52 protein-coding genes, 4 tRNA genes and 1 pseudogene (1 of these 57 only partly in view) are annotated in these 57,132 nt (G+C 59.4%); 32 read left to right on the plus strand and 25 right to left on the minus strand.

The features are described from left to right. Positions 1-22 precede the first annotated feature (22 nt). The 9 genes from msrQ to mrcB form a co-directional block, all read right to left on the minus strand. Complete coding sequence (msrQ, locus tag ACM6IK_RS20875) at positions 23-643, minus strand: protein-methionine-sulfoxide reductase heme-binding subunit MsrQ (RefSeq protein ID WP_414875827.1); 621 nt, start codon at positions 641-643, stop codon at positions 23-25. Then, positions 643-1,656: a protein-methionine-sulfoxide reductase catalytic subunit MsrP gene (msrP, locus tag ACM6IK_RS20880; RefSeq protein ID WP_414875828.1), complete on the minus strand. Its 1,014-nt coding sequence runs from the start codon at positions 1,654-1,656 to the stop codon at positions 643-645. The genes msrQ and msrP overlap by 1 nt, the downstream gene beginning before the upstream one ends. A gap of 63 nt (positions 1,657-1,719) precedes the next feature. Then, positions 1,720-2,577 carry a CDP-diacylglycerol--serine O-phosphatidyltransferase gene (gene pssA / locus ACM6IK_RS20885; RefSeq protein ID WP_414875829.1) on the minus strand — a complete coding sequence of 286 codons (858 nt, stop codon included), beginning with the start codon at positions 2,575-2,577 and terminating at the stop codon, positions 1,720-1,722. Positions 2,578-2,721: 144 nt separating this feature from the next. Continuing rightward, positions 2,722-3,738 (minus strand): ketol-acid reductoisomerase, encoded by a 1,017-nt coding sequence (gene ilvC, locus ACM6IK_RS20890; protein WP_007948647.1) that lies wholly within the window; start codon positions 3,736-3,738, stop codon positions 2,722-2,724. 48 nt (positions 3,739-3,786) lie between these two features. Continuing rightward, on the minus strand, positions 3,787-4,278 hold the full coding sequence (gene ilvN / locus ACM6IK_RS20895) for an acetolactate synthase small subunit (protein WP_003176102.1): 492 nt from the start codon (positions 4,276-4,278) through the stop codon (positions 3,787-3,789). Between the two features lie 2 nt (positions 4,279-4,280). Beyond that, positions 4,281-6,005: an acetolactate synthase 3 large subunit gene (locus ACM6IK_RS20900; protein WP_218432578.1), complete on the minus strand. Its 1,725-nt coding sequence runs from the start codon at positions 6,003-6,005 to the stop codon at positions 4,281-4,283. 483 nt (positions 6,006-6,488) lie between these two features. Continuing rightward, positions 6,489-6,824 carry a YqcC family protein gene (locus ACM6IK_RS20905; protein WP_414875830.1) on the minus strand — a complete coding sequence of 112 codons (336 nt, stop codon included), beginning with the start codon at positions 6,822-6,824 and terminating at the stop codon, positions 6,489-6,491. Next, complete coding sequence (locus ACM6IK_RS20910) at positions 6,824-7,561, minus strand: tetratricopeptide repeat protein (protein ID WP_414875831.1); 738 nt, start codon at positions 7,559-7,561, stop codon at positions 6,824-6,826. Before ACM6IK_RS20910 ends, ACM6IK_RS20905 begins: the two co-directional genes overlap by 1 nt. A 16-nt stretch (positions 7,562-7,577) precedes the next feature. Then, positions 7,578-9,896: a penicillin-binding protein 1B gene (gene mrcB, locus ACM6IK_RS20915; RefSeq protein WP_414875832.1), complete on the minus strand. Its 2,319-nt coding sequence runs from the start codon at positions 9,894-9,896 to the stop codon at positions 7,578-7,580. 115 nt (positions 9,897-10,011) lie between these two features. On the opposite strand from mrcB, the gene ACM6IK_RS20920 reads away from it, so the two are divergent. The 4 genes from ACM6IK_RS20920 to ACM6IK_RS20935 all read left to right on the plus strand — a co-directional run bounded on the left by ACM6IK_RS20920 (position 10,012) and on the right by ACM6IK_RS20935 (position 13,220). Then, positions 10,012-11,568 (plus strand): AAA family ATPase, encoded by a 1,557-nt coding sequence (locus ACM6IK_RS20920; RefSeq protein ID WP_414875833.1) that lies wholly within the window; start codon positions 10,012-10,014, stop codon positions 11,566-11,568. A 91-nt stretch (positions 11,569-11,659) separates the two neighbouring features. Beyond that, entirely contained in the window at positions 11,660-12,004 is a 345-nt protein-coding gene (locus ACM6IK_RS20925; protein ID WP_414875834.1) for a pentapeptide repeat-containing protein, read from the plus strand. A 244-nt stretch (positions 12,005-12,248) separates the two neighbouring features. After that, entirely contained in the window at positions 12,249-12,521 is a 273-nt protein-coding gene (locus ACM6IK_RS20930) for a TfoX/Sxy family protein (protein WP_108216473.1), read from the plus strand. Between the two features lie 381 nt (positions 12,522-12,902). After that, a complete protein-coding gene (locus ACM6IK_RS20935; protein WP_414875835.1) occupies positions 12,903-13,220 on the plus strand; it encodes a Rieske (2Fe-2S) protein in 318 nt (105 codons plus the stop codon). Here ACM6IK_RS20935 and sfsA read toward each other — a convergent pair. Beyond that, on the minus strand, positions 13,217-13,930 hold the full coding sequence (sfsA, locus tag ACM6IK_RS20940; RefSeq protein WP_414875836.1) for a DNA/RNA nuclease SfsA: 714 nt from the start codon (positions 13,928-13,930) through the stop codon (positions 13,217-13,219). The genes ACM6IK_RS20935 and sfsA overlap by 4 nt on opposite strands. After that, a complete protein-coding gene (locus tag ACM6IK_RS20945) occupies positions 13,930-15,102 on the minus strand; it encodes a pyridoxal phosphate-dependent aminotransferase (RefSeq protein WP_414875837.1) in 1,173 nt (390 codons plus the stop codon). Before ACM6IK_RS20945 ends, sfsA begins: the two co-directional genes overlap by 1 nt. A gap of 334 nt (positions 15,103-15,436) precedes the next feature. Between ACM6IK_RS20945 and dksA the strand changes: the two genes are divergently transcribed. From dksA to ACM6IK_RS21025, 16 genes are all read left to right on the plus strand, one after another. Then, entirely contained in the window at positions 15,437-15,877 is a 441-nt protein-coding gene (dksA, locus tag ACM6IK_RS20950; protein ID WP_007971100.1) for an RNA polymerase-binding protein DksA, read from the plus strand. 197 nt (positions 15,878-16,074) lie between these two features. Further along, positions 16,075-16,968 (plus strand): tRNA glutamyl-Q(34) synthetase GluQRS, encoded by an 894-nt coding sequence (gene gluQRS / locus ACM6IK_RS20955; RefSeq protein ID WP_414875838.1) that lies wholly within the window; start codon positions 16,075-16,077, stop codon positions 16,966-16,968. 77 nt (positions 16,969-17,045) lie between these two features. Continuing rightward, the gene (locus ACM6IK_RS20960) at positions 17,046-17,222 is read left to right on the plus strand and encodes a hypothetical protein (protein ID WP_003176118.1); all 177 of its coding nucleotides are present in this window, start codon (positions 17,046-17,048) and stop codon (positions 17,220-17,222) included. Then, on the plus strand, positions 17,206-20,160 hold the full coding sequence (locus ACM6IK_RS20965) for a sensor histidine kinase (protein WP_414875839.1): 2,955 nt from the start codon (positions 17,206-17,208) through the stop codon (positions 20,158-20,160). Before ACM6IK_RS20960 ends, ACM6IK_RS20965 begins: the two co-directional genes overlap by 17 nt. 22 nt (positions 20,161-20,182) lie before the next feature. After that, positions 20,183-21,622 carry a sigma-54-dependent transcriptional regulator gene (locus ACM6IK_RS20970; protein WP_223547721.1) on the plus strand — a complete coding sequence of 480 codons (1,440 nt, stop codon included), beginning with the start codon at positions 20,183-20,185 and terminating at the stop codon, positions 21,620-21,622. Positions 21,623-22,443: 821 nt separating this feature from the next. Then, the gene (locus ACM6IK_RS20975; protein ID WP_008050165.1) at positions 22,444-23,844 is read left to right on the plus strand and encodes a polynucleotide adenylyltransferase PcnB; all 1,401 of its coding nucleotides are present in this window, start codon (positions 22,444-22,446) and stop codon (positions 23,842-23,844) included. A 3-nt stretch (positions 23,845-23,847) separates the two neighbouring features. Next, a complete protein-coding gene (gene folK / locus ACM6IK_RS20980) occupies positions 23,848-24,333 on the plus strand; it encodes a 2-amino-4-hydroxy-6-hydroxymethyldihydropteridine diphosphokinase (RefSeq protein ID WP_414875840.1) in 486 nt (161 codons plus the stop codon). 388 nt (positions 24,334-24,721) lie between these two features. Next, entirely contained in the window at positions 24,722-25,522 is an 801-nt protein-coding gene (panB, locus tag ACM6IK_RS20985) for a 3-methyl-2-oxobutanoate hydroxymethyltransferase (protein WP_414875841.1), read from the plus strand. Then, positions 25,519-26,379 carry a pantoate--beta-alanine ligase gene (panC, locus tag ACM6IK_RS20990; RefSeq protein WP_414875842.1) on the plus strand — a complete coding sequence of 287 codons (861 nt, stop codon included), beginning with the start codon at positions 25,519-25,521 and terminating at the stop codon, positions 26,377-26,379. The genes panB and panC overlap by 4 nt, the downstream gene beginning before the upstream one ends. A 194-nt stretch (positions 26,380-26,573) precedes the next feature. Further along, on the plus strand, positions 26,574-26,954 hold the full coding sequence (panD, locus tag ACM6IK_RS20995; RefSeq protein ID WP_003228271.1) for an aspartate 1-decarboxylase: 381 nt from the start codon (positions 26,574-26,576) through the stop codon (positions 26,952-26,954). Between the two features lie 224 nt (positions 26,955-27,178). Continuing rightward, positions 27,179-28,843: a glucose-6-phosphate isomerase gene (pgi, locus tag ACM6IK_RS21000; protein WP_414875843.1), complete on the plus strand. Its 1,665-nt coding sequence runs from the start codon at positions 27,179-27,181 to the stop codon at positions 28,841-28,843. A gap of 192 nt (positions 28,844-29,035) precedes the next feature. Continuing rightward, on the plus strand, positions 29,036-30,973 hold the full coding sequence (gene acs / locus ACM6IK_RS21005; protein ID WP_414875844.1) for an acetate--CoA ligase: 1,938 nt from the start codon (positions 29,036-29,038) through the stop codon (positions 30,971-30,973). Between the two features lie 128 nt (positions 30,974-31,101). Next, positions 31,102-31,968: an oxygenase MpaB family protein gene (locus tag ACM6IK_RS21010; RefSeq protein WP_414875845.1), complete on the plus strand. Its 867-nt coding sequence runs from the start codon at positions 31,102-31,104 to the stop codon at positions 31,966-31,968. A 141-nt stretch (positions 31,969-32,109) separates the two neighbouring features. Further along, entirely contained in the window at positions 32,110-33,126 is a 1,017-nt protein-coding gene (locus ACM6IK_RS21015; protein WP_414875846.1) for a class I SAM-dependent rRNA methyltransferase, read from the plus strand. Between the two features lie 93 nt (positions 33,127-33,219). Beyond that, positions 33,220-36,177, plus strand: coding sequence for a DUF748 domain-containing protein (locus tag ACM6IK_RS21020; protein WP_414875847.1), 2,958 nt, complete (start codon positions 33,220-33,222; stop codon positions 36,175-36,177). Then, complete coding sequence (locus tag ACM6IK_RS21025; RefSeq protein ID WP_414875848.1) at positions 36,177-36,473, plus strand: DUF2845 domain-containing protein; 297 nt, start codon at positions 36,177-36,179, stop codon at positions 36,471-36,473. The genes ACM6IK_RS21020 and ACM6IK_RS21025 overlap by 1 nt, the downstream gene beginning before the upstream one ends. Positions 36,474-36,586: 113 nt before the next feature. Here the strand turns inward: ACM6IK_RS21025 and ACM6IK_RS21030 are convergent, their stop codons facing one another. After that, positions 36,587-36,943, minus strand: a complete 357-nt coding sequence (locus ACM6IK_RS21030; protein ID WP_095945518.1) for a BON domain-containing protein — start codon at positions 36,941-36,943, stop codon at positions 36,587-36,589. Between the two features lie 301 nt (positions 36,944-37,244). Next, the gene (locus tag ACM6IK_RS21035; RefSeq protein WP_414875849.1) at positions 37,245-37,667 is read right to left on the minus strand and encodes a pilin; all 423 of its coding nucleotides are present in this window, start codon (positions 37,665-37,667) and stop codon (positions 37,245-37,247) included. A gap of 227 nt (positions 37,668-37,894) precedes the next feature. Here ACM6IK_RS21035 and ACM6IK_RS21040 point away from each other — a divergent pair, with 227 nt between their 5' ends. From ACM6IK_RS21040 to yacG, 4 genes are read left to right on the plus strand one after another with little or no spacing between them, the layout of a single operon-like run. Then, positions 37,895-39,112 (plus strand): type II secretion system F family protein, encoded by a 1,218-nt coding sequence (locus ACM6IK_RS21040; protein ID WP_414875850.1) that lies wholly within the window; start codon positions 37,895-37,897, stop codon positions 39,110-39,112. A gap of 1 nt (position 39,113) precedes the next feature. Beyond that, the gene (locus ACM6IK_RS21045) at positions 39,114-39,986 is read left to right on the plus strand and encodes a prepilin peptidase (RefSeq protein WP_414875851.1); all 873 of its coding nucleotides are present in this window, start codon (positions 39,114-39,116) and stop codon (positions 39,984-39,986) included. Then, complete coding sequence (gene coaE, locus ACM6IK_RS21050) at positions 39,983-40,606, plus strand: dephospho-CoA kinase (RefSeq protein ID WP_414875852.1); 624 nt, start codon at positions 39,983-39,985, stop codon at positions 40,604-40,606. Before ACM6IK_RS21045 ends, coaE begins: the two co-directional genes overlap by 4 nt. Beyond that, complete coding sequence (yacG, locus tag ACM6IK_RS21055; RefSeq protein WP_108216452.1) at positions 40,603-40,803, plus strand: DNA gyrase inhibitor YacG; 201 nt, start codon at positions 40,603-40,605, stop codon at positions 40,801-40,803. The genes coaE and yacG overlap by 4 nt, the downstream gene beginning before the upstream one ends. Positions 40,804-40,837: 34 nt before the next feature. On the opposite strand, the gene ACM6IK_RS21060 is transcribed toward yacG, so the two are convergent. After that, complete coding sequence (locus ACM6IK_RS21060) at positions 40,838-41,527, minus strand: energy-coupling factor ABC transporter permease (RefSeq protein ID WP_414876077.1); 690 nt, start codon at positions 41,525-41,527, stop codon at positions 40,838-40,840. A 71-nt stretch (positions 41,528-41,598) separates the two neighbouring features. Continuing rightward, complete coding sequence (locus tag ACM6IK_RS21065; protein ID WP_414875853.1) at positions 41,599-42,531, minus strand: LysR family transcriptional regulator; 933 nt, start codon at positions 42,529-42,531, stop codon at positions 41,599-41,601. A 121-nt stretch (positions 42,532-42,652) separates the two neighbouring features. On the opposite strand from ACM6IK_RS21065, the gene ACM6IK_RS21070 reads away from it, so the two are divergent. Continuing rightward, positions 42,653-42,895: a DUF2790 domain-containing protein gene (locus ACM6IK_RS21070; RefSeq protein ID WP_414875854.1), complete on the plus strand. Its 243-nt coding sequence runs from the start codon at positions 42,653-42,655 to the stop codon at positions 42,893-42,895. Between the two features lie 8 nt (positions 42,896-42,903). Here ACM6IK_RS21070 and ACM6IK_RS21075 read toward each other — a convergent pair whose 3' ends face one another. From ACM6IK_RS21075 to ACM6IK_RS21085, 3 genes are read right to left on the minus strand one after another with little or no spacing between them, the layout of a single operon-like run. Then, positions 42,904-44,172, minus strand: coding sequence for an OprD family porin (locus tag ACM6IK_RS21075; RefSeq protein ID WP_414875855.1), 1,269 nt, complete (start codon positions 44,170-44,172; stop codon positions 42,904-42,906). 16 nt (positions 44,173-44,188) lie between these two features. Next, on the minus strand, positions 44,189-45,409 hold the full coding sequence (locus tag ACM6IK_RS21080; RefSeq protein ID WP_414875856.1) for a benzoate/H(+) symporter BenE family transporter: 1,221 nt from the start codon (positions 45,407-45,409) through the stop codon (positions 44,189-44,191). Between the two features lie 3 nt (positions 45,410-45,412). Then, complete coding sequence (locus ACM6IK_RS21085; RefSeq protein WP_414875857.1) at positions 45,413-46,756, minus strand: MFS transporter; 1,344 nt, start codon at positions 46,754-46,756, stop codon at positions 45,413-45,415. Positions 46,757-46,976: 220 nt separating this feature from the next. Here ACM6IK_RS21085 and ACM6IK_RS21090 point away from each other — a divergent pair, with 220 nt between their 5' ends. The 3 genes from ACM6IK_RS21090 (at position 46,977) to ACM6IK_RS21100 (ending at position 49,240) form a co-directional block, all read left to right on the plus strand. Then, positions 46,977-47,603, plus strand: a complete 627-nt coding sequence (locus ACM6IK_RS21090; protein ID WP_007970534.1) for a DUF1780 domain-containing protein — start codon at positions 46,977-46,979, stop codon at positions 47,601-47,603. Between the two features lie 104 nt (positions 47,604-47,707). Next, entirely contained in the window at positions 47,708-47,881 is a 174-nt protein-coding gene (locus tag ACM6IK_RS21095) for a DUF3094 domain-containing protein (RefSeq protein ID WP_007970531.1), read from the plus strand. Positions 47,882-47,941: 60 nt separating this feature from the next. Next, positions 47,942-49,240: an NAD(P)/FAD-dependent oxidoreductase gene (locus tag ACM6IK_RS21100; protein WP_414875858.1), complete on the plus strand. Its 1,299-nt coding sequence runs from the start codon at positions 47,942-47,944 to the stop codon at positions 49,238-49,240. Positions 49,241-49,417: 177 nt separating this feature from the next. Here the strand turns inward: ACM6IK_RS21100 and ACM6IK_RS21105 are convergent. The 7 genes from ACM6IK_RS21105 to rluD all read right to left on the minus strand — a co-directional run bounded on the left by ACM6IK_RS21105 (position 49,418) and on the right by rluD (position 54,614). Beyond that, positions 49,418-49,494 (minus strand) — tRNA-Pro (locus ACM6IK_RS21105). Positions 49,495-49,589: 95 nt separating this feature from the next. Beyond that, positions 49,590-49,665 (minus strand) — tRNA-Lys (locus ACM6IK_RS21110). Between the two features lie 5 nt (positions 49,666-49,670). Then, positions 49,671-49,747: transfer RNA gene (locus ACM6IK_RS21115), tRNA-Pro, on the minus strand. Positions 49,748-49,756: 9 nt separating this feature from the next. After that, positions 49,757-49,832: transfer RNA gene (locus tag ACM6IK_RS21120), tRNA-Asn, on the minus strand. 403 nt (positions 49,833-50,235) lie between these two features. Further along, positions 50,236-52,800 carry an ATP-dependent chaperone ClpB gene (gene clpB, locus ACM6IK_RS21125; protein WP_414875859.1) on the minus strand — a complete coding sequence of 855 codons (2,565 nt, stop codon included), beginning with the start codon at positions 52,798-52,800 and terminating at the stop codon, positions 50,236-50,238. Positions 52,801-52,929: 129 nt separating this feature from the next. After that, entirely contained in the window at positions 52,930-53,655 is a 726-nt protein-coding gene (pgeF, locus tag ACM6IK_RS21130) for a peptidoglycan editing factor PgeF (RefSeq protein ID WP_414875860.1), read from the minus strand. After that, entirely contained in the window at positions 53,652-54,614 is a 963-nt protein-coding gene (gene rluD / locus ACM6IK_RS21135; RefSeq protein ID WP_007990414.1) for a 23S rRNA pseudouridine(1911/1915/1917) synthase RluD, read from the minus strand. Before rluD ends, pgeF begins: the two co-directional genes overlap by 4 nt. Positions 54,615-54,765: 151 nt before the next feature. On the opposite strand from rluD, the gene ACM6IK_RS21140 reads away from it, so the two are divergent. The 4 genes and pseudogenes from ACM6IK_RS21140 to ACM6IK_RS21155 all read left to right on the plus strand — a co-directional run. Then, positions 54,766-55,788: an outer membrane protein assembly factor BamD gene (locus ACM6IK_RS21140; protein WP_414875861.1), complete on the plus strand. Its 1,023-nt coding sequence runs from the start codon at positions 54,766-54,768 to the stop codon at positions 55,786-55,788. A 200-nt stretch (positions 55,789-55,988) separates the two neighbouring features. Beyond that, positions 55,989-56,222, plus strand: a complete 234-nt coding sequence (locus tag ACM6IK_RS21145; protein WP_223454819.1) for a PP0621 family protein — start codon at positions 55,989-55,991, stop codon at positions 56,220-56,222. Positions 56,223-56,268: 46 nt separating this feature from the next. Then, positions 56,269-56,571 (plus strand): annotated as a pseudogene (locus ACM6IK_RS21150) (hypothetical protein); the annotation flags it as partial. After that, a protein-coding gene (locus ACM6IK_RS21155) for a sigma-54-dependent transcriptional regulator (RefSeq protein WP_414875862.1) crosses the window boundary here: on the plus strand, positions 56,568-57,132 show its start. It continues 773 nt past the right edge of the window; only the first 565 of its 1,338 coding nucleotides appear in the window; the start codon lies at positions 56,568-56,570; its stop codon lies off the right edge, out of view. The pseudogene ACM6IK_RS21150 and the gene ACM6IK_RS21155, both read left to right, overlap by 4 nt.

Genomic DNA, 57,132 nt, shown 5'->3' on the forward strand with positions numbered 1-57,132 from the left:
GAAATGTGCCGTCAACCTCTATTTACGCCTTTTTGGCAGAAGAGCCCTTTTTAGCCATTAGACGCGGGATTCGACGAGCCAAAGGCGGTAGCCGCACCGCTAACAGCAATGCACCTATAGATGCATAGATCACCCACTCTTTGAGGTCGGCGCGCACAATCCAGAGCATATGCAGTAATCCAAGCCCGAGAATGACATACGCCAGGCGATGCAACTTCTTCCAGCTCGCCCCCAATCGCCGCTGACTGTATCGATTGGAAGTCACCGCCAAGGCCAGCAAACCAAGAAAACCCAGCACCCCGACAATAATGTAAGGCCGCTTGCGCAGCTCGACACCCAGCTGCGACCAGTCAAAACCAAGTATGAATGCGCAATAACTACCGAGGTGGAGCAGCACATAGGCAAAACACCACAATCCCAACTGTCGCCGCACGGCATTCCAGCCCGCCCAACCGGTGAGTTTCTGCAAAGGCGTCAAGCTCAAGATTACAAGCAGCAGAACAAGCGCCCCCAAACCCAGCCGATCGACCAGTACCTTGCCCGGATCCGGACCGAGGACATCCTCCCAGGCCTGGTACAACCACAACAGCGGCCACACCAGCACCACAACAAAGACACCGATACGCCAAACCGGATAGCGCATCAGTAGTTCTTCCTCAGGTCGAGCCCCGCATATAAAGAAGCGACTTCCTCTGAATAGCCGTTGAACATTTGCGTGTCGCGCACATTGGGCTTGAACAAGCCGCTGGGCAGGCGACGCTCACGGGCCTGAGTCCAGCGAGGATGATCAACCGTGGGGTTCACGTTCGCATAAAAGCCATATTCATCCGCAGCAATGCTCTGCCAGGTGGTTTTCGGCTGCTCGCTGACCAGACTGATGCGCACGATGGACTTGATGCTCTTGAAGCCATATTTCCAGGGCACCACCAAACGCAACGGCGCACCGTTTTGATTAGGCAACTCACGCCCGTACATGCCTACCGCAAGAATCGCCAACGGGCTCATCGCTTCATCCAGACGCAACCCTTCTATATACGGCCAGTCGATCAAGGCAAAACCGGAGCGCTGACCCAGCATGCTTTTGGGATCCTGCAGGGTTTCGAAGCGGATGAATCTGGCTTTCGAGGTCGGCTCGACTTCCTTGAGCAAAGCCGAGAGCGGGAAACCGATCCAGGGAATGACCATCGACCAGGCTTCCACGCAGCGCAGCCGGTAGATTCGCTCCTCCAGCTGATACGGCTTCATGAAGTCTTCCAGCGCATACCGACCGGGCTTGCCCACCTCCCCGTCCACGACCACCGACCACGGCTCCGTCTTCAGCGTGCCGGCGTTGGCGGCCGGATCACCTTTGTCGGTGCCGAACTCGTAGAAGTTGTTGTAGTGGGTCGCATCCTTGAACGGCGTGATCACCTCATCCTTGACGTTGACCGCCCCCCACTTGGTGGCCGGGAGCTTTTCGCCGAACCAGGAAGGCGCCTTGCCAGGCTCGACATCCGGGTAACGCGGACCATCGCCAGCGCTGGCCCATAGCGGCAGGCTGCCCAGGGCGAAGCCGGCAACCGTGGCACCCAGCACATTGCGTCGAGACAGATAGAGGGATTCTGGCGTGACGTCCGACTCATGGCAGTCGGACGCTTTGGAGACTTTGATCAGCATGGCTACTCCGCAGCTTTGGAGAACAGATGCACCAACAGACTGCGGAGTATGAGGGAAATTACATCACTCGGCGCTTTTACGCCGACGAAGATGCAACAAGTACTGCACCGGGCCGGATGCCGCATAGGCGAGGAAAACCAGCAGCAGAATGCGCGGCGGATCACTGAACACCACTGCGAACACCAGCACTACCGCGAGGATCGCCACGAACGGCACACGGCCTTTCAAATCCAGCTCCTTGAAGCTGTTGTACTTGATGTTGCTGACCATCAGCATGCCCGCCGCAGCAACCATCAGCGCAACCAGGAAGGACATCTTCGACCCCTGGATGCCGTAATCGCTGAACGCCCAGACGATGCCTGCAACTACACCCGCAGCGGCGGGACTGGCCAGACCGATGAAGTAGCGCTTGTCCGCGGTACCGACCTGGGTGTTGAAGCGCGCGAGACGCAAAGCCGCTCCCGCCACATAGATGAAGGCAACCATCCAGCCGACCTTGCCCATGTCGCCCAGGGCCCAGCCGAAGGCCAGCAATGCCGGCGCCACACCGAAGGCAACCATGTCCGACAGTGAGTCGTACTCGGCACCAAAGGCGCTCTGGGTATTGGTCATGCGGGCCACGCGCCCATCGAGGCCGTCGAGTACCATCGCGACGAAAATGGCGATGGCCGCAAACGCAAAGTACTTGCTCGCGTTGGCCGAGTCACCGGCACTCAGAGCCGCCTGGGCGCTCATTGAGTTGATGATGGAATAGAACCCTGCGAACAGGTTCGCAGTGGTGAACAGATTCGGCAGAAGATAGATACCACGATGCCGGACTTTACGACCTTCAGCGTCATGCCCTTCCTCGACATGTTCATCGATGGGCAGCAGGCTTTCGGCGTCAGAAGCCTGGTTTGGCTCTTCGGGGCGTTCGCTCATGGACATTACCTTGCAACGGGGTGGAAAGTCTGGACAGGTGTCTGGGACGACGGTTCGGCCGCAAACGATGCAGCTTTATACCAGAACCGGCCTCCCAAACGAAAAAACGCGGCCTAAGCCGCGTTTTTCGTACAAGGGCGTGACTTAGTTTTTAGCTTTGTCGACGATCTTGTTGGCACCGATCCACGGCATCATGGAGCGCAGTTGCTCGCCGATGATTTCGATACCGTGAGCGGCGTTGTTACGACGCTTGGCGGTCATCGAAGGATAGCCGGTAGCGCCTTCGCTGATGAACATCTTGGCATATTCGCCGTCCTGAATACGTTTCAGGGCGTTGCGCATGGCCTGACGGGATTCGGCGTTGATGACTTCAGGGCCGGTCACGTACTCGCCGTATTCGGCGTTGTTGGAGATCGAGTAGTTCATGTTGGCGATACCGCCTTCGTACATGAGGTCAACGATCAGCTTCAGTTCGTGCAGGCACTCGAAGTAGGCCATTTCCGGCGCGTAGCCAGCTTCAACCAGGGTTTCGAAACCGGCTTTGACCAGTTCAACGGTACCGCCGCACAGAACGGCTTGTTCGCCGAACAGGTCGGTTTCGGTCTCGTCCTTGAAGGTGGTTTCGATGATGCCGGTACGACCGCCACCGACGCCGGCAGCGTAGGACAGAGCGACGTTCTTGGCGTTGCCCGAGGCGTCCTGGTAGATCGCGATCAGGTCAGGGATACCGCCACCCTTCACGAACTCGGAACGTACGGTGTGGCCTGGAGCCTTCGGCGCGATCATGATCACGTCGAGGTCAGCGCGCGGCACAACCTGGTTGTAGTGAATCGCGAAGCCGTGGGAGAAGGCCAGGGTGGCGCCTTTCTTGATGTTCGGCTCGATTTCGTTCTTGTACAGGGCAGACTGGAACTCGTCCGGGGTCAGGATCATGACCAGGTCGGCAGCAGCAACGGCAGAAGCAACGTCAGTCACTTTCAGGCCATGAGCTTCAGCCTTGGCGACAGTAGCCGAACCTTTACGCAGGCCAACGGTAACGTCAACGCCGGAGTCTTTCAGGTTGCACGCTTGGGCGTGGCCCTGGGAACCGTAACCGATGATGGCAACTTTCTTGCCCTGGATGATCGACAGGTCGCAGTCTTTTTCGTAATAAACTTTCATGAAATTCCCCTATATATCCAGGCCGTTCAGGCCATTCGCTAATTTGGTTTAGATGCTGAGTACTTTGTCGCCGCGGGCAATACCGGTTACGCCGCTGCGGACGGTTTCCAGAATCGAGGCGGTGCCAATGGACTGAATGAAGCTGTCGAGCTTGTCGCTGGTACCGGTCAGTTGAACGGTATACACGCTAGCGCTGACGTCAACGATCTGCCCACGATAAATATCGGTAGTGCGTTTGATCTCGGCGCGCTGGGCACCGGTGGCCTTGACTTTGACCAGCATCAGTTCGCGCTCGATGTGAGCACTCTCCGACAGGTCGACCAGCTTGACCACTTCGATCAGCTTGTTCAGGTTCTTGGTGATCTGCTCGATAACTTCATCGTGGCCAACCGTGGTCAGCGTCAGACGCGACAGGGTCGGGTCTTCGGTAGGTGCCACAGTCAGGCTTTCGATGTTGTAGTTGCGCTGCGAGAACAGGCCAACCACACGAGACAGAGCGCCGGGTTCGTTTTCCAGAAGCAAGGAAATAATGTGCCGCATGATTAGGTACGCTCCGTCTTGCTCAGCCACATATCGCGCATGGAGCCGTCTTTGATCTGCATCGGGTAGACGTGCTCGCTGGTATCGACCGAAATATCGATCACCACCAGCCGATCTTTCATGGCGAACGCTTCTTCCATCTTCGACTTCAAATCTTTCGAATCGGTGATGCGCACACCAACGTGACCATAAGCCTCCGCCAGCTTGACGAAATCAGGCAGCGATTCCATGTAGGAATGAGAGTGACGGCTGCCGTAGCTCATGTCCTGCCACTGGCGAACCATGCCCAACACACCGTTGTTCAGGATGACGATTTTTACCGGCAAATCGTATTGCAGGCAGGTCGACAGCTCCTGAATGTTCATCTGGATGCTGCCTTCGCCCGTAACGCAGACGACCTCATCATCCGGAAAGCTCAATTTGATGCCCATGGCCGCCGGGAAACCGAAGCCCATGGTGCCCAGGCCACCGGAGTTGATCCAGCGGTTCGGCTTGTTGAACTTGTAGTACTGCGCCGCGAACATTTGATGCTGACCCACATCGGAAGCTACAAAAGCATCCCCCTTGGTCACTTCGCACAGGGTTTCGATCACGGTCTGCGGCTTGATGACGCTGCCGTCGCCCTTGTCATAAGGGAACAGGCCGCGATCACCACGCCACTCATCAACCTGCTTCCACCAGCTGGCAACGGACTCCTTGTTCGGGGTCTCGCCGATTTCCTTGAGGATCGCGACCATTTCGGTCAGGACACTCTCGACCGGACCAACGATAGGCACATCGGCCTTGATGGTCTTGGAGATCGAAGCCGGGTCGATGTCGATGTGAATGATCTTGGCATTCGGGCAGAACTTCGAGGCACCGTTGATGACACGGTCGTCGAAACGTGCGCCGACAGCAAGGATCACGTCAGCATGGTGCATCGCCAGGTTGGCGGTGTAGCTGCCGTGCATGCCGAGCATGCCGATGAACTGACGGTCGGTGCCAGGGTAGCCACCGAGGCCCATCAGGGTATTGGTCACTGGCAGGTTGAGCATCTTCGCCAGTTCGGTCAGTGGAGCAGAACCACCGCCGAGGATCACGCCGCCGCCCGAGTACAAGACTGGGCGCTTGGCCGCCAGGAGCATTTCTGCCGCCTTGCGGATTTGACCGGAGTGACCACGAACAGCCGGGCTGTAGGAGCGCAGCTTGGCTTTTTTCGGGAAGACGTATTCGAACTTCTCGGCCGGGTTGGTCATGTCTTTCGGGATATCGACAACGACCGGACCAGGACGACCGGATTGCGCCAGGTAGAAGGCCTTCTTCATGACTTCCGGGATTTCCGACGCGTGCTTGATCATGAAGCTGTGTTTCACGATCGGCCGGGAGATACCGATCATGTCGGTTTCCTGGAATGCGTCGGTGCCAACCATGGTGCTCGGCACCTGGCCGGAAATGACCACCATCGGAATGGAGTCCATGTACGCCGTGGCAATACCGGTGATGGCATTTGTCGCGCCCGGCCCGGAAGTCACCAGTACCACACCGGCTTTTCCGGTGGCACGGGCATAGCCGTCAGCCATATGGGTAGCCGCTTGCTCGTGACGAACCAGGATGTGGGTCACTTCCGGTTCTTTGAACAGGGCATCGTAGACATGAAGAAGAGCACCACCCGGGTACCCGTAGATATATTTGACGCCTTCGTCGCGCAAAAAGCGGACGAGCATCTCACCGCCAGATAAAAGCTCCACGTTGCTCACCTCTAAAACGCCAGAATACCGCCCACGAAAAATGGAACGGGTCTTAATAGGTTTACTTCTCGGCAGAGCATGAGCGACGGTGGTCGCCGACTACGTCAGCACTGACTGAGCAAGTATTGGGATCGTCCCAAGTGTTGCGGGCCTTTCCCACCCAGCGCGAGGTAACGCGTTGCGGGTGTAACAGGTCGACGCGGATAGGCGCCTCATGATCTGCCGAGAGGGTCTGCTTCTGGCAGTCCCTGTACAGCGGACTTTGGATTCTTCTGTTTCGCCCTTCGCAAGTCAAGTCGTCTATGTGCTTTATTCTAGTAAGCACATGAGAACGCAAGAAAAAACCTGTAAATCAGCCCTGTGTTAGCTTCGATTGCGCAACTTTTGGCAAAAAATTGGCACGCGCATGCACTTACCCTGCAACGGCCGACAAAATAGAGAGGGATTGTGGACAACTGCCAGCGGACGCTGGCAGCTTCTGGCTCAGCGAGTTGCTGTGATCAACTGATCAAACTGTTTGAGCAATACCTGCAACTGCCGATCCTTGCCCTGGACATTGCGTCCGGCAAAGACCATTTCAGCCATTTCCTGAATGCCCGAAGCATTGGGTAGCGGCAAATCCTGCTCGAGGATCATCTTCATGCGTGGCAGGAAGATCCATTGCAGCCACTGCTCGAAATCCAGTGTATCGACCGAAAACGGCTCGACACTGCAAAGCGCTTCGGCAGATGGCGAGACTTCATCCCACCACCCTTGCACCCGCAACTCGCGCTCGATCAACAACAGTTGATCAGCGACTTTCAGAAAGCGTGCATCCATCACAGCGTTACCTTGGCCTTTTGACGAGCCAATGCCGCGCCTTGGGAGTCACTCTGCTTTTCACGCGCCTGGGCAATCAGCTCCCACAAGTTGGCCTGAAGGGCTGGACGGCCATTGGCCAAGGTCAACCCACGGCGAGCGAACTGCTCGGCCTGGGCTGCATCGCCTTGAGCCATGCGCACCTGCGCCAGACGGTAAAGCACCTGCGGTTCACGCGGGGCAACACGCTGGGCGCGTTCGAGGCTGGAGGAGGCACCGTTGAGATCACCGCTCGCCTGTTGCTGTTGGGCGGTTGTCAGCAAGGCCAACACCGGGCCGTCCAATTGCTCGTCGGCAGACAGTCCGCCCGCACTGGCCGACGGAATCCCGCTTGGTGACGACGGCATGCTGTAGTTGCCCTGATTGATCGGTGCCGATTGGACAGGCGACGTGTCAATCGGCCCTGGTGTGATCGGACCCGGGGTAATCGGCGTGGTACTGATCGGCGTCGAAGTCGTTGCCCCGCCTGGCACCATCACCACGACGCCGCTATCACCTTGCGGTATTGCCTGGACCTGCGACTGACCTTGCGCAGGGCGCTTGACGGTCGTCTGGCGGAAGCCGCCATTGGCCGAGATCCGTTCACTGTTGGACACGGCGGTGCCGGAATCCACGACCGGAATCGAGCCACGTTGTACGCTGGAACAACCGCTGAGCAACGCTACGGCGGCAACCGCTGGAATCAACCACTTGTTCACTTGAAACCCTCTTTGCTTAATTCATCCAGCCCTTGACCCAATCCATCACCGACTCGGCAGGGTTTTCACCACCGCAAGCGGCACCGGGAGGCGGTTCGCTGCCGCGAATATACGGCATCTGCACGGCACCAGGGCAACCAGCGTCAGAACCTTGCCCGGTTCGCGAATCAACCCAGGCCTGAACGATATTATCCGGCTGCGGCATGTCCAGCGGCAACGGGTCGGCCTTGCGCATGAAACTGGTCCAGACCTGCAAGGCCCCGGTGGCACCAGTGAATGGCGTCTTGCCGTTGTCGTCGCGACCCAGCCAGACCACCGCCAGCAAGTCCTGACTGAAACCGGCAAACCAACTGTCCCGCGAGTCATTACTGGTGCCGGTTTTACCCGCCAGAGTCAGGGTCCTTGGCAACACGCTGTAAACCGAGCTACCGGTACCTTCACGCATCACGCGCTGCATGGCGCTCTGGATCAGGTAAATGGAGGCCGGATCGAAACGTTGCTGAATCTGGAACGGATAACGCTTGAGCGGCTCGCCCTCGGCAGTCAGCACGCTTCGAATCCCGCGCATCGGCGTATTGAAGCCGCCGTTGGCGAGGGTCTGGTACATGGTCGCCACTTCGATGGGCGTCATGCCGCCAGCCCCGAGCAACATCGACGGGAAGGCCGGAAACTCACGAGACACACCCAGGCGCTCCACCGTCTTCAGCACGTTCGGCACACCGACCGCCAAGCCGAGCCGCGCGGTCGACAGGTTGTAGGAATGCGCCAGGCCTTGATAGAGAAAGACCGTACCGTGGGAGCGACGATCGTAGTTCTGCGGCTTCCAGACCTGACCGTCCGCCCCCTTGACCGAGAAGGATTCATCCGACAGCCAGCTGGTCAATGTGTACTGGCTCGGTTTCTCCAACGCAGTCAGATACACCGCCGGCTTGATCAGCGAGCCGATCGGCCGCACAGCGTCCAGCGCCCGGTTGAACCCGGCAAAACTGGCCTGGCGACTGCCGATCATGGCCTGCACTTCACCGGTCTCCGGGTTGGTCACGACCATTGCCGCTTCGACGTCATCGGAACCCTTGCGCCCCGCCAGACGCTTGAAGGTGTCGTTGACCGACGCTTCAGCCTTCATCTGCAGGATCGGGTCGAAACTGGTGAAGATGCGCAGACCTTCTTCGGTCAAGTCTTCGTCGCGATAGTCTTCGCGCAGCTGACGCTTGACCAGATCGAGGAAGCCGGGGAACGAACTGTCTGCCAGACTGCCGCGCTTGGTCACGCCCAGCGGCATTTTCTTCGCTGCCTCAACCTGCTCGGCAGTCGCGACGCCCTGCTCTTGCAGTACATCGAGCACCAGGTTGCGCCGCTCAAGGGCACGCTCCGGATAACGACGCGGGTTATAGGAAGAAGGCCCTTTGACCATGCCCACCAGCAGTGCGACTTGATGCAGTTTGAGTTCGGCCAGCGGCTGGCTGAAGAAGAACTGGCTGGCCAGACCGAAACCGTGCACCGCGCGCTGACCGTCCTGCCCGATAAACACCTCGTTGAGGTAAGCCTCAAGGATTTCGCGCTTGTCGTAATGCACCTCGAGCAGCAGCGCCATCATCGCTTCGGTGAGCTTGCGGCTCAGGCTGCGCTCGTTGGTCAGGTAGAAGTTTTTCACCAACTGTTGAGTCAGGGTACTGCCACCCTGACGCATGTGACCGGACGAGCCGTTGACCCAGATAGCACGGGCGATCGACTTCGGCGAAACACCAAAGTGATGATAAAAGTCGCGATCCTCGACCGCCACCAGCGTTTCCAGCAAGTACGGTGGCACCTGATCGATCTTGATCAGAATCCGGTCTTCGAGGTTTTTCGGGTACAGGCCGCCGATCAGCAGCGGCTCCAGGCGCACTACCGACAGTTTCGAGCCTTTTGCCCCCGCCAACTCGGCCACGTAATCGCCAGAGAACCGCACCCGTACCGGTTGCGCTTGCTCCATGCCTTCATAGAACTGGAAGCCACGGGTATTCAGATCAACGGTATTGCCGTTGACCGACGCCGCCCCCGGACCATTGGCCACGCTTTCACGGCGATAGCCCAGGGCATCGAGCTCGGTCAGAAAATCATCCCTGCTCAGCTTTTGTCCGACGAACAGCTCGAGCGGACGCGCGTAAACCTTGGCCGGAATGGTCCAGCGCTTGCCGGAGAACTTCTCCTGGACGATTGCATCAAGGTAAACGGCGAATCCGGCCAGCACTACCAGGCCGACCAGACTGAGTTTAATGGCCCAGCCCAGCCACGGGCGCAGGCCCCTGGAGGGTGGTTTCTTTGGGGTGCGGGGAGTTTGAGTACGAGTCATGGCGGCGGATTATACGCACTTTATTCATCCTCAACAGGAGCGCTCCGAGGTTTGCGTCAAGCGGACTTACCGCCATAATGGCCGCCTTGATTTTCCAGACTCTGAAGGATCGCCTGTGAGCCAGTCCCTGATCGCTGCCCTGCAAAACCCTGCCCTCTACCCGCATCCTGTAGAGGGATTCCAGGTCATCGAGACCCATATTTCCTGGGTACTGCTCACCGGCCCCTATGCCTATAAAGTGAAGAAGCCGGTCAATTTCGGTTTTCTCGACTTCACCAGCCTTGAGGCTCGCGAACACTTTTGCGCCGAAGAACTGCGGCTGAACCAGCGCCTGACCGACGATTTGTACCTCGAAGTGCTGCCCGTCACCGGCAGTGCCGAGGCTCCGCAACTGGGTGGTGAAGGCCCGGCCATCGAATATGTACTGAAGATGCGCCAGTTCCCGCAAAACGGCTTGCTCAGCACCCTTCAAGCCAATGGCGAACTGACCACCGCGCACATCGACGAGATGGCCGAGCAAATCGCCCGCTTCCACCTCAGCGCACCGAAAGTGCCAGCCGGGCACGAAGCCGGCACCCCGGACAGCGTCATGGCACCGGTGCGGCAGAACTTCGAACAGATCCATCCGTTCCTCAGCGATAAAGCCGACCTGCTGCAACTCGACGCCCTGCAAGCCTGGGCCGAAAGCAGCTTCGAGCGCCTCAAACCACTGTTCGCCCAGCGCAAGGCCGAAGGCTTCATTCGTGAATGCCACGGTGATATCCACTTGGGTAACGCAACCGTGATCGACGGCAAGGTCGTGATCTTCGACTGCATCGAATTCAACGAACCGTTTCGCTTTACCGACGTTTATGCCGACACCGGCTTCCTGGCGATGGACCTGGAAGATCGTGGCCTGAAGTGCCTGGCGCGTCGTTTCATCAGCCAGTACCTGGAGTTGACCGGTGACTATCGCGGCCTCGAACTGCTGAACTTCTATAAAGCCTACCGCGCACTGGTTCGCGCCAAGGTTGCCCTGTTCAGCATGCCGGCCGAAGCCACTGCCGTGCAGCGCGCCACGACCCTGCGCCAGTACCGCAACTACGCCAACCTGGCGGAAAGCTACAGCACTATTCCTTCACGCTTCATGGCCATTACCCACGGCGTTTCCGCCGTCGGCAAGAGCCATGTCGCCATGCGTCTGGTCGAAGCCCTGGGCGCGATCCGCCTGCGCTCCGATGTCGAGCGCAAGCGCCTGTTCGGCGAGCAAACCGTCGAGAATGACGTACAGGCCGGCATCTATAGCGCCGACGCCAGCGCGGCAACCTATGCCCGCCTGCATGAAATCGCCGATGTCGTCCTGCGCGCGGGCTTCCCGGTGGTGGTCGACGCCACTTACCTCAAGCGTGATCAGCGTGACAGTGCCGCGAAGGTGGCCGAAGCCACAGGCACCCCCTTCCTGATCCTCGACTGCAATGCACCACAGGCCGTGATCGAAAGCTGGCTGACCATGCGTCAGGCAGACAAGAAAGACCCGTCCGACGCCACGCTGGCTGTTATCGCCGCCCAGCAAGCCAGCCGTGAAGCGCTGACGCCCGCGGAAATCCTCTGCAGCAAGCGCGTCCAGACCAATGAAAGCGGGACGCTCGATACAGTCGTGGAACAGATTCGCCAGCGCCTGCCAGGCCTGTAAGAAACTATTTCAGTCGTGAGGCCCGCACAGGCTTCACGACTGCAAAATAGTGGCACTATACTGGCGTCATAAAAACATCAGGTGATGCGACATGAGCCAGCCGAAACTTCTCGATACACCGCTTTATGCCCTGCTGCACAAAGACGACATCCGAGGCTTCAACAGTGAACGCCCCAAGGATGGCCCCATCGACATGGCAGGTGGAGACTTCCGGGGGCTGGACCTGCGCGAGCTGAATGCCGACGGTATGGATTTCAGCAACGCCTACTTCCGTTCCGCCGACTTGCGCGGCATTGATTTCAGCAACGCGAACCTGGAAGGCGCGAGCCTGGCCCATGCGCAAATTTCCGGCGCCTACTTTCCCGTGGAGCTCAGCGCTGACGAAATCCTGATGTCGATGAACTTCGGCACGCGATTGCGTTACCACACTCGCTGACCAACGTCGCTGACTGACACGTCCAGCGCCCCTCGCTGCGCTGGACCGAGGGTTGCTCACCCGTAATTCCTGATTATTCCCCGCCTCTTCCTCCCGCGTTCGCGGACTTTTCACACTCTGCCAATACTCGCTTCTTAGAAGCGTTTGCGTCGAAAACGAGCAAACAAGCACGCTTTTCCTACTGATGGCTACACTCCTCAGAAGATTGCCCACGCTCTCCATTCGGCCATCGCAAGGAGGCTTGATGAATGATGAACTGCAACACCTGAAGAATCTTGGCAAGACGTCAGCGCAATGGCTGCATGCCGTGGGCATCCATAGCGCGTCGGACTTGCGTCGCCTCGGGGCGGTGGATGCTTATCGGGCCGTGCGCACGCGCGGTTTTCGGGCGTCCAAGGTGTTGTTGTACGCAATTGAAGGCGCCCTGATGGACGTTCACTGGAACGACATCCCTGCCGAGCGCAAGGAAGCGCTGAACAAACAACTGGAAGCCATCTCTACACGCCACAAAATTTGATCCGACCAATACTTCTGAAGCTTTGCAGCCTGAAACCCAATGATTACGAGGCCTGCAGACGCAAATCCGGAAAATCGCAAAGAAATCAAAAAACAGCGGTTGACTTGGTAATGAGAATCGATATGATTATCACAACTGGTCGCGAGACTGGTCGATATTCTGAAAAGCCCTTGGTTCGGACTCTCGGATTATCTCCTCATCAGGCTAATCACGGTTATTTGACCCGGCTCTTGCCGGGTCTTTTTTTTGCCTGTGGAAAAGTACTGACAGGGCCAGGCGTAGCTTCCTTCAAAGGATTCCACGGGCGAGGCAGCCATTTGATAGCATTCAACCCTCAAGCTCGGACATATCCGGTCACGAGCTGCGGGACTGAGGACAGACATGAAGTTGCTTTGCGCAGGTGCCGAGCTGGTCAACGACAGCAGCCGCGGGTTTGACATCGATGGCCAAAAGTTTTTTGCGGTGCGCCGCAGCGGACAGGTTTATGTCTACATCAATCGCTGCCCGCACCGGGGTGTCGCCCTTGAGTGGCATCCCGACCAGTTTCTCGACCCCAGCAACAGCCTGATCCAGTGCGCCACCCATGGCGCACTGTTCCTGATCGAAGACGGTGAATGCGTCGCCGGCCCTTGCGCGGGGCAAGCCTTGACCGGCGTGGCCTGCCGCGAGGATGAACAGGGGGTCTGGATCAGCCTTTAACCACCCGGCAACACGTCCAGACGCCGGTCGACCAACATTTCTTCGTGGCTCAACCGCACACCGTAAGCCAATACCTCGACCCCGCAGGCGATAGCCTCACGCAAGGCCTGAGCATAAGCCGCATCGATTTCCTGCGCCGGGCGCACGGCCTCGATGTCGGTCAGGCAAACACAGTACAACTGCACCGCACGAATACCGTCCCTGGCCAAATGCGCCAGCTCCCGCAGATGCTTGGCGCCACGCTGGGTGACCGCATCGGGAAACGCCGCCACCGCCGTACCGTCGAAGCCCAGGGTCACGCTTTTGACTTCGACGTAGGCTGGCCCGTCGGGGTAAGCGAGGCGGAAATCGATGCGACTGTTTTCCTGACCATAAGCCACTTCGCGCTTGAGTTCGGTAAAGCCGTTCAGTTCGGTGATGACGCCCGCTCGCAGCGCCTCTTCGATCAAACCATTGGCGCGGGCAGTGTTCACGCAAAACAGCCGCCCTTGCGGGGTTTCACCAATCTCCCAAGTACCAGGCAACTTGCGTTTCGGGTCGTTGGAGCGGCTGAACCAGACCTGCCCGCCTTCAACCTGACAATTGAGCATCGAGCCGGTGTTCGGACAGTGAATGGTCAGCAATTCGCCGCCATCGGTTTCGATATCGGCGAGAAAACGCTTGTAACGTCGGATCAGGCGCCCTTCTTCAAGGGGAGGATGAAAACGCATCAGCCTTGCCAGCTCCGCAACCCACGGGCAATACGCTCGACCGCCTCCTGCAAACGCTGGAGATTTTGCGTATAGGCGAACCGCACATGATGCCCGGCCTGATAACGCCCGAAATCCAGCCCCGGGGTGAATGCCACATGTTCGGTTTCGAGAAAATGCTTACAGAACGCGAAGGCATCGCCGCCGAACTTGCTTATATCGGCGTACAAGTAGAAAGCCCCTTCCGGCTCCACGGCAATGCCGAAGCCCAATTCACGCAAGGCCGGCAGCAGGTAATCCCGACGCCGGCCAAACTCGGCGCGACGCTCTTCGAGAATGCTGATGGTTGCCGGCTCGAAACAGGCCAGAGCAGCGTGCTGCGCCATGCTTGGTGCACTGATGTAGAGATTCTGGGCGAGCTTTTCCAGCTCACCGACGGCCGCGTCGGGGGCCACCAGCCATCCGAGCCGCCAGCCGGTCATCCCGAAGTACTTCGAAAAACTGTTCAGAACGAATGCACTGTCGTCGACTTCCAGCACGCTGGCCGCATCGGTGCCGTAGGTCAGGCCGTGATAAATCTCGTCGACCACCAGATGACCGTGGCGCTCCTTGATCGCGACAGACAGCTTCGCCAGCTCGTCGCGGGTCAGGATCGTGCCGGTCGGATTGGCCGGCGACGCGACCAATGCGCCGACGCTGTCGTGGTCCCAATGACGCTCGATCAGGCCTGGCGTCAATTGATAACGCACATCCGGACCGACCGGCACCAGTTGTGCCGCGCCTTCGACCAGTCGCAGGAAGTGCCGGTTACATGGGTAGCCCGGGTCCGCCAGCAGCCAGTGTTTACCGGGGTCTACCAGCAAAGCGCTGGCCAGCAGCAACGCGCCGGACCCTCCTGGCGTGATGAGGATGCGCCGAGGGTCGATATTCAACCCATAACGCTGCTGATAAAAACCCGAAATGGCCTCGCGCAGCTCCGGAATGCCGCGCGCGGCGGTGTAACGGGTTTTCCCCGCTGTCAGCGCAGCCTGGCCGGCCTGAATGATCGGTTCGGCGGTGGTGAAGTCCGGTTCACCGATTTCCAGGTGGATCACGTCATGGCCGGCTGCCTGCAATTCATTGGCCCGCGCCAACAGCGCCATGACATGGAAAGGTTCGATTGCGCGACTGCGGGCACTGTAGGGCTGAGCCATTGGCCTTCCTTCAACGGAGAAAAAACCGATTCTACCCAAGCGCAGGAACGAGCGAGAACCTAAAGCGGTCAGAGGCCTTGCAACCCCCGATCACAAACGACTCAAGCACGCGCGCAAGGTTTGACTAAAATCAATAATTGAGCAGGGTTCCAGAGCCACCAGACAACGGTTTGTCATCATTTGCAAGCAGCATGTGCCGCGAGCTCGACATCCGGGAGTAGCGCGGCCCGAGTTGATCTGGTAAGTTCGCCCGCTTGCAGCCGCAGGGCCGGCAGTTGTCGGTGATGGAGCAATCCTGCGCAGATGGATTACAAGAGTAGAGGCGGTCTATTTCATGTCCACCCAAGCAAAGCAGCAAAATCAGGCGATCAGCGGCTTCGAGCCCTATGTTCAGAAAGCCGGCGAAGAATACATGGGCGAGCCCATGCGCAAGCACTTCACCAAGGTCCTGAATCAGTGGAAAAAAGAGCTGATGGAAGGTGTCGACAAGACCGTGGACCACATGAAGGACGAAGCGGCCAACTTTCCTGATCCGGCAGACCGTGCCAGCCAGGAAGAGGAATTCGCCCTCGAACTGCGCGCCCGCGACCGTGAACGCAAGTTGATCAAGAAGATCGACAAGACACTTCAGCTGATCGAAGACGAAGAGTACGGCTGGTGTGAATCCTGCGGCATCGAGATCGGCGTCAAGCGCCTCGAAGCGCGTCCTACCGCCGACCTGTGCATCGACTGCAAGACTCTGGCGGAAATCAAGGAAAAGCAAGTCGGCAAATAATTGCGACTTGAACGAAGAACGGAGCGTGCGAACGCTCCGTTTTTGTTTCCAGGATTCGCCTCGGCTAAACACTGTGCGAGCCTGCTCGCGAAGGGGCCATCAACTTCAACATCGATGCTGGCTGATACACTGCTTTCGCGAGCAGGCTCGCTCCCACAGGTGCCTGGCGCAAGCCCGGAACAAGTGACATTGCATTCATGACCGCCACCTCCCCCACCTACATCGGGCGCTTCGCCCCCACCCCCAGCGGCCATCTGCACTTCGGCTCGCTGGTCGCCGCGCTGGCCTCCTACCTTGACGCGCGCTCGGTGGGCGGACGCTGGCTGATGCGCATGGAAGACCTTGATCCGCCCCGTGAAGTACCCGGCGCCCAGACGGCCATTCTCAAAGCCCTGGAAAGCTATGGCTTCGAGTGGGATGGCGATCTGGTTCGCCAAAGCGAGCGGCACGATGCCTACGCCGAGGTGCTCAATCGCCTGTTCAATCATGGCTTGGCCTATGCCTGCACCTGTTCGCGTAAACAACTGGAGCCGTATCACGGGCTTTATCCGGGGCTGTGCCGCAATGCCGGCCATGGCACCGACGATGCCGCCATCCGCCTGCGTGTTCCGGAGCTGGAATACCACTTCATCGACCGGGTGCAAGGCGAATACCGCCAGCATCTGGGCCGGGAAGTCGGCGACTTCGTGATTCGCCGCCGCGACGGCCTCTACGCCTATCAATTGGCCGTGGTCCTGGACGATGCCTGGCAGGGCATCACCGATATCGTTCGAGGTGCCGACCTGCTGGACTCCACGCCCCGCCAGCTCTACCTGCAAGAGTTGCTCGGTCTGCCGCAGCCGCGTTATCTGCATATTCCGCTGATTACCCAGCCCGATGGCAATAAACTTGGTAAGTCCTACCGCTCGCCACCGCTGACCGAGGGTCAGGCAACCCCCCTGTTGCTGCGGGCGCTACGGGCGCTGGGACAGAACCCGGGTACCGAACTGACTGATGCCACGCCACGGGAAGTGCTGAACTGGGGCATTGCCCACTGGGATGCCTCGTTGATCCCGCGCACACTGAGCCTGCCCGAGGCGCAGCTGTTGTGATCGCACTTGCAGTGGCGCGCCCATCCGTTACCATCGCCGCACGTTTTCGGGCACGCGCATAAAAAAGAGAGGCCGGGATGTACATCTATCGCTTGGTCCTGCTTTTGGTAGTGGGGATTTACCTGTTTTCCCCGGCCATCATGGATTGGTGGATCGACGCCACTGGCGCCTGGTATCGCCCGTATCTGCTCTGGCTGATTCTGATCGTCGTGACTTTCATCCTGCAGAGCCAAAAAGATGCCGATGAGCTTTAGCCTGACCCAGATGATCCTGATCAGTGCCGCGTACCTGGCGGTGCTGTTCGGTGTGGCCTGGATCAGTGAACGGGGCATGATTCCCCGGGCGATCATTCGCCACCCGCTGACCTACACCCTGTCACTGGGCGTCTACGCCAGCGCCTGGGCGTTTTATGGCACCGTGGGCCTGGCCTATCAGTACGGCTACGGTTTTCTGTCCAGCTACCTGGGGGTTTCCGGGGCATTTCTGCTGGCGCCGGTGCTGCTCTACCCGATCCTGAAGATCACCCGCACCTATCAACTGTCGTCGCTGGCGGACCTGTTTGCCTTCCGCTTCCGCAGCACCTGGGCCGGAGCACTGACCACAATTTTCATGCTGATCGGTGTATTGCCGTTGCTGGCCTTGCAGATTCAGGCGGTCGCTGACTCCATCGGTATCCTCACTCGCGAGCCGGTACAGCATCGCGTGGCCCTGAGCTTCTGCGCATTGATTACGCTGTTCACGATTTTCTTCGGCTCCCGCCACATCGCCACCCGCGAAAAGCATGAAGGCCTGGTGTTCGCGATTGCGTTCGAATCGGTGATCAAGCTGATCGCCCTCGGCGGTGTCGGGCTGTATGCGCTTTACGGCGTGTTCGACGGCCCGCAACAGCTTGAGCTTTGGCTGCTGCAAAACCAGACTGCGCTCGCTGCCCTGCACACGCCGTTGCAGGAAGGCCCGTGGCGCACGCTGTTGCTGGTGTTCTTCGCCTCGGCCATCGTGATGCCGCACATGTACCACATGACCTTTACCGAGAACCTCAACCCGCGTTCGCTGGTCAGTGCGAGCTGGGGCCTGCCGTTGTTCCTGCTGCTGATGAGCCTGGCGGTGCCGCTGATTCTCTGGGCCGGACTGAAGCTCGGCGCTACCACCAATCCGGAATACTTCACCCTGGGCATCGGTATCGCCGCCAACAACAAGGCGCTGGCGTTGCTCGCGTATGTCGGCGGGCTGTCCGCAGCCAGCGGCCTGATCATCGTCACCACGCTGGCGCTGTCCGGGATGGCCTTGAACCACCTGGTGCTGCCGCTGTATCAACCACCGGCCGAAGGCAACATCTACCGCTGGCTGAAGTGGACCCGCCGGGCGTTGATAGTCGCGATCATCATGGCCGGCTACGGCTTCTACCTGATGCTCGGTGCCGATCAGGACCTGGCCAACCTCGGCATTGTCGCGTTCGTCGCCACGTTGCAGTTCCTGCCGGGCGTGCTCTCGGTCCTGTATTGGCCGACCGCCAACCGTCGCGGCTTCATCGCCGGATTGCTGGCGGGGATCCTGGTGTGGCTGGTGACCATGTTGCTGCCGCTGGTCGGCAACCTGCAAGGTTTCTACATTCCGCTGCTGAACATGATCTACGTGCTGGACGACACCAGCTGGCACATGGCGGCGATTGCCTCGCTGGCGGCCAACGTGCTGATGTTCACCCTGATCTCGCTGTTCACTAACGCCAGCACCGAAGAGGCCAGCGCTGCCGAAGCCTGCGCCGTGGATAACGTGCGCCGCCCGCAACGCCGGGAGCTGCACGCCGCCTCGCCCCAGGAGTTCGCTACTCAGCTGGCAAAACCCTTGGGCGCCAAGGCTGCGCAGAAAGAAGTCGAGCAAGCGCTGCGCGATCTCTACCTGCCTTTTGATGAACGCCGCCCATACGCCCTGCGCCGCCTGCGCGACCGCATCGAGGCCAACCTCTCCGGCCTGATGGGCCCGAGTGTGGCCCAGGACATGGTCGAAACCTTCCTGCCCTACAAGGCCGGCGGCGAAAACTACGTCACCGAAGACATTCACTTCATCGAAAGCCGTCTTGAGGATTACCACTCGCGCCTGACCGGCCTGGCCGCCGAACTCGATGCCCTGCGCCGCTATCACCGCCAGACCTTGCAGGAATTGCCGATGGGGGTGTGCTCGCTGGCCAAGGATCAGGAAATCCTCATGTGGAACAAGGCCATGGAAGAGCTCACCGGCATCGCCGCGCAACGCGTGGTCGGTTCGCGCCTGAGCACCATTGCCGACCCCTGGAAAGAACTGTTGCAAGGCTTCATCAATCTGCCGGACGAACACTTGCACAAGCAGCACCTGGCCCTCGACGGCCAGACACGCTGGTTGAACCTGCACAAAGCGGCGATCGACGAACCCCTCGCGCCGGGCAACAGCGGCCTGGTGCTGCTGGTGGAAGACTTGACCGAAACCCAGATGCTCGAGGACAAACTGGTGCATTCCGAGCGCCTGGCCAGCATCGGTCGCCTGGCGGCAGGTGTGGCCCATGAAATCGGCAACCCGATCACCGGCATCGCGTGCCTGGCGCAGAACCTGCGCGAAGAACGTGAAGAAGACGGCGAGCTGAAGGAAATCAGCGGCCAGATCCTCGAGCAGACCAAACGCGTATCGCGCATTGTCCAATCGCTGATGAGTTTCGCCCATGCCGGCGGCCATCAGCACAGCGACGAGCCCGTCTGTCTGGCCGAAGTGGCTCAGGATGCCATCGGCCTGCTGGCCCTGAACCGACGCAATTTCGAAGTGCAGTTCTACAACCTGTGCGACCCCGAGCACTGGGTCGAAGGCGACCCGCAACGGCTGGCCCAGGTATTGATCAACCTGCTTTCAAACGCCCGTGACGCCTCGCCTCCCGGCAGTGCGGTAAGGGTCAAGAGTGAAGCCGGCGAACACACGGTCGATCTGATCGTGGAAGACGAAGGCAGCGGTATTCCGTCGAGCATCATGGACCGATTGTTCGAACCTTTCTTCACCACCAAGGACCCTGGCGAAGGCACCGGTCTGGGCCTTGCACTGGTCTATTCCATCGTTGAAGAGCATTATGGACAAATCACCATCGACAGCCCGGCTGATGTTCAAAGCCAACGCGGCACCCGAATCAGGGTTACTTTGCCGCGTCATGTCGAAGCGACGTCCGCTGTGAACTGAGACCGTCGAGAGTATCGAATCAATGCCGCACATTTTGATCGTCGAAGACGAAACCATTATCCGCTCCGCCTTGCGCCGCCTGCTGGAACGTAACCAGTACCAGGTCAGCGAAGCCGGATCAGTGCAGGAAGCACAAGAACGCTTCACCATTCCCTCGTTCGATCTGATCATCAGTGACCTGCGCCTGCCCGGCGCGCCCGGCACGGAGTTGATCAAGCTCGCCCAAGGCACGCCGGTGCTGATCATGACCAGCTATGCCAGCCTGCGCTCGGCAGTCGACTCGATGAAAATGGGTGCGGTGGATTACATTGCCAAGCCATTCGACCACGACGAAATGCTGCAAGCGGCCGCACGAATCCTGCGTGACCGACAAACGGTACAAGCCGGTGGTGAGGCAGTTGCCGGCAAAGCCGCCAACGGTGCGGCGAAATCCGGTACCGACAACAGCAACGGTGAAATCGGCATTATCGGCTCGTGCCCGCCGATGCAGGACCTGTACGGCAAGATCCGCAAAGTGGCACCGACCGATTCCAACGTTCTGATCCAGGGCGAATCGGGCACCGGTAAAGAACTGGTGGCGCGTGCCCTGCACAACCTGTCCAAACGCGCCAAGGCACCGATGATTTCGGTGAACTGCGCGGCCATTCCGGAAAGCCTGATCGAGTCCGAACTGTTCGGCCACGAAAAAGGTGCATTCACCGGCGCCAGCGCCGGGCGCGCCGGCCTGGTGGAAGCGGCGGACGGCGGCACCTTGTTCCTCGACGAAATCGGCGAACTGCCACTGGAAGCCCAGGCTCGCCTGCTGCGCGTATTGCAGGAAGGCGAAATTCGTCGCGTGGGCTCGGTGCAGTCGCAAAAAGTCGATGTGCGCCTGATCGCCGCGACTCACCGCGACCTCAAGAGCCTGGCGAAGATCGGCCAGTTCCGCGAAGACTTGTATTACCGCCTCCACGTTATCGCGCTGAAGCTGCCAGCCCTGCGCGAACGCGGTGCGGACGTCAACGAAATCGCCAACGCCTTCCTGGCGCGGCAAAGTGCGCGAATCAACCGCACCGACCTGAAATTCGCCGCGGATGCCGAGCAAGCCATTCGTCACTACGCCTGGCCGGGCAACGTTCGCGAACTGGAAAATGCCGTCGAGCGTGCCGTTATCCTGTGCGAAAGCCCGGAAATTTCCGCCGAGCTGCTGGGCATCGACATCGAGCTGGGCGACCTGGAAGACGACGAATTCATTGGCCTGCCCCCACAACAGGGCAATGGCAATGCCAGTAACAGCAATCACGAGCCGACCGAAGACCTCTCTCTGGAAGACTACTTCCAGCATTTCGTCCTCGAGCATCAGGACCACATGACCGAAACCGAGCTGGCCCGCAAACTCGGGGTCAGCCGCAAATGCCTGTGGGAGCGCCGTCAGCGCCTGGGCATCCCGCGGCGCAAGACCGGGGTGGCCAGCGAAAGCTGAACCACACCTGTCTCATGTGCGGGTAACACGTGACTTTGTGGAAAAACTGTTACCTCAGTTTTTCCACGTAACAGAAGCCGGGGCTTACGGTAACGAAGCCCCGGCTTTTTTTGGTCTTCGAAATGCCTTGTAGGCGGCCTAACCCCTTGTTTTATTGGGTTTCGCAAAAGTTGGCACGCGCCCTGCTATATGTTTGGTACAAGAACAATAACAAGCAATGCACAAGACAATAAAAATAAGACGAATCGACTCACGCACAATAAAAACAAGACGGCGAGAGGCGCAGCTAACTGATTCTTTTGGAGAGGCGTTGTATTTGGGGCTAGCCCCACGACCAGGCCGAGAACAACAAAAACTGTCTTAAGACAGAGCCTGTACTGGTTGGATCGCAAGATCACTGCAACACAGCGACCAAAGCAATCCGTTTGCTCTTGACTCCCGATTGGGAGGGTCATGAAGGAAAACTTCATGGCGAGGGCACTCAACAAAAACAAGAAGCCCGAAACCAAAAATAAAAATAGAGCATGCAACTACTTCTTGGGGAGCTTCGGCTCCCCTTGTGGTTTCTGCGATTCCAGAATCTGCGCACCTGCTTACCGTAGGAGCGAGCTGGCTCGCGATGGTCGTGAACGATAACGCGTAAAACCAGACACCCCGCACCGCTCTTGCGCTTTTCGCGAGCAAGCTCGCTCCTACAACCTGCGACCTACAGCTCATATCTGCTGTGTCCTACACCATCCCCCGACTAAATGCTAGAATCCCCGCCCATCATGCGGTCATTCTTCTGTTATGGCCGAATATTCCTTCAAACAGTGCATCCCATGCTGAAGAAGCTGTTCCAGTCATTCCGTTCTCCCAAGCGTCCTACGCAACACATTCGCAGCACGCCTGAAGTGCTCAACAGCGGCCAACATTCGCTGCAGAAGGCGCAATTCAGCCGTTACGCGGTGAATATCGTTGAACGCCTGCAGAGCGCCGGTTATCAGGCTTACCTGGTGGGCGGCTGCGTGCGCGACATGCTGCTGGGTATCACCCCGAAAGATTTCGACGTTGCCACCAGCGCCACACCCGAGCAGGTGCGGGCCGAATTCCGTAACGCGCGAATCATCGGGCGCCGATTCAAACTGGTGCACATCCACTTCGGCCGCGAAATTATCGAAGTCGCGACCTTCCGCGCCAATCACCCGCAAAACGAAGACGAGGAAGACAGCAACCAGTCTTCGCGCAACGAAAGCGGGCGCATCTTGCGCGATAACGTCTATGGCACCCTGGAAGAAGACGCGCAACGTCGCGACTTCACCATCAATGCCCTGTATTACGATCCGGTCAGCGAACGCATCCTCGACTACGCCAACGGCGTACACGACATCCGCAATCACCTGATCCGCCTGATCGGCGATCCGACGCAACGCTACCAGGAAGACCCGGTACGGATGCTCCGGGCCGTGCGTTTCGCCGCCAAGCTGAACTTCGGCATCGAAAAACACAGTGCCCTGCCGATCCGCGGCCTGGCACCGATGCTGCGCGAGATCCCGTCGGCCCGCCTGTTCGAAGAGGTGCTCAAGCTGTTCCTCTCCGGCCATGCCGCCGATACGTTTGAAATGCTGGTCGACCTGCAGTTGTTCGATCCATTGTTCCCGGCCAGCGCCGAAGCACTGGAATACAACCCGACGTACACCCACACCCTGATCAGCGAGGCCCTGATCAACACCGACCTGCGGATCAAGCAGAACAAACCGGTCACCCCGGCGTTCCTGTTTGCAGCCCTGCTCTGGCCTGCCCTGCCGGCCCGCGTCCTGCGCCTGCAGGAGCGTGGCATGCCACCGATTCCGGCGATGCAGGAAGCGGCACACGAGCTGATTGCCGAACAGTGCCAGCGGATCGCGATTCCGAAACGCTTCACCATGCCGATCCGCGAGATCTGGGACATGCAGGAACGCCTGCCGCGCCGCAGCGGCAAGCGTGCCGATCTATTGCTGGACAATCCGCGCTTCCGCGCCGGCTACGATTTCCTGTTGCTACGCGAAAGCGCCGGCGAGCAGACCGATGGCCTGGGCGAATGGTGGACGGACTACCAGGACGCCAACGAAAGCGAGCGCCGTGACATGATTCGCGACCTCAGCGGCAAGGACGAAGGCACCGGCGCCCCGCGCAAGCGTCGCCGCAGCGGTGGTTCAAAACGCAAACGCGCCGCCGGCGCCTCGAGCACCACGGGCGAGTAATCCATGGAACGCATCTACATCGGCATGGGCAGCAATCTGGCTGCCCCTGCCGAACAATTGCGCAGCGCAGTCGAGGCGTTGGCGCACTTGCCGCAATCAGAGCTGGTTGGGGTTTCTGCGTTTTATCAAAGTGACTCGCTGCTACCCGGACAACCGCGCTACACCAATGCAGTGGCCGCTCTCGACAGCACGCTGGCGCCGCTTGAACTGCTGGATGCCTTGCAGGCCATCGAAAACGGTCAGGGTCGCGAGCGCCTTGAGCGCTGGGGGCCGCGCACGCTGGACCTTGACATCGTGCTGTTCGGTGATCGCCTGATCGACGAACCGCGCCTGAAGGTTCCCCATTACCATATGCAGGAGCGGGCCTTCGTGTTGTATCCGCTGGCAGAATTGGCACCTGCGGATTTGCGCCTGGCCGATGGCCGCACGCTAAGTAGTTTACTCGCAGCCTGCCCGTTCGTCGGGTTGGAACGCCTCCCCCTGAACTGACCCAAATCCCCTGTGGGAGCGAGCTTGCTCGCGATGGCGTTGTGTCAGTCCATATCAATGTTGAATGTACTACCGCTATCGCGAGCAAGCTCGCTCCCACATTGGTTTGTGGCGAACACAAAAGTGCAACCAACCCCCGAATCGAACAAACCTGCTGAATCGCATCAGTTACCCCGGTAACACCCCACCCGTAACAATGCGGTAACACACGCAATTGACTTCCCTCGTTCTCCTCACGACTATAGGCGTCCCGCTGCCGCTAACACGGCATTCAAGGGCGCAATCCAGGCCTTAAAAGCACGACTAAAGAACGTGCGCCTGTATTCAACGAAGAATCACGCGCGTTACTCGCAGTAGTTTCCACAGCGCCTGAATGAGGAAGTTTTTCATGCCAGCCATCACCCTGACCACCCTGCAAGGTCTGAAGCAAAAAGGTGAAAAGATCACCATGCTGACCTGCTACGACGCGACCTTCGCCCACGCCTGCAATCAGGCTGGCGTCGAAGTGCTGCTGGTGGGCGACTCCCTCGGCATGGTTTTGCAGGGCCACGACAGCACCTTGCCTGTCACCACCGCAGAAATGGCTTACCACGTGGCCGCCGTCAAACGCGGTAACAGCGATGCCTTGATCCTCGCCGACCTGCCTTTCATGGCCTACGCCACCACCGAGCAAGCCATGACCAACAGCGCCCTGTTGATGCAGGCCGGCGCGCATATGGTGAAGGTTGAAGGGGCGTTGTGGCTGGCCGATTCGATCCGCCTGCTGGCCGAACGCGGCATCCCTGTCTGCGCGCACATGGGTCTGACGCCGCAATCGGTGAACATCCTTGGCGGCTACAAGGTCCAGGGTCGCAATGAAAACCAGGCACGGCAGATGCGCGCCGACGCGATTTCCCTGGAACAGGCCGGGGCGGCAATGTTGCTGCTCGAGTGCGTCCCGAGCGAACTGGCAGAAGAAATCACCCAGGCGGTGAAGATTCCGGTGATTGGTATTGGCGCTGGCAATGGCACCGACGGCCAGGTGCTGGTTCTGCACGACATGCTGGGGCTGTCCATTACCGGCCGCATACCAAAATTCGTGAAAAACTTCATGACTGGCCGGACCAGCATTGAAGCTGCATTGAATGCCTACGTGACTGAAGTCAAAGCGGCAACTTTCCCTGGGATCGAACACGGATTTTCTGCATGAACACCGTAAAAACCGTACGCGAACTGCGGGCCGCCGTGGCCCGTGCCCGTAGCGAAGGCAAGCGCATCGCCTTTGTGCCAACCATGGGCAACCTGCACAGCGGCCACGTGGCGCTGGTGACCAAAGCCTCCCAACGGGCAGATTTCGTGGTGGCGAGCATTTTCGTCAATCCGCTGCAATTCGGTGCTGGCGAAGACCTCGACAAGTACCCGCGCACCCTTGCCGCCGACCAGGAAAAACTGCTCCAGGCCGGTTGCCACTTGTTGTTTGCGCCAACCGTCGAGGAGATGTATCCCGGTGGAATGGCCGGCCAGACACGCGTCAGTGTCCCGCAATTGTCCGAAGGCCTGTGCGGCGCCAGCCGGCCGGGTCACTTCGAAGGCGTGGCGACGGTGGTCAGCAAGCTGTTCAACATGGTCCAGCCGGACCTGGCGATTTTCGGCGAAAAAGATTTCCAGCAACTGGCGGTGATTCGTGCGCTGGTACATGACCTGAACATGCCGATCCAGATCATCGGTGAGCCGACCGTACGGGCGGCCGATGGCCTGGCGCTGTCGTCGCGCAACGGCTTCCTCAGCGAAGAGCAACGCGCTGTGGCACCAGTGGTCTACCGCACGCTGAAAGCGATTGGCGAGGCGATCAAGCAAGGCGAACACGACTACCCGACGCTGATCGACACCCAGATCAAACAGCTCGAAACGGCCGGCCTGCGTCCTGACTATCTGGAAATCCGCCATGCCCTGACCTTGCGCCCGGCGACGGCGCAGGATCGTGACCTGGTGATTCTGGTGGCGGCGTTCCTCGGTACGACGCGGTTGATCGACAACCTGCACCTGAACCTCGACGCGCCAAACTAAACACCGAAAAACCCTGTGGGAGCGAGCTTGCTCGCGATAGCGATTGTTCAGTCACAACAATTTTGACTGATACACCGCCATCGCGAGCAGGCTCGCTCCCACAAGGGGATCTGCGCCGGATTCCAAGCCGTATTGCCGCCCACAAACCCTTCGGGCAAACTGCCCGCCGTTCGATTCCGACCTGGGAAACACTCATGCACGCCATCATGCTCAAAGCCAAGCTGCATCGCGCCGAAGTCACCCACGCTGTACTCGATTACGAAGGCTCCTGCGCCATCGACGGTGAATGGCTGGACCTGTCCGGCATCCGCGAGTACGAACAGATCCAGATCTACAACGTCGACAATGGCGAGCGCTTCACCACTTACGCCATCCGTGGTGAAGAAGGTTCGCGCATGATCTCGGTCAATGGCGCCGCCGCGCACAAGGCCAAGGTCGGCGATCGCGTGATCATCTGCGCTTACGCTCATTACAGCGAAGCCGAACTGCTCAACTTCAAGCCGCGCATGCTCTACATGGCACCGGGCAATGAACTGAGCCACACCAGCAACGCCATTCCGGTCCAGGTCGCCTGATCCGAGTCCTGTCTTTTCCGTTTGTCGGACCGTTCCTAACTTTGCTGTTAAAAAAGTACCGGAAACAGGTCAGACAAAGGCAAGACAGATTATTGCGCGGGGTTTACTGTATCCGCCCTGCGCCATGAAATCGTGTCGACGCAGTTGACCGGAACGCCCATCCACAGCGCTCCGGGATTTTTAGTGTTCAAAAGGCCGTTCAAGTAATAAGGAAACCCGCAGCGATGGCGTATTACCGCACTCCTCACGACGTTACCGCTTTGCCCGCCTGGCAAGCGTTGAATGACCACCGCCAAGCCATGCAGGATTTCAGCATGCGCGAAGCCTTCAATGCCGATCCGCAGCGTTTTACTCAATTCACCCTCAGCAGTTGCGGCCTGTTTCTCGACTATTCGAAAAACCTGATCAACGCCGAGACCCGCAATCTGCTGGTGGGCCTGGCCAACGAAGTCGACCTCAAGGGCGCGATCAAGTCGCTGTTCGACGGCGAAATCGTCAACGCTTCCGAAGGCCGTCCAGCCCTGCACACCGCCCTGCGTCGCCCGGTTGGCGACAAGCTGTCGGTCAACGGCGTCAACGTGATGCCGGAAGTGCACAAGGTGCTGAACCAGATCACCGACCTCGTCGGCCGTATCCACGACGGTCTGTGGCGCGGTTACACCGAGAAGCCGATCACCGACGTGGTCAACATCGGCATCGGCGGCTCCTTCCTCGGCCCTGAGCTGGTGTCCGAAGCGCTGCTGTCTTACGCCCAGAAAGGCGTGCGTTGCCATTACCTGGCGAACATCGACGGCAGCGAGTTCCATGAACTGACCATGAAGCTACGCGCCGAGACCACGCTGTTCATCGTCTCGTCGAAATCCTTCAACACCCTCGAAACCCTGAAGAACGCCCAAGCCGCCCGTGCCTGGTATCTGGCCCAGGGTGGTTCGGAAGCCGAGCTGTATCGCCACTTCATCGCGGTATCGAGCAACAACGCCGCCGCGGTAGCGTTCGGCATCCGCGAAGAGAACATCTTCCCGATGTGGGACTGGGTCGGCGGACGCTACTCGCTGTGGTCGGCCATCGGTTTGCCGATTGCCCTGGCCATTGGCATGTCCAACTTCAAGGAGTTGCTGTCCGGCGCCTACACCATGGACCAGCACTTCCAGAGCGCGCCGTTCGAACAGAACATGCCGGTGCTGCTGGCCTTGCTCGGCGTGTGGTACGGCAACTTCTGGGGCGCCCAAAGCCACGCGATCCTGCCGTACGACCACTACCTGCGTAACATCACCAAGCACCTGCAACAGCTGGACATGGAATCCAACGGCAAGAGCGTACGCCAGGACGGCAAGCCTGTGTCCACTGACACCGGGCCGGTGATCTGGGGCGGCGTCGGCTGCAACGGTCAGCACGCTTATCACCAGTTGCTGCACCAGGGCACCCAGTTGATCCCGGCCGACTTCATCGTGCCGATCGTCAGCTTCAACCCGGTGTCCGACCACCACCAGTGGCTGTACGCCAACTGCCTGTCGCAGAGCCAGGCGCTGATGCTCGGCAAGACCCTTGGCGAGGCCGAAACCGAACTGCGCGACAAAGGCATGAGTGAGGCCGAGGTGCACAAACTCGCGCCGCACAAGGTGATTCCGGGCAACCGTCCGAGCAACACCCTGGTGGTCGAGCGCATCAGCCCGCGCCGCCTCGGCGCACTGGTGGCGATGTACGAGCACAAAGTCTTCGTGCAAAGCGTGATCTGGGGCATCAACGCCTTCGACCAGTGGGGCGTGGAGCTGGGCAAGGAGCTGGGCAAAGGCGTCTACAACCGCCTGGTCGGCAGCGAAGAAACCCCGGCCGAGGACGCCTCGACCCAAGGGCTGATCAACTACTTCCGTGGTCGTCACCGCGGGTGATCTAGAGCCACACAGCTATACCTGTGGGAGCGAGCCTGCTCGCGAATGCGGTTTGTCAGTCGACGTTGATGTTGATTGACCCAACGCTTTCGCGAGCAGGCTCGCTCCCACAGTTGTTTTGTGTACGACTTGAACCCATTGGTCTCTCGGCGCATCTTTATCTTTGTCGCAAAACAAGAATAAGGAACCGTCATGTTCGATATCAGCACGTTCCCCAAAGCCGATGCCGTCCGCCGGGCCGCACAATTAAGTCAAGAGGACTATCAGCGCCTGTACCGCGAGTCCGTTGAACACCCCAGTACGTTCTGGGCCGAACAGGCCACCCGCTTCCTCGACTGGAGCGCATCGTGGCAGACCGTCCAGCGCTACGACCTGAAGACCGGTGAGGCCAGCTGGTTTGCCGGTGCAAAGCTGAACGTCAGCTACAACTGCATCGACCGGCACCTGGAAAAACGCGGCGATCAGGTCGCCATCATCTGGGAAGGCGACGACCCTGCCGACTCCACCTCCATTACCTACAAAAAACTGCATGAAAACGTCTGCCGCCTGGCTAACGTGCTGAAAAGCCGTGGCGTGAAAAAAGGCGACCGCGTGTGCATCTATATGCCGATGATTCCCGAGGCGGCCTACGCCATGCTGGCCTGTACCCGCATTGGCGCGGTGCATTCGGTGGTGTTCGGCGGCTTCTCCCCCGACTCGTTGCGCGACCGAATTCTCGACGCCGACTGCCGCACCGTGATTACCGCGGACGAAGGCGTGCGCGGCGGCAAGGTCGTGCCCCTCAAGCAGAACGTCGACAAGGCGCTGCAAAGCTGCCCGGGCGTGAGCAGCGTGCTGGTGGTCGAGCGCACCAAGGGGCAGGTGAACTGGGTCGATGGACGGGACATCAAGTATCAGCAGGCCCTGCGCGATGCCAGCGCCGATTGCCTGCCCGAGCCGATGGACGCCGAGGACCCGTTGTTCATCCTCTACACCTCCGGCAGTACCGGTAAACCCAAAGGCGTACTGCACACCAGCGGCGGCTACCTGTTGCAAGCCGCGATGACCTTCAAGTACGTGCTGGACTACCGCGATGGCGAAGTCTTCTGGTGCACCGCCGACATCGGCTGGGTCACAGGCCACAGCTACATTGTGTACGGCCCGCTGGCCAACGGCGCGACCACGCTGATCTTCGAAGGCGTGCCGAGCTACCCGAGTACCTCGCGCTTCTGGCAGGTGATCGACAAGCACAAGGTGAACATCTTCTACACCGCCCCGACGGCGCTACGTGCGCTGATGCGCGAAGGTCCCGAACCGTTGAAACAAACATCCCGCGCCAGCGTCAGGCTGCTCGGTACGGTCGGCGAGCCGATCAACCCGGAAGCGTGGCAGTGGTACTTCCATGAGGTCGGCGAAGAGCGCTGCCCGATCGTCGATACCTGGTGGCAGACCGAAACCGGCGCCATCATGCTCAGCCCGCTGGTCAGTGCACAGCGGATCAAGCCCGGTTGCGCGACACAACCGATGTTCGGCGTACAGCCGGTATTGCTCGACGAGCAGGGCAAGGAAATCAAAGGCGCCGGCAGCGGCGTACTCGCCTTGAAGTCCAGCTGGCCGGCACAGATCCGCAGCGTCTACCGCGACCCGCAACGCATGGTCGACACCTATTTCAAACCTTACCCCGGCTACTACTTCACCGGTGACGGCGCACGACGCGATGAAGACGGTGATTACTGGATCACCGGACGCATCGACGATGTGATCAACGTGTCCGGCCACCGCATCGGCACCGCCGAAGTGGAAAGCGCCCTGGTGCTGCACGAGAGCATCGCCGAAGCCGCTGCAGTCGGTTATCCCCATGACATCAAAGGCCAGGGCATCTATGTCTTCGTCACGCCCATGAGCGGCGTCGAAACCAGCGATGAACTGAAGAAAGAACTGCTGGCCCTCGTCAGCCAGGAAATCGGCAGTTTCGCCAAACCGGACTTGATCCAGTGGGCGCCGGCCCTGCCGAAAACCCGTTCAGGCAAGATCATGCGGCGCATTCTACGCAAGATCGCCTGCAATGAACTCGACAGCCTGGGCGACACTTCGACCCTGGCTGACCCGAGCGTGGTGCAAGACTTGATCGATAAACGCCTGAATCAATGACGTACTGTGCCCTGTAGGAGCGAGCTCGCTCGCGATGAACTCAAGCGCGCCGCGTACATTCAGGAGAAACGCGTTACCGTTAACGTCCATCGCGAGCGAGCTCGCTCCTACAGAGTGGCAGAGTAGCCATGGAATTCATCCGCACCCGCATCGAAACCCAGATCATGAGCCTGAGCGGTTTGTCCCTGGGCAAACTCGACCTGGAAAACCCCAAGGGCGACCCCGGGCTGTTCGGGCCAGACTCGGTGAGCTGGCAAGTCCATGGCGATTTCAGCAGCATGCTGATCGGCGGCATCAGCGCCCTGATGCTGCAAGCCCTGCACCCGCTGGCGTTGGCCGGGGTTTGGGACCATTCAAACTTTCGTGAAGACATGCTCGGCCGCTTGCGCCGTACCGGGCAGTTCATTTCCGGCACTACGTTTGGCTCACGACAGGACGCAGACTGGTTGATAGAGAAGGTCCGCACCATCCATTTGCAGATTACCGGCACCGCGCCGGATGGACGTCCCTACGCGGCCAGCGATCCCGATTTACTGACATGGGTGCACGTGGCGGAAGTCAGTAATTTCCTGGCTGCACATTTGCGCTATCGCAATCCGCACCTGTCCCCAGCCGATCAGGATCGCTACTACTCTGAAATTGCCCTGATCGCCGAGCGACTCGGGGCCAGGGATGTACCCCGTTCGCGGCGGGAAATTGCCGACTACCTTGAGCGCATCCGTCCACAACTGCTGTGCGACGAGCGCAGTCGTGAAGTCCTGCGCCTGTTGCTGAACGCCCCCTCCCCCAGTCGCCTGGCCAAGCCTTTCGGCGGTTTGATGATGCAGGCCGGGATCGATCTGCTGCCGGACTGGGCCAGTGACATGCTCGGCGTCAGCCAGAACCCGCTGCAACGCAAGCTGATCCGCGCCAGCGTCAATCGCAGTGCGCCGATGCTGCGCTGGGCGGTGCGTAATGGGTCGGTGCAGCGGGCCAGGCGGCGGATGGGCCTGTAGGAGCTGGCTTGCCAGCGAAGACGATCGCGCATCAACAAATGTGCTGGATGACACACCGCTTTCGCTGGCAAGCCAGCTCCTACAGTGTTCCCCATAACTGTTAAACTCCCGCGCCCAATTCCCTCCTGCAAGGCGCCCAGCATGTCTTCCTTGAATCAGGCGCTGCGCGCCGCCCTCGATCAACGCCAGGACCTGCTCGCCGAACTGCACCAGCAGGGCACCGATTGCTATCGCCTGTTCCACGGCAGCCAGGAAGGCGCCGGTGGCCTGACCATCGACCGCTACGGTCCGCAACTGATGGTGCAGAGCTTCCACCAATCGCTGGAGCGCGAGGAACTGCTGCAACTGCACGAAACGATCAATCAGCACCTGGGTTTTGACACCCTGCTGGTCTACAACGACCGCTCCCGTGGCAACTCGCGCATCGATCGCGAAGACATCGTCTACCGCGCCGACGAAGCCGCCCTGCAGGACCTGGTCGGCCACGAGTGGGGCCTGAACTATCGGGTGCGTGGTCGCCATGCCGGACAAGACCCGCTGCTGTTCCTCGACCTGCGCAACACCCGTGGCTGGGTCAAGGACCACAGCAAAAACAAAAGCGTGCTGAACCTGTTCGCCTACACCTGTGGTGTCGGCCTCAGTGCCGCCGCCGGTGGTGCGCGCGAGGTGTGCAACCTGGACTTCGCCGAAGGCAACCTGGCGGTCGGCCGAGAGAACGGTCAACTCAACCCGCAATTGCCAACCATGGAATTTATCCAGTCCGACTACTTCCCGGCCATTCGCCAACTGGCCGGCCTGCCGATCAGCCAGCGCCGCGGGCAAAAACTGCCGAGCTATCAGCGCCTGGAACAGCGCCAGTACGATCTGGTGCTGCTCGACCCTCCGGCCTGGGCCAAGAGCGCATTCGGCACCGTCGACCTGCTGCGCGACTACCAGAGCCTGCTCAAACCGGCCCTGCTGACCACTGCCGACAACGGCGTGCTGATCTGCTGCAACAACCTGGCAAAAGTCAGCATGGACGACTGGCGCGAGCAGGTTTTGCGTTGCGCAGAGAAGGCCGGGCGGCCGGTGCGTGAGTGGAGCGTGATGAAGCCAGGCGCCGACTTCCCGTCGATGGATCAGCAACCACCGCTGAAAACCCTGATCCTGCAGCTCTGATTACTGTGGGAGAAATCTGAAACTTACTGAACAGGGCGATCACTTGGGAACCGGAAACGCGTGCCATACTCCAAGGCACTCCGATCCAGACAGATGAAGCCGCACATGTACAAAGGATTGATTCGCGCCGTCGGCGCCTTGTTGACTGCTCTGGCCCTCTACAGCTTGCTGGGTTTTCTGATTTTACCGGGTGTCGCGCTGCGCGTTGCCAACCAGCAACTGGCCAACTACGCCACCACACCCGCCACGATCCAGCGGATCGAATTCAATCCGTTCAGCCTTGAGCTGACCGTTTGGGGCTTGAGCATCGGCGAGCCCGGCAAGGAGCAGGTCGGTTTCGAACGCCTGTACGCCAATCTGCAACTCGACAGCCTGTGGACCAAGGCGGTGCACCTGTCCGATGTCGAACTGGACAAGCCCAAGACCGAAATCCTGTTCGGCAAGGACGGCAAACTCAATCTGCTGGGACTGTTCAAACTGCCAGCGAGCGAACCCACACCCGCCGATCCGGATGCCAAGCCGTTTCCGCTGCGCATCGAGCGGATCAAACTGGCCGGCGGCGCCGTGCACTTTGAAGATGCCCGGCCCAGCGAGCCCATCGAGTTTCTCTACGACACACTCGATTTCGAGCTGAAGAACCTCAGCACCCTGCCCGATGACAGCGCCGACATGACCTTGGTGGCCGTCGGCCCCAATGGCGGACAGATCGACTGGACCGGCAACTTCAGCCTGATCCCGATCGCCTCCGAAGGTAAGCTGAAAATCACCGATGGCAAGATGAAAGCCTTCTGGCCCTATGTGCGCGACGCCGTGCCACTGGACCTCGAAAACGGCGTCATGAGCATCAGTACCGACTACAGATTCAGCCTGGCCAAGGAAACCGAGCTGCTGTTGAGCAATGTAGCGGTCAACATTGCACCCTTCGCGATCAAGGCCCCGGATGGCCGGCCGCTGGTGAAGCTCGAGCGCCTGGACGTCAGCGAAACCACCGTGGACCTGGCCAAACAGCAAGTGGTGGTCGGCAAGATCCGCAGCCACAAACTGGAAACCTGGGCCGCACTGGAACCGGACGGCCAACTCGACTGGCAGAAACTGTTCGCCAGCCAACCGTCAAAACCCACCGCCAAAGCCAAGGCGGATGCCGAACCAGCCAGCACTCCGGCGGCGTCAGACTCACCGAAACCTGAACCAGCCGCGCCAGACAAACCCTGGCAAGTGCTGCTCAAGGATGTGCAGTTGCGCGATTACCAGGTGCATCTGGTCGACCGCAAGGCACAACCCGCCGTCGCCCTGGATCTGAGCCCGCTGAACCTCGACCTGCAAAACTTCGACAGCCTCAACGGCTCACCCTTTACCCTCAAGCTCGATACCGGCGTGGGCAAGCAAGGCAAGATCATGGCCGACGGCGAGGTCAACCTGGCCCCCGTCAGCGCCAGACTGAAGGTCCAGACCAGGGACATCGACCTGCGGGTTGCCCAGTCCTACATCACCCCGTTCATTCGCCTGGAACTGCGCAGCGGCATGCTCGGCAGCGATCTGGCGGTCGACCTGAAAAGCACCGAGCCCCTGGCCTTCAGCGTCACCGGCCGCGCCCAGGTCGATCAGTTGCATACCCTGGACACCCTGAAAACCCGCGACTTCCTCAAGTGGCAACAGGTCGTGGTCGAAGGCCTGAACTATCAGCATGGGGACAGCCTGTCGATCGACAAGATCAACCTGTTCCAGCCCTATGCGCGCTTCATGATCAACGATGATCGCACCACCAACATCGATGACCTGCTGATTCCGCAACCGGCGGACTCCGGGGCAAAACCGGCAGCAAGCAAACCGGCCAGCAATGAAAAGCCGTTGGGCATCCACATCGGTGGCATTTTCATCAATGACGGTTCGGCCAACTTCGCCGACTTCAGCCTGACCCCGAACTTCGCCACCGCCATTCAGCAACTTAACGGGCAGATCGGCACCATCGACAGCCGCCAACCGAAACCGGCCGGTGTCGACGTCAAGGGCAAAGTCGATCGCTATGCGCCGGTGACCATCAAGGGCGCCGTCAATCCGTTCGACCCGATGGCCAGCCTCGACATCGCCACCAGCTTCAAACGCGTGGAGCTGACCACGCTGACGCCCTACTCCGGCAAGTTCGCCGGCTACCGTATCCGCAAGGGCCGGCTCAATCTCGATTTGCACTACCAGATCACCAAGGGCCAGCTCAAAGCTGATAACAAAGTGGTGGTCGAACAATTGCAACTGGGTGAAAAAGTCGACAGCCCGGATGCCGTGAGCCTGCCGCTGAAACTGGCGATTGCCTTGCTCAAGGACGTCGATGGCAAGATCTCCATCGAGCTGCCGGTCAGCGGCGACTTGAACAACCCGCAATTCAGCATCATGCCGATTATCTGGCAGAGCCTGCGCAACCTGATCGTCAAAGCCGCGGCAGCACCGTTCAAACTCATTGGCGGGCTGGTCAACGGTGGTGGCTCGGAAGACCTGGGCAGCGTTTCATTCGCAGCCGGTTCCAGCGACTTGGGCAAGGACGCCGAAGGTGCCTTGGACAAACTGTCCAAAGCACTCAAGGAGCGCCCGGCCCTGCGCCTGGAAATCGAAGGCACCGCCGCCCAGAGCAGCGATGGCCCGCTGATCGCCGAACAGCGCCTGGAGCGTGAATATCAGTACAACTACTACAAAATGCTCCAGCGCCGCGGCGACAAGGTCCCGGCCCAGGCTTCGTTGCTGGAAGTGCCGGACGACGAAAAAGGCCCGCTGCTTGAAGGTATCTACCGCATCCGCCTGAAAACCCAGCCCCCTGCCGAATGGAAGGATCTGGGCAAGGAAGAGCGCACCGCAAAAATGCGTGCCGAGGTGATCAAGTTCTGGAGCTCCAGTGACGTGCTGTTGCGTCAACTGGGCCAGGAGCGCGCCAGTAGCATCAAGGATTACCTGGTCGACAAGGCCCAGCTGGAAGATGACCGGGTGTACTTCATTGACGCCAATGTGGGCGAGGCAGAAAGTGACGGCCGCGTGGTAACACCGATGCATCTGGACGCCGAGTGATGGTTCGGTGGCTGCTGGCAGGCCTGGTTCTGGTGCTATCCGCCAGTCAGGCCTGGGCGGCCGATACCCTGCGCTGTGGCAGCCAATTGATCAGTGTCGGTGATCGCTCCAGCGAAGTTCTGCAGAAATGCGGTGAACCGGTCAGTCGCGACTTGTTGGGTTACAAACGCAGTGCAGATCGGCGCGAGGAGTTTCAGGTCGAGGAATGGACCTACGGACCGAATGGAGGGATGTATCAATACTTGCGGTTCGAAGGTAATCGGCTGAAACAGATCACCAGCAAACGCGGCAATTAATTTGCCACTATCCAATGTGGGAACGCTGCAAATAGAACAGGCCCCGACAAAAGTGCGCGGGGCCTGTGGTGGCCAACATTCGATTGGCCTCGGTCCAGGCGAGAAGCTTTGCCTTACTCGGCTTTCAGGCCGTCAGCGGAGACCGCCTTGACGCCTTTGATTTTCTTGGTGATGGCCACAGCCATTTCTTTTTGCGAATCGGTCACGGCGGTGGTCGACGACAGCGATACCACGCCTTTGTTTGTTTCAACCTTGATGTCGCTACCTGGAATGCCTTTTTCGGTCATCAGGTCGGCTTTGACTTTGGTGGTGATCCAGGTATCGGAAGTAGCTTCTTTCGCTTCGGTCATTTCACCGGCAGCCAGCACCATTGGCGACTGGGTTGCCTGGGTGGTTTGAGCGAACGCGACGTTGGCCATGGTCAGGGTCAACGCGGTAGCAGCAGCGGCAGTGATAGCGAACTTCTTCATACGAGTAACTCCTGTTTTTCGGAAAAGTCTGCCGGGTGTCTTCGTCGACAGGGTTACCAAGGATGTTGCGAACGCTGTGCCAACTCTGAAATAGATAATAAAACATTATAAATCAATAAGTTATAAAATCAGCCAGTTTTCGGAATCATGCAAAATGCACGAGACGCAGAAAGGCTGCATGCAAGTTGCGGGTTTCTGGAAAGTTCCTAAGACCCTGAATTTCCGAGCTTTCTCTGTAGCTTTTAACGACGGTTCGATGAACAGGAAAAACCCCGCAATGGCGGGGATTTGATTCAGCTATTCATGTCGCGGAACCGGAACACCCTTTAGGCAAATAGTCCTGGGAAACGCTGCTTTTACACGACCAGCCTTTGGCTTCGTCCCGTGTCAGGATAACGGTTTTGCCCTGGACCACCCCCGGGGCATTGTGCAACGTACATACGATTGATCCCGCCCCCTCCGCAGTTGAAGCCGTCACAGACAGGGCGCAGTGGTTGGTCGATGTCGCGCCGGCGGGCGCCACGTTGGCAATTGTCGGGGTTTCGCCCTGGTTAATCACATCCTCGAACGGCACCTTCATTGCAGTCAGTTCGGCCAGCGCCGCCGTGACTTTGGCCCGAGCCTGGTATTTGGAATACATCGGCAGTCCCAGAGTTGCCAGGATCCCGATGATCGCCACCACGACGAGCAACTCGATCAGGGTAAAACCTTTTTGATTGTTCATGTACAAGCTCCATGCATGAGTCGAAGGCTCATGACCTGCCCCATGGCAGCACAGCCTGTGCCAAGGCCAAAAGCCCCTGTTGACAGGGGGCATGGTGGCTGTAAAGCCCTTACCTATTACCAGGATCAGCACTATCTGACGTTTTTTGTCACCTTACCCTTGCGGGTTTGGCCTCGTCCTTTGACTAGGCTATAAGAGCAATTCAATCGGAATACCCAGGACTGAACATGGCGGTCAAGGCAGCGAAAGTCAGCGTGTATGCATGGGAAGGCATCGACCGCCAAGGCACAAAAGTGACCGGCGAACTCAGCGCTCAAAACCCGGCACTGATCAAGGCGAAACTGCGCAAGCAAGGCATCAGTCCGGGCAAGGTTCGCAAAAAAAATCCGTCGGTTTTCGACATGGGCAAGCGCATCAAGGCCCATGACATTGCCCTGTTCACCCGGCAAATGGCGACGATGATGAAGGCCGGCGTGCCGTTGCTGCAGTCGTTCGACATCATCGGCGAAGGCTTCGACAATCCGGCCATGCGCAAGCTGGTGGACGAACTGAAACAGGAAGTTGCCGCAGGCAGCAGCTTCGCCGCCGCCCTGCGCAAGAAGCCCCGCTATTTCGATGAGCTGTATTGCAACCTGGTGGATGCCGGCGAGCAGGCCGGTGCCCTCGACACCCTTTTGGAGCGGGTCGCGACCTACAAGGAAAAAAGCGAAAGCCTCAAGGCCAGGATCAGGAAAGCCATGACCTACCCGCTGGTGGTGGTGTTCGTCGCGGCGATTGTCAGCGGGATTCTGCTGGTCAATGTCGTGCCGCAGTTCGAGTCGGTGTTCAAAGGCTTTGGCGCCGAACTGCCGGCCTTCACCGTGATGGTCATTGGCCTGTCGCAATTCATGCAGGCCTGGTGGTGGGTGGTCCTTGGCGCGCTTATCACCATGGCCTTCGGCGTGCGCCATGCCCTCAGGACATCCAAGGCATTGCGTGACCGGATGGACACCTGGCTGCTGAAACTGCCGCTGGTGGGCCCCCTGATGCACAAGTCCGCCGTAGCCCGGTTCGCCCGTACACTGTCGACCACTTTCGCAGCCGGTGTACCGCTGGTGGAGGCCCTGGAATCAGTGGCCGGTGCGACCGGCAATATCGTGTTCAAGCGCGCGGTATTGCGCATCCGGCAGGACATCTCGACCGGTATGCAATTGAATTTCGCCATGCGTACCTGCGGTGTCTTTCCGAACATGGCGATACAGATGACCGCCATCGGCGAAGAGTCAGGCACCCTGGACGCCATGCTCGACAAAGTCGCGGGGTTCTACGAAGACAACGTCGATAACATGGTCGATAACCTCACCAGCCTGATGGAGCCGTTCATCATGGTGGTGCTGGGTGTTATCGTCGGTGGACTGGTAGTTGCCATGTACCTGCCCATCTTCCAACTTGGCTCAGCGATCTGACATGCCCTTGAATGAAATTCTGATTCACTCTGCGCTGGCCTTTGTCCTTCTCGCAGGCATCACCGGCCTGCTGGTCGGCAGTTTCCTCAATGTCGTGATCTGGCGCCTGCCGAAAATGCTCGAACGCGACTGGCGTGAGCAGGCCCATGACATTCTCGGGCTGCCTGGCGAAACACCGTTGCCGACCTACAACCTGTTGCTGCCCCATTCCCAGTGCCCGCACTGCAGTCACCGAATCCGCGCCTGGGAAAACATCCCGGTGCTCAGTTATGTGTTTTTGCGCGGGCGCTGTTCAGCCTGTGCGGCGGCAATCAGCCCGCGCTATCCGTTGACCGAACTGGCCTGCGGGCTGTTGTCGGCGTTTGTTGCCTGGCACTTCGGCTTCGGTTGGCCGGCCGGCCTGGTGCTGGTCTTGAGCTGGGGCTTGCTGGCGATGAGCCTGATCGACGCCGAACATCAGATATTGCCGGACGTACTGGTGCTGCCGTTGATGTGGCTGGGGTTGATCGTCAACAGTTTCGGCCTGTTCGTGTCGTTGCACGAGGCGCTTTGGGGCGCGATTGCCGGCTACTGCGTGCTGTGGTCGGCGTTCTGGCTGTTCAAGCTGATCACGGGCAAGGACGGCATGGGCTACGGAGATTTCAAGCTGCTGGCGATGCTGGGCGCCTGGGGGGGCTGGCAGATTCTGCCGCTGACCATCCTGCTGTCCTCGCTGGTGGGTGCCATTATCGGGCTGATGATGCTGCGCTGGCGCAATGCAAAAACCTCGACGCCAATCCCTTTCGGTCCCTATCTGGCCATCGCCGGCTGGATTGCGTTGCTCTGGGGTGGTCAAATAACCGACCTCTATTGGCAGTTTGTCGGTTTGAAATGAATAGCCCTGTGGAAAAACCCTGGATTCTCGGCCTGACCGGCGGCATCGGCAGCGGCAAAAGTGCGGCCGCCCAACACTTCATCGATCTGGGCGTGCATGTGGTCGACGCCGATCATGCCGCTCGCTGGGTAGTTGAACCTGGCCGCCCGGCACTGGCACAAATCGCCGAACACTTCGGTCCCGGCGTGTTACAGGCCGACGGGCAACTGGACCGCGCCGCGCTACGCAAATTGATCTTCGAAGTGTCTGAAGAACGCCGCTGGCTGGAAGCCCTCCTGCATCCGTTGATCGGCGAGGAGATCGCTCACCACCTGGCGCTGGCAAAATCGCCATATGCGATTCTGGTTTCGCCGCTGCTGATCGAGTCCGGGCAATACGCCATGACCCAACGGGTGCTGGTGATCGATGCCCCCGAACAATTGCAGATCGAACGCACCCTGCAACGTGACCAGACCAGCGAGCAGCAAGTCCAGGCGATCCTCAAGGCCCAGTCCAGCCGCCAGGATCGCGTGAGCCATGCCGACGACGTCGTGGTCAATGACCGCGACCTTGCCTGGCTGCACAGCGAGGTCGAACGCCTGCATCACTTTTATCTTTCTTTGCGTGGAGGCCAGTCATGAGCCAACCAACAACCGTCGAATGCCCAACCTGTGGCGCCCCCGTGGAATGGACCGCCGAAAGCAAATACCGGCCATTCTGCTCCGATCGCTGCAAACTGATCGACCTGGGCGCCTGGGCGTCCGAAGAACACAAGATTCCAGTGCCTCCCGATGCCGAGGACGAGATGTTCAGCGGCGACTTCGACCCGCGCCACTGATCCATCGAGACGGCGATTCCAGGCTTTGCGTGGATCAGGATTTGGGATCGTCGTCCTTCCAGGGAGCCGAGAGATAGCGTGTGCGGTTGAACGTCTCCAGCCACTCCGGACAAAACACCACCAGCGCACTGACGATCATGCCGTTGATAAACGCTTCGGGAAAAATGATCAGCCACAGGTAACCGACAAAATCCTCGAGCCAATACGGCATCTCGAAACGTTCATCCAACCACAGCAACCACAGCGCCAGCAGCAGGCACAGCAACGCCGACAGCGCGGCGGCAAAGAAGCCGGACACGAAGATATACACGAAAGGATTTCGTGGCTGCGCACGCTCCACCAGAATGGCGCAGCACTCAGTCACCAGCACCGGCAACGCGATCAGCAGCGCACCATTGACCCCGACCGCCGCCAGGTCCTGTCGGCCGAGCAACACCATCCCCGTTTGCGCCACCAGGCCGCCAACCAGCGCCAGCGGCCAGTCCAGCAGCAGGGTTACCGCTGTCATGCCGATGAAATGATAAGACACGCCGGTATCGAAGTCGCGCCGCACCAGCCACAACAGAAACAGCGCAAACACCGTTCCGAACAACAAATGCTGACGCCGGCTGTCGGTGAACAGCTCAACCCACGGCGCGCGACAGATCGCCCAGATCAACACCGGCATATAGATCAGCCAGCCGACCGCAAGGGTTTGCGATGACAGCAACTCTGCACCGATCATGGCTACGCGCGTCTCCCAGGCGAAGAACAACAGACGCTCAGTCTACACCGCCGCTCGCCTGCCCTTCGACTTCAAGCCCAATGCCGCGGATCGTTCATCACCGCATCGTGTTCGGCGAACAACTTCGGTAGTTCGGACTTGAGAAAGTCCACCCAGGTGCGGACCTTGGCATCGAGAAAGCGTCGCGAAGGATACAGCGCATACACATTGCGCTCGCGCAGGCGCCATGCCGGTAACACGCGCAGCAAAGTGCCATCGATCAAGGGCCGCGTCGCGGTGTAGAACGGCAGCAGGCTGATGCCCATGCTGGCCTCCGAAGCCTTGACCATCGACTCGGCAACATTGCACTGAAAGGTCTTGGCCGGGCAGATGGCATGCTCACCATGCTCGTCCTGGAAAAGCCATTGATCGCCGTACAACGGGTCGAGCATGCGCAGGCATTGATGATCGCTCAGCGCCAACGGCTGCTGCGGCACGCCCCGGCGATGCAAGTAAGCCGGGGAGGCACAGGGCACGCTGTAGATCTGCCCGACGGCCTGCGCAACCATTTGCGAGTCGGCAAGTTCCGCAGCGATCGAAATCACCACATCGTGCCCCTCCTCCAGCGGGTCGGGATTGCGCTGCGACAAGGTCAGCTCGAACACCACATCGGGATAAAGCTCGCTGTAGCGGGCGATCAATGGTGTGAGCAGCACACCCAAGCCGTTCATGCTGTGCACCCGCAGACGTCCGGCCGGCTTGATATGAGCGCCACGGGCCTCGGCCGTCGCCTCATCCATGGCTTCGACGATTTGCCGGCTGCGCAGCAGCAAGCGCTCGCCGGCGTCGGTCAGGCTCAAGCGCCGCGTGGTGCGTTGCAGCAGACGCGCCTGTACGTGTTCCTCCAGATCCGCGACCAATCGGGAGACCTGCGCGGTCGACAGATCCAGCGCATCGGCAGCCCCGGTGAAACTGGCGCAGTCCACCACCCGGATGAACACGCGCAAGTTATTAAGCACATCCATAAGCCCTCCTCGGGCGATGACTGTTACGTTTTATGTAAGGCTGCATCCGGCGTTCGCCCCTTTATCTGTCGGTGGCAAAGACTAAAATTCAGACATCGAAACCGACACGGAGCACGCCAACATGAAAGCGTTGATCAGCCTGCTGCTGAGCGTCATCGCCACTTCGGCCATAGCCGCCGACAACGAGCCCCTCGCAGTCCTGTACAACCCGGCGCAGCCACTGGACATTGCCAAGGTGGTTTCGGTGTCGGACACCGCGACCGCGTGCGGGGTTGTCCCGGCGACCATGGTGTATGTCGATCATCAGGGCCAGACCCGACGCGTCACCTACGAAGTCATCGGTGATTGCTCCAGCAACCTGTGATCAGGTGCTCATAGCAGGGTCCACGTGTAGCTGAGGATCAGGCGGTTTTCATCGATATCACTGCGGTAGTTGGAACGCGCCATTGCATTGCGCACGCGAATCCCCAAGCCTTTGAGACTGCCGCTTTGCAGCACATAGCCAATGTCCAGATCGCGTTCGCGGTCCTTGCCTTCAAACCCCTTGCCGGTATCGACGTTATTGCCGGTGATGTAACGCACGGTGCTGGTCAGCCCCGGTACGCCGAGCGCCGCGAAGTCGTAGTCGTAGCGCGCCTGCCAGGAGCGCTCATCGGTGAAGGCGAACTCGTAGGTCGGCACTTCGTTGCCCAGTGGCGAAATATTGGCAAACACCCGTGGGAACGCGCTGTCACCGAACATGCCTTGATAGCCGACGTAAAACGTATGGCCGCCACGCTTGGCCGACAGCAACGAGAAGAACGCCTGGTTGTCGATGTTGCCCAACAGTTTTTTGCCATCCTCGCGGGAATCGAAGTAACCGAGATTGGCGCCGAGGATCCAGTCGCCCACCGGCTCGCTGTGCTTGAGGCCCAGGAAGCGCTGGTTATAGATGTCTTCCAGTTGCCCGTACCAGGCGCTGACCGAGCTGCGTTTGTCGTTGAAGGCATAATCGGCGCCAGCAAAGTTGAAACCGTCACTGCTGACCTGACGCTGCGGCACATGACCGAGCATGGCTTGCATTTTTTCGTCGCCGGCCTCGTTGCGCAGGCTGGTCGAACTCAAGTGACCGCCCTGCAGGGTCAGACCATTGATCTCGTTGGAGGTGAGGCTTGCGCCTTGATAACTCGGCGGCAGCAGACGAATATCGCTGAACACCAGCACCGGCAAATTGGGTTGCAACTCACCAACTTTCAGCTCGGTCTTTGAGTAACGCATCTTCAACGCGCCTTCCAGACGGCTGTAATCGTTCGCCGCGCGGCCATCGTCCTGCACCGGTAGCAAACCGGTATTGACCCGGTCCGGGGCGCTGTCGAGCTTGAGGCCGAGCAAGCCGATGACATCCACCCCAAAACCGACGGTGCCCTGGGTGTATCCGGACTTCACGTTGAGGATGAAACCCTGGGCCCACTCTTCAGCCTTCGATTGCTGATTGGCACCGACGATGTCGGAATAGTCGCGGCTGAAATAGTAATTGCGCGCCTGCAACGTCGCGGTGCTGTCTTCGATAAAGCCTTTTTCGGCAGCCATCGTGCCCGTGGAAAAACTCGAGACGACAGCCAGGGACAACGCCGAACCGGTTGTTGGGAGAATCTGTTTCATCGTTTTTCTCTTGTTGTTATTTTTCGACTGATTGAAGGACTTCAGTTGCAGTGGTTTTACGAGGAGGAACGGGACGGCGGGCGCTCAACAGCACATGGGTGACCATACCGAAAATCAGCCCCCAGAACGCCGCGGACAAACCGAACAACGACATGCCCGAAGCCGTGACCAGAAAGGTCACCAGCGCGGCTTCACGATCGCTCGGCACCGCCATCGCGCCCGTCAGCGCGCCAGCAATGGCGGCGAACAAGGCAAGGCCGGCCAGTGCCGCGATCAACTCTTTGGGAAATGCTGAAAACAGCGAGACCAGCGTGGCGCCGAAGATCCCCAGCAGCAGGTAACACAAGCCGCCGACGACCCCGGCCACGTAGCGCTTGCGAGGATCTTCGTGGGATTCGCGACCGGTGCAGATCGCCGCGGTGATCGCCGCCAGATTCAGCCCATGGCAACCAAACGGCGCCAGCAATGCCGTGCCCAGTGCGCTACTGGCGATGATCGGGCTCGCCGGCGTTGAGTATCCACTGGCGCGCAGCACCGCCATGCCGGGCACGAACTGACCGGTCAGAGCCACCATCACCAGCGGCAGGGCGATGTTCAGGATCGCGCCAAGGCTGAACTCGGGCGTGATCCACATCGGCGTGGCCAGGCCGATCACCAGCGCTTCACGATGCAAATCACCGGAGAGCGCGGCAATCGAACACCCCACCAACAACACCATCATCACCGCATAACGCGGCATCACACGCTTGCAGATCAGGTACGTGGCAAACATCACCAGGACCAGCAACGGCTTGCGCTGCATCGACACGAACAACCCGGTGCCGAAACTGAACAGAATCCCCGCCAGCATCGCCGCCGCGATGGCGGCGGGCAGCTTGCTGATGATCCGGTCGAAAGCCCCCGAGAGGCCAACCGCGAAAATGATCAGGCTGCTGACCAGATACGCCCCCACCGCCTCTGCCATGGAAATGTCCGGCAACAGCGTTACCAGCAACGCCGAGCCAGGCGCCGACCAGGCGATGATCACCGGAACGCGGTAGCGCAGGCTCAAACCGATACCGAGCACGGCGCTGCCAATGGAGATCGCCCAGATCCAGGACGACAACACTTCTCGCGAAAGATGTGCCGCTTCTGCTGCCTGAAAAATGATCACCAATGGGCCGGCATAGGAAATCACCGTGGCGATGAATCCGGCCACGGCGGCTGACACCGAGAAGTCCTGGAAAAACGCTTTCATGATTCAGGCACCGGTCGCTGACAGCGCTGGGGTGAGACTAGCAGCGCTGCGTCGGCTGCTGATGGCGAACACGGTCATGGCCAGGGCCGCCACCGCACCGGGCAAGGCAAACGCCATGAAGTTCAGTTGCAGCGGCAGGCTGATCCCGAGCAAGGCACCACCCAGCAGCGGACCGACAATGGCCCCATTACGCCCAATGCCCGACGCCCAGCCCAGACCGGTAGAACGAATCGTCATGGAATAAAACTGCGCGGCGCAGGCGTACAAGAGAATCTGCGAGCCAATGGTGGTGGCACCCGCAATGGCGATCAGCAGGTACAACACCGGCATCGGGCTATTGAAGCCCAACAGGGTTATCGACACCGCCGCCATGGCGAAAAATACCGCCAGCACTCTCGGCAGATTGAGTTTGTCGCCCAGCACCCCGCCACCGACCGCGCCGAAGATCGCCCCGAAGTTCAACACCAGCAGGAACGACAGGCTCGAACCCAGGCTGTAACCGGCGTTGGCCATCAGTTTCGGCAACCAGGAACTCAACGCGTACACCATCAACAGGCAGCAAAAAAACGCCAGCCACAGCATCAGCGTGCGCAGCGCACGGCCTTCACGGAACAGCTGCAACACCGGGGTGCCCGTGCCTTTCACTTCGGCCATGTGCATTTGATCGGACGTTTGCGCGACGTAGGCCGGATCGATCCGCCGGAGAATACTGCGCGCCTCTTCATTGCGCCCCTGACGCAGCATGAAGCCCACCGACTCGGGCAGGAAATACATGATCAGCGGCAACAACAGCAACGGCAGGACCGCCACGAAAAACACCGACTGCCAGCCGAAACTCGGGATCAGCACAATGCCCAGTCCGGCGGACAGCATGCCGCCCACCGAGTAACCGCTGAACATGATCGCAACCAGCGTGCTGCGGATTTTTTTCGGCGCGTACTCGTTCATCAGTGCCACGACGTTAGGCATCACGCCACCTATGCCGAGCCCGGCAATGAAGCGACAGAGGCCGAACTCGGTGGGGTTTCGGGCGAAACCATTGAGCACGGTGAAGCCACTGAAGAGCATCACGCAGATCGTGATGGCTTTTTTGCGGCCGATCCTGTCCGACAGCGATCCGAAGAACAGCGCGCCGAACATCATGCCGAACAGTGCATAGCTGCCCAGTGCACCGGCTTGCAGAGGACTGAGCCCCCACTCTTTCATCAGCATCGGCAACACCACGCCGTAAATCACCAGATCGTAACCGTCGAAGATGATGATCAGGGCACACCAGAACAGCACCATCCAGTGAAAGCGGTTGAAACGAGCGTTGTCGATAACCTCATGTACGTCGATCTTGCGCATGGCATATATCTCTTGTTGTTGTTTTTTTAGAGCGTCGATAACACGGCTTACGTCCGTACAGCCGAGGGTAGAGCCGCCCGATACGTGGCAATAGCCAGTGCGCGCAGATCACTATCCGTTTTGTGCAGGGCCCTGGAACGGGCATGGGAACGGAAGGCTATGAGCCTCTGCGACAAAATTGTCTTCTTTGCGATCACATTTGAACGCTAAGCTTGGGCCTATGGATGACTCAGATTATTTACGCCTGCTGACCATCGCGGCCGAGCAAGCCAACGCGTTCCTGTCCAATGCCCGCAAATGGGAGCGTGAGCGTTGGGTGTGCCAGCGCCTGCTGCAAGGCTTGAACATTCCCTATCGCGCCGATGAATTCGCCCCCGCCGGAGAGCCGCCGGATGTGTTGTTTCGCGATGCCAGTTTCGAGGTGTTCTTCGTGCTCGACGAGGGCCGGCGCCTCAACGATGAATGGCGCGACGAACTGCAACGCCGGCGCAGCGCGTTTTCCCTGAGTCAACTGGTACGCCGCGAGGCCAAGCCACGACGTATCCCCGCCAACGAGTTCTTGCTGCGATTGGCGCCGACTTTGCGCAAAAAAGCGCACAACTACAAAGAGCGCGGCATGGATCTGGGTGAGCTGGACATCATTGCCTTCGCCAGCCTCAAACGCGAAGTGCTGGACCTCAACAGCCATTTCCCGCCACCGACCGAATACCTGCGCCAGGGCTGGCGTTCGCTGTCGCTGGTCGGGCCGACCTTCGCCCGTGTGCTGTTCGCTCACCCGGATGCGCCGGATTTCCTGCGCAGCAACCTGGGACGCAGCATTGTTTTTGACGTCGGGATCAGTCTGTGAGATTCGAGCCTTTCCCCGGTCAGCAGCTAAGCTTCGTTCACAGCTGAATAATTTACCTGTAGCTTCCAGACATTCAGCAACGTCTACCCCTGACGAGGCCCGATATGACCAGCCGCCTGAACCCCGACGACCAAAAGCATGTCGAAGAGTACCTGCAGTTGTCCCAGCACCAAGTCGAGCGCCGGCCTTTCCGGCCGTGGATGCTCCTTGTACTGGTATTGGCAGTGACCATTGGTCTGGGCCTGTTGAGCCGACTTATCAGTTACCTGACGCTATGAGCTGCCTTGCGCTCGCGTGGGTAACCGTACCGATTTCTTTTAGCCTTGCGAGTTATCCCCATGTCCCATCGTATTGTCATTGTCGGCGGCGGCGCCGGCGGTCTGGAGTTGGCTACCCGCCTGGGTAAGACTCTGGGCAAGCGCGGCACGGCCCGTGTGATGCTGGTCGACACGAACCTGACCCACATCTGGAAACCCTTGTTGCACGAAGTGGCGGCCGGCTCCCTGAACTCTTCCGAAGACGAACTCAACTATGTCGCCCAGGCCAAATGGAACCACTTCGAGTTCCAGCTGGGGCGCATGAGCGGGATCGATCGGGCGAAGAAGAAAATCCAGCTGGCCGCCACCTATGACGAAGCCGGTCTGGAACTGGTGCCGGCCCGCGAAGTGCCTTACGACTCGCTGGTGATCTCCGTCGGCAGTACCACCAACGATTTCGGTACCCAGGGCGCGGCGCAACACTGCCTGTTCCTCGACACTCGTAAACAGGCCGAGCGTTTCCACCAGCAACTGCTCAATCACTACCTGCGCGCCCATGCCGGGCAGACCGACAAAGTCGAGCAAATCAGCGTAGCGATCGTCGGCGCCGGTGCCACCGGGGTCGAGCTGGCCGCCGAACTGCACAACGCCGCCCATGAATTGGCAGCCTATGGCCTGGACCGGATCAAACCGGAGAACATGCACATCACCCTGATCGAAGCCGGGCCACGGGTGCTGCCGGCGCTGCCAGAGCGGATTGGCGGACCTGTGCATAAAACCCTGGAGAAACTCGGGGTCAACGTCATGACCAATGCCGCTGTCAGCGAAGTGACGACAGACGCCTTGATTACCGCCGACGGCAAAGTGATCAACGCCAGCCTGAAGGTCTGGGCTGCGGGGATTCGCGCACCGGGCTTCCTCAAGGACATCGATGGACTGGAAACCAACCGCATCAATCAGCTGCACGTGCTGCCGACCCTGCAAACCACTCGCGACGAGAACATTTTCGCCTTCGGTGACTGCGCCGCCTGCCCGCAACCAGGCAGCGACCGCAATGTGCCGCCACGTGCCCAGGCCGCGCACCAACAGGCTTCGTTGCTGGCCAAATCGCTGAAACTGCGCATCGAAGGCAAGGCACTGCCGGAGTACAAGTACACCGACTACGGCTCGCTGATCTCGCTGTCGCGTTTTTCGGCTGTGGGTAACTTGATGGGCAACCTCACCGGCAGCGTGATGCTCGAAGGCTGGCTGGCGCGGATGTTCTACGTGTCGCTGTACCGCATGCACCAGATGGCGCTGTACGGGCCGTTCCGCACGGCGATGCTGATGCTGGGCAGCAAGATCGGCCGCGGGACTGAGCCACGGCTGAAGCTGCACTAACACCTCAACCACTGTGGGAGCGAGCTTGCTCGCGATAGCGGTCTGGCATTCAGTACATGTGTTGAATGTCAGGCCGCTATCGCGAGCAAGCTCTCTCCCACACTGGCTTTGCGGAGTTTCTGAGTTTCTTATGGGCAAAAAAAATCCCCGTATCTTTCGATACGAGGATTTTTAATATGGTCGGGGTAAGGGGATTCGAACTCCTGACATCCTGCTCCCAAAGCAGGCGCGCTACCGGACTGCGCTATACCCCGGTAAAAAAAAGGCACCTTTGAAAGGCGCCTTCCTCGATCAGCGCTTTTGGCCTCTGATCTTAAGATTCGATTCCAGCGCTAACTGGTTTCAAAAATGGTGGGTCGTGTGGGATTCGAACCTACGACCAATTGGTTAAAAGCCAACTGCTCTACCAACTGAGCTAACGACCCAAAAATGGTCGGGGTAAGGGGATTCGAACTCCTGACATCCTGCTCCCAAAGCAGGCGCGCTACCGGACTGCGCTATACCCCGGCTTGAAATTGGCTCCGTGACCAGGACTCGAACCTGGGACCCAATGATTAACAGTCATTTGCTCTACCGACTGAGCTATCACGGAACTACACATTTCAATTTACAACTTTGAAGCTTTACTGCGTTCTCTTCAACCCGTTCGCATCGCTGCGTTCGTGTGTCTGAGGCGCGCTATTCTACAATCTTCAGCACCTCTGTCAACCCCCTAAATTGCTTTCAAGTTAATGATTTGCAACTTATTTTGGATTCCTGCATGGGGAGCGGAAACCCTGGCGAGTGACTGACTGCGGGGCGCACTTTACAAGCCTTTTCCTTTGAGTTCAACAGCCTAACGAAAAAAAGGCCTCACAAGACGAGCAATGTTGTTCTTGTAGGAGCGAGCTTGCTCCGGGCGGCGTTCCGACGATGGACTCACGAGCGCCACGTTTAGCCAGTTAACACGCGTTATCGTTAACGACCATCGCGAGCAAGCTCGCTCCTACAGAGGGTCAGACGAAGACGATTTCGTCGTTCTCCACCACACCGTGAGCGGTATCGCCCGGCATGAATCGACCGGACAGGATCAGCTGTGCCAGCGGGTTCTCGATCCAGCGCTGGATAGCGCGCTTGAGCGGCCGTGCGCCATACACCGGGTCGTAACCGACCGCGATCAGCTTGTCCATGGCTTCAGGGCTGAGCTCAAGCTTCAGCTCGCGCTCGGTCAGGCGGCTGCGCAGACGCCCCAACTGGATTTCGGTAATGCCGGCGATCTGATCCCGCGCCAATGGCTCGAAGATCACCACTTCGTCGACCCGGTTGATGAACTCCGGCCGGAAGTGCGTGGAGATCGCATCCATCACCGCTGCACGCTGCGCCTCGCGATCGCCGATCAGTTCCTGGATTTGCACCGATCCCAGGTTGGACGTCATGACAATCACGGTGTTCTTGAAATCCACCGTGCGGCCATGGCTGTCGGTCAGACGACCGTCTTCGAGCACTTGCAGCAGGATGTTGAACACATCCGGGTGCGCCTTCTCGACCTCATCCATGAGGATCACCGAATATGGCTTGCGACGCACGGCCTCGGTCAGGTAACCGCCCTCTTCATAACCGACGTAACCCGGTGGCGCACCGATCAAGCGAGCCACGGAATGTTTCTCCATGAACTCGGACATGTCGATCCGCACCATCGCCTCTTCCGTATCGAAGAGGAATTCAGCCAGCGCCTTGCACAGCTCGGTTTTACCGACACCGGTCGGGCCGAGGAACATGAATGAGCCGCTCGGGCGATTTGGGTCGGACAAACCGGCGCGGGAACGCCGCACCGCGTTGGAAACCGCCACAACCGCTTCGTCCTGGCCGATCACACGCTGGTGCAACAGGCTTTCCATCTTCATCAGCTTTTCGCGCTCGCCTTCGAGCATCTTCGACACCGGGATACCGGTCCACTTCGAAACGACTTCGGCGATCTCTTCTTCAGTCACCTTGCTGCGCAGCAACTGGTTTTCGGGTTTGCCATGCTGGTCGACCATTTGCAGGCTGCGTTCCAGGTCCGGGATCACCCCGTACTGCAACTCCGCCATGCGGTTCAGGTCGCCCTTGCGGCGAGCGGCTTCCAGTTCCTGACGGGACTGTTCGATCTTCTGCTGGATCTGCGCAGAACCCTGAACCTCGGCTTTTTCCGAGTTCCAGATTTCTTCAAGGTCCGAGTACTCACGCTCATGACGAGCGATTTCTTCCTGCAATTTTTCCAGGCGTTTCTTCGCCGCGTCGTCGCTTTCTTTCTTCAGCGCCTGGGATTCCACCTTCAGCTGAATCAGGCGGCGCTCCAGACGGTCCAGCACTTCCGGCTTGGAGTCGATTTCCATACGGATGCGGCTGGCGGCCTCGTCGATCAGGTCGATGGCCTTGTCCGGCAACTGCCGGTCAGTGATGTAGCGATGGCTGAGCTTGGCTGCGGCAATGATCGCTCCGTCAGTGATCGCCACCTTGTGGTGAACCTCATACCGCTCCTTGAGGCCACGCAGAATGGCGATGGTGTCTTCTTCGCTCGGCTCGTCCACCAGCACTTTCTGGAAACGTCGCTCGAGGGCGGCGTCCTTCTCTATGTATTGGCGGTACTCGTTGAGCGTAGTGGCGCCCACGCAGTGCAGCTCACCACGGGCCAGGGCCGGCTTGAGCATGTTGCCCGCATCCATCGAGCCTTCACCTTTACCGGCGCCGACCATGGTATGCAGTTCGTCGATGAACAGAATGATCTGCCCTTCCTGCTTCGACAGCTCATTGAGCAACGCCTTGAGCCGCTCTTCGAACTCACCGCGATACTTGGCACCGGCAATCAGCGCCCCCATGTCCAGGGACAACAGACGCTTGCCCTTGAGGCCGTCCGGCACTTCGCCGTTGATGATGCGCTGGGCCAGGCCTTCGGCGATGGCGGTTTTACCCACGCCAGGCTCACCGATCAGCACCGGGTTGTTCTTGGTCCGACGTTGCAGCACCTGGATGGTCCGGCGAATTTCATCGTCACGGCCGATCACCGGATCGAGCTTGCCGTCTTCGGCCCGTTTGGTCAGGTCGACGGTGTATTTATCCAGGGCCTGGCGCGCCTCTTCGTGGTTCGGGTCGTTGACCGCCTCGCCACCGCGCAGGTTGTTGATTGCATTCTCCAGGGCTTTCTTGCTCACGCCCTGACCGAGCAACAGTTTTCCGAGCTTGCTGTTCTCGTCCATGGCGGCGAGCAGCACCAGTTCGCTGGAGATGAACTGGTCGCCCTTCTGCTGGGCCAGACGATCGGCCTGATTGAGCAGGCGCGCCAGATCCTGCGACATGTTCACGTCGCCGGTCGGGTTCTGGATTTTCGGCAGCTGGTCGAGCTCTTTGGTCAACTCTTTACGCAGGCTGTTGACGTCGAAGCCCACCTGCATCAGCAGAGGCTTGATCGAGCCACCCTGCTGCTCGAGCAAGGCTTGCATCAAGTGCGCCGGTTCAATGGCCGGATGATCGTGGCCGACAGCCAGGGATTGGGCATCGGACAACGCTAACTGCAACTTGCTGGTTAAACGGTCTATACGCATGGGTCACCTTCCTTTTGAGCAGGCCGGACCTATAAACATCCCGAATGAAGAAACCTGCCAGATAGCACAATAGATGTGGTCGATTCTGGGAGTTTCAAGCGTCGTGACGTTGATGCAGGTCAGGGAAGTCTAGCGTTCGAGCCAGATCAAGGAAGCAAATCGACCGGTGCGAGGACTGCGCCGGTAGGAAAAGAAGCGCGGATCGGTCACGGTGCAGAGTCCGCCACCATAGACGGCCGTGACGCCGCGAGCGGCCAGACGCAAGCGGGCCAGCATATAGATGTCGGCCATGAACTTGCCGGCATTGTGGCTCGGCACAAAGGCTTGCGCCGCTTGCGGCAACTGCTGCACGAAGGTTTCACGCACTTCCGGGCCGACTTCAAAGGCTTGCGGACCGATGGCCGGGCCAAGCCAGACCAATACCTCGTCAGGCGGTACCGCCAGACTGTCGAGTGTGGCTTCCAGCACGCCAGCAGCCAACCCACGCCAACCGGCATGGGCCGCCGCGACACGAGTCCCGGCACGGTCGCAAAACAACGCTGGCAGGCAGTCCGCAGTCATCGCCGCACAGGCGATACCGGGTGTCGACGTCCAACTGGCATCGGCGGTGACCACCCGGCCTGGATCGGCATGGGCCACGACAATGCCGTGGACCTGCTGCAGCCAGGCCGGTTGAATGGAGAAATGATCGGTAAGACGACGGCGATTCTCGGCAACAGCTTCAGGGCTGTCGCCGACGTGATCGCCGAGGTTAAGGCTGTCGAACGGCGCCACACTGACGCCGCCCGCACGGGTGGTCACACAGGCCTTGACCCCGGCCGGCGCGGGCCAGTCAGGAATCAGCCAGTCACTCATCCGATGAACGCCTCACGGTCTTGCTTGAGCAGGGTCAGCAGCCAGACGAAATCTTCCGGCAACGGCGATTCCCAGCTCATGCGCTTACCAGTGGTCGGATGATCCAGTTCCAGGAAACGCGCATGCAGCGCCTGACGCGGGAAGTTTTTCAGCGACTCGACCATGGTCGGGTTGGCGGCCGGCGGGATACGGAAACGACCGCCGTAGGCAGGATCTCCGACCAACGGGTAGTTGATGTGCGCCATGTGTACGCGAATCTGGTGCGTACGACCGGTTTCCAGCTTCACCCGCACGTGGGTGTGGGAGCGGAAACGCTCGAGCACGCGGTAATGGCTGACGGCCTGCTTGCCACCTTCCATCACGGCCATGCGCTGGCGCTGCTGGCCGTGACGACCGATCGGCGCATTGATCTTGCCTCCGGCTGTCACCACACCGATCACGATGCACTCGTAGATCCGGCTGACGCTGCGGCTCTGCAACTGTGTCACCAACTGCGTCTGCGCTTGAATGGTCTTGGCCACCACCATCAGACCGGTGGTGTCCTTGTCCAGGCGATGCACGATACCGGCGCGGGGCACATTGATGATGTCCGGCACGTGGTGCAGCAAGGCGTTGAGCAGGGTGCCATCGGCATGACCGGCAGCCGGGTGCACCACCAGGCCCGCAGGCTTGTTGATCACCAGGATGTCGTCGTCTTCGTAGACGATGTCCAGGGCAATGTCTTGAGCGACCCATTCGCCCTGAGCTTCCTGCTCGGCAGTCAACTCAAGGATGGCGCCGCCATGGACGATGTCTCGCGGGCGGATAACCGCCCCATCCACAGTCAGGCGGCCGTCTTTGATCCAGGCGGAAAGGCGCGAGCGCGAGTGCTCAGCGAATAATTGTGCGGCGACTTGATCGAGGCGTTGGCCGCCCAATTCGGACGGCACCTCTGCGCGGAGTTCAATTTTATCGGACATGCTCAGACTAGGCGTCGGCACAGCCTTTGGTTTCGGCTGCGCGCTTGTGGTTAAATACGGCGTCTTTTGCCCCGAGGCTATTCAACGGGGCGTTCATCATAACAGGACGGCCACGCCCAAGACAGCGGCCGTCATAGGGACGCAAGCCGCCATGCAAGTGAAACACCTGCTGCTGATCGCCATCCTCGCATTGACCGCTGCTTGCTCATCGAAGGAAGTCGTAGACGAAAACCTCAGTGAAGTCGAGCTGTACCAACAGGCTCAAAACGACCTGGACAACAGTAGCTACACCAGTGCCATCGCCAAGCTCAAGGCTCTGGAATCGCGTTATCCGTTCGGTCGTTATGCCGATCAGGCGCAACTTGAACTCATCTACGCCAACTACAAGAACACCGAACCAGAAGCGGCCAAGTCCGCTGCGGAACGCTTCATTCGTCTGCACCCACAGCATCCGAACGTCGATTACGCCTACTACCTCAAGGGCCTGACTTCTTTCGACCAGGACGTCGGCCTGCTGGCGCGCTTCCTGCCACTGGACATGACCAAGCGTGACCCGGGCGCCGCCCGCGACTCCTATAACGAGTTCGCCCAGCTGACCAGCCGCTTCCCGAACAGCCGCTACGCGCCAGACGCCAAGCAGCGCATGATTTATCTGCGCAACCTGCTGGCGGCCTACGAAATTCACGTGGCCGACTACTACCTGACCCGTCAGGCCTATGTCGCCGCCGCGAACCGCGGTCGTTACGTGGTGGAAAACTTCCAGGAAACTCCTTCAGTCGGCGACGGTCTGGCGGTGATGACCGAGGCCTACCAGCGCATGCACCTGGACGAACTGGCTGCCACCAGCCTGGAAACCCTGAAGCTCAACTACCCGAACCACCCGACGCTGGTCGACGGTCAGTTCGTGCCGACCGTGGCCGAAGCCGACAACCGTTCGTGGCTGAGCAAGGCGACCCTGGGCCTGATCGAGTCCCGTCCACCGCTGCCACCGGGCGAAACCCGCGCCAACCAGGACGTGCAGAGGCAGTTCCAGGACGCCAAGGACGCGATCCCGGCCGAGCTCAAGCCTAAAGACGACAATGGCGACGCGGCCGAAGAAGAAAATCACGAAGCGCAAGGCAACGACAGCGACCGCTCGTGGTTCAGCCGCATGACTTTCGGCGTGTTCGACTGACACCTCGGGTTGTGCAAAAAGGGAGACTTGTAGGAGCGAGCTTGCTCGCGATGGACGTCAACGTTAACGCGCTTTGTCTGAATAAACGCGTCGTCCTTGAGACCATCGCGAGCAAGCTCGCTCCTGCATAAGCTATTAGGCTGTGCGCTGGCCATGTCCTTGGCTAAACTAGCTAATCACTAGTCGAAAAGCAGCACACCATGCTTCGTTTATTGTTCTGGATTGCCCTGATTGCCGCTGCAGTATGGTTCTGGCGCAAATTCAAGGGGCAGGCCTCCACCCCCAAGCCCCCTGCCGAACGGGAAGCGGCGCCCATGGTCCGTTGCGCCCATTGCGGCGTTCACCTGCCCCGTGACCGTGCGCTGAGCCTCGACCAGCAATGGTATTGCAGCCAGGCTCATCTCGAGCAAGACAAGGGCTCCAGAGGCCGCTGACACCTCACCCGAAATGGCGGTCGATTGAGAACTATCGCCCACCCCCAAGGAACTGAAAGGCATCGATCGACGTCTGACGCAGATTATTCAAGATCACTCTCTGCGAATGAACCGGGTAATCGAAAACGTCCTCCACTTGTTGTGCCGCGAGCAAATGTCGCCGCTGCGGCTCGACCTGAAATCACTGGAAATACTCGATAATGAAGCCCCAGCCCCCTATATCAAGGGCCTGGGGCTTTATCTGTCCGGCCAGCCGGACGAAAGCATTCTGTCCCGCCTAGACTTCAAGGCACGCCAGGAAAGCGGCTGCCTTTGTATTACCTATGCTCACGGACGGAGCCCACGTTGAACACGAGACCACGACAAAAAGTCTTGATCGTCGATGACGAACCGGACATGCGCGAATTCCTGGAAATCACCCTGGGAAGGATGAGACTGGAGACGTTCAACGCCCGCAACGTTGGTGAAGCGCAATCCCTGCTAAAACGCGAAACCTTCGATCTATGCCTGACCGACATGCAGTTGCCGGATGGTACTGGCCTGGAGTTGGTGCAGCACATCCAGCAAAGCCACCCTCAGGTCCAGGTGGCGATGATCACCGCCTTTGCCAGCCTCGAAACCGCGATCAATGTGCTCAAGGCCGGAGCATTCGACTTCCTGACCAAACCGGTGGACCTTACGCGCCTGCGTGAACTGGTCACCAGCGCCCTGCTGGTTCCTGCCCGCGGGGTCCGCATCGATCGTCGCTTGCTGGGTGACTCATTGCCCATGCGCAACCTGCGCAAACAGATCACCAAACTGGCCAGCAGCCATGCGACGGTATACATCAGCGGAGAGTCCGGCAGCGGCAAGGAGTTGGTCGCGCACCTGATTCATGATCAAAGCCCCCGCACCCATCAACCGTTCATTG

Source organism: Pseudomonas sp. IT-196MI5 (genome assembly GCF_949767415.1).
GTDB lineage: Bacteria > Pseudomonadota > Gammaproteobacteria > Pseudomonadales > Pseudomonadaceae > Aquipseudomonas.

Bases quoted from the DNA above. Each gene is read 5' to 3' on its own strand.
- ACM6IK_RS21085 (WP_414875857.1), bottom strand. From the start codon at position 46,756: ATGCGCAAGATCGACGTACATGAGGTTATCGACAACGCTCGTTTCAAC.
- ACM6IK_RS21040 (WP_414875850.1), top strand. From the start codon at position 37,895: ATGGCGGTCAAGGCAGCGAAAGTCAGCGTGTATGCATGGGAAGGCATC.
- ACM6IK_RS21145 (WP_223454819.1), top strand. From the start codon at position 55,989: ATGCTTCGTTTATTGTTCTGGATTGCCCTGATTGCCGCTGCAGTATGG.
- ACM6IK_RS21060 (WP_414876077.1), bottom strand. From the start codon at position 41,527: ATGATCGGTGCAGAGTTGCTGTCATCGCAAACCCTTGCGGTCGGCTGG.
- panC (WP_414875842.1), top strand. From the start codon at position 25,519: ATGAACACCGTAAAAACCGTACGCGAACTGCGGGCCGCCGTGGCCCGT.
- mrcB (WP_414875832.1), bottom strand. From the start codon at position 9,896: ATGACTCGTACTCAAACTCCCCGCACCCCAAAGAAACCACCCTCCAGG.
- ACM6IK_RS21025 (WP_414875848.1), top strand. From the start codon at position 36,177: ATGGTTCGGTGGCTGCTGGCAGGCCTGGTTCTGGTGCTATCCGCCAGT.
- gluQRS (WP_414875838.1), top strand. From the start codon at position 16,075: ATGACCGCCACCTCCCCCACCTACATCGGGCGCTTCGCCCCCACCCCC.
- ACM6IK_RS20925 (WP_414875834.1), top strand. From the start codon at position 11,660: ATGAGCCAGCCGAAACTTCTCGATACACCGCTTTATGCCCTGCTGCAC.
- msrP (WP_414875828.1), bottom strand. From the start codon at position 1,656: ATGCTGATCAAAGTCTCCAAAGCGTCCGACTGCCATGAGTCGGACGTC.
- ACM6IK_RS21010 (WP_414875845.1), top strand. From the start codon at position 31,102: ATGGAATTCATCCGCACCCGCATCGAAACCCAGATCATGAGCCTGAGC.
- ACM6IK_RS20930 (WP_108216473.1), top strand. From the start codon at position 12,249: ATGAATGATGAACTGCAACACCTGAAGAATCTTGGCAAGACGTCAGCG.
- ACM6IK_RS21015 (WP_414875846.1), top strand. From the start codon at position 32,110: ATGTCTTCCTTGAATCAGGCGCTGCGCGCCGCCCTCGATCAACGCCAG.
- ACM6IK_RS20965 (WP_414875839.1), top strand. From the start codon at position 17,206: ATGCCGATGAGCTTTAGCCTGACCCAGATGATCCTGATCAGTGCCGCG.
- ilvN (WP_003176102.1), bottom strand. From the start codon at position 4,278: ATGCGGCACATTATTTCCTTGCTTCTGGAAAACGAACCCGGCGCTCTG.
- ACM6IK_RS21065 (WP_414875853.1), bottom strand. From the start codon at position 42,531: ATGGATGTGCTTAATAACTTGCGCGTGTTCATCCGGGTGGTGGACTGC.
- dksA (WP_007971100.1), top strand. From the start codon at position 15,437: ATGTCCACCCAAGCAAAGCAGCAAAATCAGGCGATCAGCGGCTTCGAG.
- ACM6IK_RS21075 (WP_414875855.1), bottom strand. From the start codon at position 44,172: ATGAAACAGATTCTCCCAACAACCGGTTCGGCGTTGTCCCTGGCTGTC.
- rluD (WP_007990414.1), bottom strand. From the start codon at position 54,614: ATGTCCGATAAAATTGAACTCCGCGCAGAGGTGCCGTCCGAATTGGGC.
- panD (WP_003228271.1), top strand. From the start codon at position 26,574: ATGCACGCCATCATGCTCAAAGCCAAGCTGCATCGCGCCGAAGTCACC.
- ACM6IK_RS21140 (WP_414875861.1), top strand. From the start codon at position 54,766: ATGCAAGTGAAACACCTGCTGCTGATCGCCATCCTCGCATTGACCGCT.
- ACM6IK_RS20935 (WP_414875835.1), top strand. From the start codon at position 12,903: ATGAAGTTGCTTTGCGCAGGTGCCGAGCTGGTCAACGACAGCAGCCGC.
- acs (WP_414875844.1), top strand. From the start codon at position 29,036: ATGTTCGATATCAGCACGTTCCCCAAAGCCGATGCCGTCCGCCGGGCC.
- ilvC (WP_007948647.1), bottom strand. From the start codon at position 3,738: ATGAAAGTTTATTACGAAAAAGACTGCGACCTGTCGATCATCCAGGGC.
- ACM6IK_RS21030 (WP_095945518.1), bottom strand. From the start codon at position 36,943: ATGAAGAAGTTCGCTATCACTGCCGCTGCTGCTACCGCGTTGACCCTG.
- ACM6IK_RS21090 (WP_007970534.1), top strand. From the start codon at position 46,977: ATGGATGACTCAGATTATTTACGCCTGCTGACCATCGCGGCCGAGCAA.
- ACM6IK_RS21080 (WP_414875856.1), bottom strand. From the start codon at position 45,409: ATGAAAGCGTTTTTCCAGGACTTCTCGGTGTCAGCCGCCGTGGCCGGA.
- ACM6IK_RS20970 (WP_223547721.1), top strand. From the start codon at position 20,183: ATGCCGCACATTTTGATCGTCGAAGACGAAACCATTATCCGCTCCGCC.
- pgi (WP_414875843.1), top strand. From the start codon at position 27,179: ATGGCGTATTACCGCACTCCTCACGACGTTACCGCTTTGCCCGCCTGG.
- panB (WP_414875841.1), top strand. From the start codon at position 24,722: ATGCCAGCCATCACCCTGACCACCCTGCAAGGTCTGAAGCAAAAAGGT.
- ACM6IK_RS21095 (WP_007970531.1), top strand. From the start codon at position 47,708: ATGACCAGCCGCCTGAACCCCGACGACCAAAAGCATGTCGAAGAGTAC.
- pgeF (WP_414875860.1), bottom strand. From the start codon at position 53,655: ATGAGTGACTGGCTGATTCCTGACTGGCCCGCGCCGGCCGGGGTCAAG.
- msrQ (WP_414875827.1), bottom strand. From the start codon at position 643: ATGCGCTATCCGGTTTGGCGTATCGGTGTCTTTGTTGTGGTGCTGGTG.
- ACM6IK_RS21020 (WP_414875847.1), top strand. From the start codon at position 33,220: ATGAAGCCGCACATGTACAAAGGATTGATTCGCGCCGTCGGCGCCTTG.
- pssA (WP_414875829.1), bottom strand. From the start codon at position 2,577: ATGAGCGAACGCCCCGAAGAGCCAAACCAGGCTTCTGACGCCGAAAGC.
- sfsA (WP_414875836.1), bottom strand. From the start codon at position 13,930: ATGCGTTTTCATCCTCCCCTTGAAGAAGGGCGCCTGATCCGACGTTAC.
- ACM6IK_RS20975 (WP_008050165.1), top strand. From the start codon at position 22,444: ATGCTGAAGAAGCTGTTCCAGTCATTCCGTTCTCCCAAGCGTCCTACG.
- ACM6IK_RS21100 (WP_414875858.1), top strand. From the start codon at position 47,942: ATGTCCCATCGTATTGTCATTGTCGGCGGCGGCGCCGGCGGTCTGGAG.
- coaE (WP_414875852.1), top strand. From the start codon at position 39,983: ATGAATAGCCCTGTGGAAAAACCCTGGATTCTCGGCCTGACCGGCGGC.
- ACM6IK_RS21045 (WP_414875851.1), top strand. From the start codon at position 39,114: ATGCCCTTGAATGAAATTCTGATTCACTCTGCGCTGGCCTTTGTCCTT.
- yacG (WP_108216452.1), top strand. From the start codon at position 40,603: ATGAGCCAACCAACAACCGTCGAATGCCCAACCTGTGGCGCCCCCGTG.
- clpB (WP_414875859.1), bottom strand. From the start codon at position 52,800: ATGCGTATAGACCGTTTAACCAGCAAGTTGCAGTTAGCGTTGTCCGAT.
- ACM6IK_RS20905 (WP_414875830.1), bottom strand. From the start codon at position 6,824: ATGGATGCACGCTTTCTGAAAGTCGCTGATCAACTGTTGTTGATCGAG.
- ACM6IK_RS21070 (WP_414875854.1), top strand. From the start codon at position 42,653: ATGAAAGCGTTGATCAGCCTGCTGCTGAGCGTCATCGCCACTTCGGCC.
- ACM6IK_RS20945 (WP_414875837.1), bottom strand. From the start codon at position 15,102: ATGGCTCAGCCCTACAGTGCCCGCAGTCGCGCAATCGAACCTTTCCAT.
- ACM6IK_RS21035 (WP_414875849.1), bottom strand. From the start codon at position 37,667: ATGAACAATCAAAAAGGTTTTACCCTGATCGAGTTGCTCGTCGTGGTG.
- ACM6IK_RS20960 (WP_003176118.1), top strand. From the start codon at position 17,046: ATGTACATCTATCGCTTGGTCCTGCTTTTGGTAGTGGGGATTTACCTG.
- folK (WP_414875840.1), top strand. From the start codon at position 23,848: ATGGAACGCATCTACATCGGCATGGGCAGCAATCTGGCTGCCCCTGCC.